Origin of the sequence: Bacillus sp. SA1-12 (genome assembly GCF_000981385.1) — a bacterium.
In the GTDB taxonomy this organism is placed as follows: Bacteria; Bacillota; Bacilli; order Bacillales; family Bacillaceae; genus Metabacillus.
Window position 1 is genome coordinate 1 of the sequence record NZ_LATZ01000019.1, and the last position, 57,671, is coordinate 57,671.

General features: G+C 33.8%; 55 protein-coding genes and 7 pseudogenes (1 of these 62 running past the window's edge). 14 read left to right on the forward strand and 48 right to left on the reverse strand.

Translation table 11 applies throughout. The features are described 5' to 3' along the window. Together WQ54_RS12470 and WQ54_RS12475 are read right to left on the reverse strand one after the other, a co-directional pair. Positions 1–1,427 (reverse strand): annotated as a pseudogene (locus WQ54_RS12470) (hypothetical protein); the annotation flags it as partial. A gap of 317 nt (positions 1,428–1,744) precedes the next feature. Beyond that, positions 1,745–2,279 (reverse strand): annotated as a pseudogene (locus tag WQ54_RS12475) (GNAT family N-acetyltransferase). Positions 2,280–2,632: 353 nt separating this feature from the next. Here WQ54_RS12475 and WQ54_RS12480 point away from each other — a divergent pair. Continuing rightward, positions 2,633–3,193 carry an NAD(P)H-dependent oxidoreductase gene (locus WQ54_RS12480; protein WP_046517028.1) on the forward strand — a complete coding sequence of 187 codons (561 nt, stop codon included), beginning with the start codon at positions 2,633–2,635 and terminating at the stop codon, positions 3,191–3,193. An 87-nt stretch (positions 3,194–3,280) separates the two neighbouring features. Here WQ54_RS12480 and WQ54_RS12485 read toward each other — a convergent pair whose 3' ends face one another. Further along, positions 3,281–3,634, reverse strand: coding sequence for a helix-turn-helix domain-containing protein (locus WQ54_RS12485; RefSeq protein ID WP_046517030.1), 354 nt, complete (start codon positions 3,632–3,634; stop codon positions 3,281–3,283). 389 nt (positions 3,635–4,023) lie between these two features. Between WQ54_RS12485 and WQ54_RS12490 the strand changes: the two genes are divergently transcribed. Further along, a complete protein-coding gene (locus WQ54_RS12490) occupies positions 4,024–4,590 on the forward strand; it encodes an alpha/beta hydrolase (protein ID WP_046517032.1) in 567 nt (188 codons plus the stop codon). Between the two features lie 266 nt (positions 4,591–4,856). Here the strand turns inward: WQ54_RS12490 and WQ54_RS12495 are convergent, their stop codons facing one another. Beyond that, a complete protein-coding gene (locus WQ54_RS12495) occupies positions 4,857–5,780 on the reverse strand; it encodes a DMT family transporter (protein WP_046517034.1) in 924 nt (307 codons plus the stop codon). Between the two features lie 90 nt (positions 5,781–5,870). Between WQ54_RS12495 and WQ54_RS12500 the strand changes: the two genes are divergently transcribed. The 4 genes and pseudogenes from WQ54_RS12500 (at position 5,871) to WQ54_RS35630 (ending at position 7,700) form a co-directional block, all read left to right on the forward strand. Then, positions 5,871–6,779 (forward strand): LysR family transcriptional regulator, encoded by a 909-nt coding sequence (locus WQ54_RS12500; protein WP_046517036.1) that lies wholly within the window; start codon positions 5,871–5,873, stop codon positions 6,777–6,779. A 354-nt stretch (positions 6,780–7,133) separates the two neighbouring features. Beyond that, a pseudogene (locus tag WQ54_RS32585) lies at positions 7,134–7,313 on the forward strand (tyrosine-type recombinase/integrase); the annotation flags it as partial. After that, complete coding sequence (locus WQ54_RS34270) at positions 7,282–7,428, forward strand: hypothetical protein (protein WP_197089595.1); 147 nt, start codon at positions 7,282–7,284, stop codon at positions 7,426–7,428. The pseudogene WQ54_RS32585 and the gene WQ54_RS34270, both read left to right, overlap by 32 nt. Positions 7,429–7,442: 14 nt before the next feature. After that, complete coding sequence (locus WQ54_RS35630) at positions 7,443–7,700, forward strand: tyrosine-type recombinase/integrase (RefSeq protein ID WP_231597521.1); 258 nt, start codon at positions 7,443–7,445, stop codon at positions 7,698–7,700. 620 nt (positions 7,701–8,320) lie between these two features. Here WQ54_RS35630 and WQ54_RS35450 read toward each other — a convergent pair. Both WQ54_RS35450 and WQ54_RS32595 read right to left on the reverse strand, forming a co-directional pair. Beyond that, positions 8,321–9,472 carry a carboxymuconolactone decarboxylase family protein gene (locus tag WQ54_RS35450; protein ID WP_046517040.1) on the reverse strand — a complete coding sequence of 384 codons (1,152 nt, stop codon included), beginning with the start codon at positions 9,470–9,472 and terminating at the stop codon, positions 8,321–8,323. Positions 9,473–10,146: 674 nt separating this feature from the next. Next, positions 10,147–10,434: pseudogene (locus WQ54_RS32595) on the reverse strand (sensor histidine kinase); the annotation flags it as partial. A gap of 190 nt (positions 10,435–10,624) precedes the next feature. On the opposite strand from WQ54_RS32595, the gene WQ54_RS12515 reads away from it, so the two are divergent. Beyond that, positions 10,625–10,900, forward strand: a complete 276-nt coding sequence (locus WQ54_RS12515; RefSeq protein WP_046517042.1) for a hypothetical protein — start codon at positions 10,625–10,627, stop codon at positions 10,898–10,900. A 942-nt stretch (positions 10,901–11,842) separates the two neighbouring features. On the opposite strand, the gene WQ54_RS12520 is transcribed toward WQ54_RS12515, so the two are convergent. The 8 genes from WQ54_RS12520 to WQ54_RS12555 all read right to left on the reverse strand — a co-directional run bounded on the left by WQ54_RS12520 (position 11,843) and on the right by WQ54_RS12555 (position 21,440). Continuing rightward, positions 11,843–12,160: a nucleoside triphosphate pyrophosphohydrolase gene (locus WQ54_RS12520; RefSeq protein WP_046517044.1), complete on the reverse strand. Its 318-nt coding sequence runs from the start codon at positions 12,158–12,160 to the stop codon at positions 11,843–11,845. A 12-nt stretch (positions 12,161–12,172) separates the two neighbouring features. Next, entirely contained in the window at positions 12,173–13,147 is a 975-nt protein-coding gene (locus WQ54_RS12525) for an HNH endonuclease domain-containing protein (protein ID WP_046517046.1), read from the reverse strand. 462 nt (positions 13,148–13,609) lie between these two features. After that, the gene (locus tag WQ54_RS12530) at positions 13,610–15,784 is read right to left on the reverse strand and encodes an extracellular solute-binding protein (protein WP_046517047.1); all 2,175 of its coding nucleotides are present in this window, start codon (positions 15,782–15,784) and stop codon (positions 13,610–13,612) included. Between the two features lie 59 nt (positions 15,785–15,843). Next, positions 15,844–16,623: an inositol monophosphatase family protein gene (locus WQ54_RS12535; RefSeq protein WP_046517049.1), complete on the reverse strand. Its 780-nt coding sequence runs from the start codon at positions 16,621–16,623 to the stop codon at positions 15,844–15,846. Between the two features lie 27 nt (positions 16,624–16,650). Then, the gene (locus tag WQ54_RS12540; protein ID WP_052737768.1) at positions 16,651–17,517 is read right to left on the reverse strand and encodes a glycerophosphodiester phosphodiesterase family protein; all 867 of its coding nucleotides are present in this window, start codon (positions 17,515–17,517) and stop codon (positions 16,651–16,653) included. Between the two features lie 59 nt (positions 17,518–17,576). Beyond that, positions 17,577–19,283, reverse strand: coding sequence for an iron ABC transporter permease (locus WQ54_RS12545; protein WP_046517051.1), 1,707 nt, complete (start codon positions 19,281–19,283; stop codon positions 17,577–17,579). 11 nt (positions 19,284–19,294) lie between these two features. Beyond that, on the reverse strand, positions 19,295–20,308 hold the full coding sequence (locus tag WQ54_RS12550; RefSeq protein WP_046517053.1) for an ABC transporter ATP-binding protein: 1,014 nt from the start codon (positions 20,306–20,308) through the stop codon (positions 19,295–19,297). Between the two features lie 76 nt (positions 20,309–20,384). Continuing rightward, positions 20,385–21,440: an extracellular solute-binding protein gene (locus tag WQ54_RS12555; RefSeq protein WP_046517054.1), complete on the reverse strand. Its 1,056-nt coding sequence runs from the start codon at positions 21,438–21,440 to the stop codon at positions 20,385–20,387. A gap of 578 nt (positions 21,441–22,018) precedes the next feature. On the opposite strand from WQ54_RS12555, the gene WQ54_RS12560 reads away from it, so the two are divergent. Both WQ54_RS12560 and WQ54_RS12565 read left to right on the forward strand, forming a co-directional pair. Beyond that, the gene (locus WQ54_RS12560) at positions 22,019–22,510 is read left to right on the forward strand and encodes a hypothetical protein (RefSeq protein ID WP_156177915.1); all 492 of its coding nucleotides are present in this window, start codon (positions 22,019–22,021) and stop codon (positions 22,508–22,510) included. Between the two features lie 550 nt (positions 22,511–23,060). Then, positions 23,061–23,297, forward strand: coding sequence for a tyrosine-type recombinase/integrase (locus WQ54_RS12565; RefSeq protein ID WP_046517058.1), 237 nt, complete (start codon positions 23,061–23,063; stop codon positions 23,295–23,297). A 223-nt stretch (positions 23,298–23,520) separates the two neighbouring features. Here the strand turns inward: WQ54_RS12565 and WQ54_RS12570 are convergent, their stop codons facing one another. The 7 genes and pseudogenes from WQ54_RS12570 to WQ54_RS12590 form a co-directional block, all read right to left on the reverse strand. Continuing rightward, positions 23,521–23,724 carry a hypothetical protein gene (locus WQ54_RS12570; protein ID WP_052737769.1) on the reverse strand — a complete coding sequence of 68 codons (204 nt, stop codon included), beginning with the start codon at positions 23,722–23,724 and terminating at the stop codon, positions 23,521–23,523. A 124-nt stretch (positions 23,725–23,848) separates the two neighbouring features. Then, positions 23,849–23,983 carry a hypothetical protein gene (locus WQ54_RS35275; RefSeq protein ID WP_269431570.1) on the reverse strand — a complete coding sequence of 45 codons (135 nt, stop codon included), beginning with the start codon at positions 23,981–23,983 and terminating at the stop codon, positions 23,849–23,851. A 50-nt stretch (positions 23,984–24,033) separates the two neighbouring features. Continuing rightward, the gene (locus tag WQ54_RS12575; RefSeq protein ID WP_046517060.1) at positions 24,034–25,452 is read right to left on the reverse strand and encodes a sugar porter family MFS transporter; all 1,419 of its coding nucleotides are present in this window, start codon (positions 25,450–25,452) and stop codon (positions 24,034–24,036) included. Between the two features lie 51 nt (positions 25,453–25,503). Beyond that, positions 25,504–25,681: pseudogene (locus WQ54_RS33575) on the reverse strand (myo-inosose-2 dehydratase); the annotation flags it as partial. 143 nt (positions 25,682–25,824) lie between these two features. Beyond that, positions 25,825–26,637 (reverse strand): TIM barrel protein, encoded by an 813-nt coding sequence (locus WQ54_RS12580; protein ID WP_046517062.1) that lies wholly within the window; start codon positions 26,635–26,637, stop codon positions 25,825–25,827. A 109-nt stretch (positions 26,638–26,746) separates the two neighbouring features. Continuing rightward, positions 26,747–27,904: a Gfo/Idh/MocA family protein gene (locus WQ54_RS12585; protein WP_046517065.1), complete on the reverse strand. Its 1,158-nt coding sequence runs from the start codon at positions 27,902–27,904 to the stop codon at positions 26,747–26,749. Positions 27,905–27,941: 37 nt separating this feature from the next. After that, complete coding sequence (locus tag WQ54_RS12590) at positions 27,942–28,865, reverse strand: sugar phosphate isomerase/epimerase (RefSeq protein ID WP_046517067.1); 924 nt, start codon at positions 28,863–28,865, stop codon at positions 27,942–27,944. 416 nt (positions 28,866–29,281) lie between these two features. Here WQ54_RS12590 and WQ54_RS12595 point away from each other — a divergent pair, with 416 nt between their 5' ends. Next, positions 29,282–30,133, forward strand: coding sequence for an AraC family transcriptional regulator (locus WQ54_RS12595; RefSeq protein WP_084822017.1), 852 nt, complete (start codon positions 29,282–29,284; stop codon positions 30,131–30,133). A gap of 426 nt (positions 30,134–30,559) precedes the next feature. Here WQ54_RS12595 and WQ54_RS32600 read toward each other — a convergent pair. The 12 genes and pseudogenes from WQ54_RS32600 to WQ54_RS12655 all read right to left on the reverse strand — a co-directional run. Then, positions 30,560–31,136: pseudogene (locus WQ54_RS32600) on the reverse strand (MFS transporter); the annotation flags it as partial. 37 nt (positions 31,137–31,173) lie between these two features. Further along, entirely contained in the window at positions 31,174–32,103 is a 930-nt protein-coding gene (locus WQ54_RS12610; RefSeq protein ID WP_046517071.1) for a sugar phosphate isomerase/epimerase, read from the reverse strand. Positions 32,104–32,219: 116 nt separating this feature from the next. Further along, positions 32,220–33,032 (reverse strand): Gfo/Idh/MocA family protein, encoded by an 813-nt coding sequence (locus WQ54_RS34695; protein ID WP_052737772.1) that lies wholly within the window; start codon positions 33,030–33,032, stop codon positions 32,220–32,222. A 40-nt stretch (positions 33,033–33,072) separates the two neighbouring features. Further along, on the reverse strand, positions 33,073–34,212 hold the full coding sequence (locus WQ54_RS12620) for a hypothetical protein (RefSeq protein ID WP_046517075.1): 1,140 nt from the start codon (positions 34,210–34,212) through the stop codon (positions 33,073–33,075). Between the two features lie 95 nt (positions 34,213–34,307). Continuing rightward, a complete protein-coding gene (locus WQ54_RS12625; protein ID WP_046517077.1) occupies positions 34,308–35,147 on the reverse strand; it encodes an FxLYD domain-containing protein in 840 nt (279 codons plus the stop codon). A 107-nt stretch (positions 35,148–35,254) separates the two neighbouring features. Further along, a complete protein-coding gene (locus WQ54_RS12630) occupies positions 35,255–35,611 on the reverse strand; it encodes a hypothetical protein (RefSeq protein WP_046517079.1) in 357 nt (118 codons plus the stop codon). 567 nt (positions 35,612–36,178) lie between these two features. Beyond that, positions 36,179–37,519 (reverse strand): phage portal protein, encoded by a 1,341-nt coding sequence (locus WQ54_RS12635; RefSeq protein ID WP_052737773.1) that lies wholly within the window; start codon positions 37,517–37,519, stop codon positions 36,179–36,181. 92 nt (positions 37,520–37,611) lie between these two features. After that, positions 37,612–38,163, reverse strand: coding sequence for a hypothetical protein (locus WQ54_RS35455; protein ID WP_331435110.1), 552 nt, complete (start codon positions 38,161–38,163; stop codon positions 37,612–37,614). A gap of 86 nt (positions 38,164–38,249) precedes the next feature. Next, positions 38,250–39,191 (reverse strand): terminase family protein, encoded by a 942-nt coding sequence (locus WQ54_RS35460; RefSeq protein WP_331435111.1) that lies wholly within the window; start codon positions 39,189–39,191, stop codon positions 38,250–38,252. Between the two features lie 52 nt (positions 39,192–39,243). Beyond that, positions 39,244–40,371 carry a restriction endonuclease gene (locus tag WQ54_RS12645; protein ID WP_084822018.1) on the reverse strand — a complete coding sequence of 376 codons (1,128 nt, stop codon included), beginning with the start codon at positions 40,369–40,371 and terminating at the stop codon, positions 39,244–39,246. A gap of 76 nt (positions 40,372–40,447) precedes the next feature. Further along, positions 40,448–40,846, reverse strand: a complete 399-nt coding sequence (locus tag WQ54_RS12650; RefSeq protein ID WP_046517081.1) for a hypothetical protein — start codon at positions 40,844–40,846, stop codon at positions 40,448–40,450. 33 nt (positions 40,847–40,879) lie between these two features. After that, a complete protein-coding gene (locus tag WQ54_RS12655; RefSeq protein ID WP_084822019.1) occupies positions 40,880–41,527 on the reverse strand; it encodes a phage integrase SAM-like domain-containing protein in 648 nt (215 codons plus the stop codon). Between the two features lie 595 nt (positions 41,528–42,122). Between WQ54_RS12655 and WQ54_RS12660 the strand changes: the two genes are divergently transcribed. Further along, a complete protein-coding gene (locus tag WQ54_RS12660) occupies positions 42,123–42,347 on the forward strand; it encodes a DUF4926 domain-containing protein (RefSeq protein ID WP_046517082.1) in 225 nt (74 codons plus the stop codon). A 45-nt stretch (positions 42,348–42,392) separates the two neighbouring features. Then, positions 42,393–42,959: a DUF5067 domain-containing protein gene (locus tag WQ54_RS12665; RefSeq protein WP_046517084.1), complete on the forward strand. Its 567-nt coding sequence runs from the start codon at positions 42,393–42,395 to the stop codon at positions 42,957–42,959. Positions 42,960–43,257: 298 nt separating this feature from the next. Here WQ54_RS12665 and WQ54_RS12670 read toward each other — a convergent pair whose 3' ends face one another. Next, on the reverse strand, positions 43,258–43,548 hold the full coding sequence (locus tag WQ54_RS12670) for a hypothetical protein (protein ID WP_046517086.1): 291 nt from the start codon (positions 43,546–43,548) through the stop codon (positions 43,258–43,260). Between the two features lie 651 nt (positions 43,549–44,199). Here WQ54_RS12670 and WQ54_RS12675 point away from each other — a divergent pair. After that, positions 44,200–45,225 (forward strand): hypothetical protein, encoded by a 1,026-nt coding sequence (locus tag WQ54_RS12675; RefSeq protein ID WP_156177919.1) that lies wholly within the window; start codon positions 44,200–44,202, stop codon positions 45,223–45,225. A gap of 317 nt (positions 45,226–45,542) precedes the next feature. On the opposite strand, the gene WQ54_RS32610 is transcribed toward WQ54_RS12675, so the two are convergent. Beyond that, positions 45,543–46,148, reverse strand: a complete 606-nt coding sequence (locus WQ54_RS32610; protein ID WP_084822020.1) for a TetR/AcrR family transcriptional regulator — start codon at positions 46,146–46,148, stop codon at positions 45,543–45,545. A gap of 152 nt (positions 46,149–46,300) precedes the next feature. On the opposite strand from WQ54_RS32610, the gene WQ54_RS12685 reads away from it, so the two are divergent. Next, positions 46,301–46,699 carry a hypothetical protein gene (locus WQ54_RS12685; RefSeq protein WP_046517089.1) on the forward strand — a complete coding sequence of 133 codons (399 nt, stop codon included), beginning with the start codon at positions 46,301–46,303 and terminating at the stop codon, positions 46,697–46,699. Positions 46,700–47,028: 329 nt separating this feature from the next. Here WQ54_RS12685 and WQ54_RS12690 read toward each other — a convergent pair whose 3' ends face one another. From WQ54_RS12690 to WQ54_RS12745, 13 genes and pseudogenes are all read right to left on the reverse strand, one after another. Continuing rightward, entirely contained in the window at positions 47,029–47,490 is a 462-nt protein-coding gene (locus WQ54_RS12690; RefSeq protein ID WP_046517091.1) for a cupin domain-containing protein, read from the reverse strand. 109 nt (positions 47,491–47,599) lie between these two features. Next, the gene (hisA, locus tag WQ54_RS12695; RefSeq protein ID WP_046517162.1) at positions 47,600–48,364 is read right to left on the reverse strand and encodes a phosphoribosylformimino-5-aminoimidazole carboxamide ribotide isomerase; all 765 of its coding nucleotides are present in this window, start codon (positions 48,362–48,364) and stop codon (positions 47,600–47,602) included. Positions 48,365–48,528: 164 nt separating this feature from the next. Further along, the gene (locus tag WQ54_RS12700) at positions 48,529–48,975 is read right to left on the reverse strand and encodes a GNAT family N-acetyltransferase (protein WP_046517094.1); all 447 of its coding nucleotides are present in this window, start codon (positions 48,973–48,975) and stop codon (positions 48,529–48,531) included. A gap of 338 nt (positions 48,976–49,313) precedes the next feature. Further along, positions 49,314–49,763, reverse strand: coding sequence for a hypothetical protein (locus WQ54_RS12705; RefSeq protein ID WP_046517095.1), 450 nt, complete (start codon positions 49,761–49,763; stop codon positions 49,314–49,316). A 260-nt stretch (positions 49,764–50,023) separates the two neighbouring features. Beyond that, on the reverse strand, positions 50,024–50,965 hold the full coding sequence (locus tag WQ54_RS31915) for a hypothetical protein (protein ID WP_052737774.1): 942 nt from the start codon (positions 50,963–50,965) through the stop codon (positions 50,024–50,026). 172 nt (positions 50,966–51,137) lie between these two features. Next, positions 51,138–51,449, reverse strand: a complete 312-nt coding sequence (locus WQ54_RS12715) for a hypothetical protein (RefSeq protein WP_046517097.1) — start codon at positions 51,447–51,449, stop codon at positions 51,138–51,140. 52 nt (positions 51,450–51,501) lie between these two features. Then, positions 51,502–51,954 carry an NUDIX hydrolase gene (locus WQ54_RS12720; RefSeq protein WP_046517098.1) on the reverse strand — a complete coding sequence of 151 codons (453 nt, stop codon included), beginning with the start codon at positions 51,952–51,954 and terminating at the stop codon, positions 51,502–51,504. A gap of 100 nt (positions 51,955–52,054) precedes the next feature. Continuing rightward, positions 52,055–52,519 (reverse strand): NUDIX hydrolase, encoded by a 465-nt coding sequence (locus tag WQ54_RS12725; protein ID WP_046517100.1) that lies wholly within the window; start codon positions 52,517–52,519, stop codon positions 52,055–52,057. An 865-nt stretch (positions 52,520–53,384) separates the two neighbouring features. Continuing rightward, positions 53,385–54,221: an alpha/beta fold hydrolase gene (locus WQ54_RS12730; RefSeq protein WP_046517102.1), complete on the reverse strand. Its 837-nt coding sequence runs from the start codon at positions 54,219–54,221 to the stop codon at positions 53,385–53,387. Positions 54,222–54,564: 343 nt separating this feature from the next. Beyond that, a pseudogene (locus WQ54_RS34700) lies at positions 54,565–54,744 on the reverse strand (IS5/IS1182 family transposase); the annotation flags it as partial. Positions 54,745–55,390: 646 nt separating this feature from the next. Continuing rightward, a complete protein-coding gene (locus WQ54_RS12735; protein WP_046517104.1) occupies positions 55,391–56,755 on the reverse strand; it encodes an MFS transporter in 1,365 nt (454 codons plus the stop codon). 107 nt (positions 56,756–56,862) lie between these two features. Then, positions 56,863–57,618 (reverse strand): SDR family oxidoreductase, encoded by a 756-nt coding sequence (locus WQ54_RS12740; protein WP_156177923.1) that lies wholly within the window; start codon positions 57,616–57,618, stop codon positions 56,863–56,865. Positions 57,619–57,629: 11 nt separating this feature from the next. Continuing rightward, positions 57,630–57,671, reverse strand: partial view of a zinc-binding dehydrogenase gene (locus tag WQ54_RS12745; protein WP_046517108.1) — the final stretch only. Its footprint extends 969 nt past the window's final position; only the last 42 of its 1,011 coding nucleotides appear in the window; its start codon lies beyond the right edge, outside the window; it ends in the stop codon at positions 57,630–57,632.

Genomic DNA, 57,671 nt, shown 5'->3' on the forward strand with positions numbered 1-57,671 from the left:
GAATTATCGTGTTTCACCACAATATCTTGAGAAGTAGTAACTGTGTTTCCGGCATTATCGGTTGCTTTATAGGTAACGGTATAAATACGGTCTTCACTGCCACTTCTTTCAGCGCGTACTAAGAAGTTTGTATCGGATGTACCGAATTCAGCACCTTGTATATCTTGAGTCGTGTTTCCATCGCCTTTTACGTTATCCTTTTGATTACTTACAATCGATACCAATTCATATGAACCAACCCCAGATAAATTGTCGTCTGCTTCGACTGAAGCCTTTATCGGAACTAACTGGTGGTTTCTATCTGTGATAACTGATTGATCAAAAGAAACATTTAAAGTTGGTGCCGTTTTATCTATTTTAACTAATTCACTTTTCACTTCTTCTTCATTCCCGGCTTTGTCGATACTCTTATATTCAATCGTATGAATGCCTTCGTTTTGTAATTCGAATGCAATCGTATACTGGTTCCAATCACCATTATTTAGTTTATATAATGTTTTAGCAACTCCCGATTGATCATCAGTCGCATTTAATGAAACATTGACATCACTAGAGTACCATTCATTAACCTTTGGTGAAGAAGATTGCAGTTCTATTTTTGTTACAGGCGGTGAGCCTATAGTAATATTGTAATTACTTAATTTTTGGTAATCGTAATTACCTTTTTTGTCATATAAATAAATGCGATCTATTTTCCATTCACCTTCACCATTATCCTTCTCAACGTTATAGGTCCCCTCATATTTTCTGGTTGTAGAGTTATAGTTGAGGGGAATCCCTATAAGATAAGCGTTTGGATGAGCGTTTGGATTTATATAATGAACAACTACCCTACTAACCCCTGCTTCATCATCTGTTACATCTGCTGATATCTTAACTTTATCACCAACCGTAGCCTCTTTAGGAGATACTGTAAAACTATGTAATGTCGGTGGTGTATCGTCAAAACTGGTTCCGTATACATTGATACTATAGTTGCTTAAATCTCGGTATTCGTAAATATCATCTTCATTATAAGAATAATATGGATCGCCCTCAAAATAATACTTATTATCTTGGTTATCAATTACACGAATGGTAGTTAAAACCCACTTAACATCACGATCATCCTTTTCAACGTTAAAGGTACCCTCATATTTTCCGGTTGTAGTGTTATAGTTGAGGTCAATACTTTTAGCATAATCAGATTCGTATAGAGTTGAATAATAAACTCTTACATTTTTAACCCCTGTTACATCATTTGTCACATCTACCGAGATTTTAACTTTATCACCAACCGTAGCCTCTTTAGCCGATACTGTAATACTATTTAATGATGGTCGTGCAATCTCCCCTTGTGCAAAGCTTGTTGTTGCTGGAGATAATAAGGATAAAATCAACAATATAACCGTTATTTGTACAAGAAAACTTTTCTTCCAAACTATCATTAACCGTTTCTCCTCTGCTTTATTATTGGGAATTACTATCAAATTACACTTCCACAGCCTCCCTATTCATAATTTAGATCCAATCAAATATAATAAATTTTATTTTTTTTCGAAAGATTCAAAATACATATGTTTACTAAGACTATATTACCAATTAATACCACAAAATCCTTACAGTCTCATACCAACATTAACAAAATATCCAGATTCGTTTGGAAGCATTATTCCATTATCTGGACCTTTAATGCAATAGAGAAGGCTTTTACATTATGCCGACCATAGATTATGGGGTTTTACATAAGAATATCATACAGATGTCAAACGTTTCTTATTTCCAACCATTCATTTTCTAAAATACTCATTTCCCACTGGTTCCAATATTCTTCACCATTTTTCCTGTATCCCTTAACAATCCTTCTTTTATAAAGCCGGCTTTTTCATAACAAGTGATTGCAGATACATTGAAATCAAATATACCAAGACCAACTCTATGTAATTTAAGTTCTTCAAAAGCAATTTTGAGAATTTCTTTTATCATTAGTTGACCTATTCCTTTTCCCCTTACATTTTTATCACCTACTAATACTTTTCTTACTCTGGAGATTCGTTTTTTCTATCAATTTTCCCCAAAGAAATATGACCAATAACATCTCCAGTTTCGCTATCTATTACTTTATAAACCAAAGTATCGGAGTAATTATTATTAGCATTCTCAATGTATTTTTCTAACTGATCAGCATTTAAAGGAAATTCGAATGCAGGACCTCCCCATTGAAGTAAGAATTGAGGTGAATCAATCCAATTAATCAATTGTTTGAAATCTGAACGTTCAAAATATTTCAGTTCAATCATTGTAAAATTTCTCCTCTACCTTGTTTTTTTTTCATTTTATTATGTAATATTTCTTCTTCAACTAAATGGCTCGATACATATAAAAGAACGCAATCCCTACTTTGGAAAAGCGCCCTGAATAATTAAAAAATAACTTAGTACACGATATTTTCGTACAACTTACGGTAACACCGAGAATGCAGCTATTCTACTTTGCGGGTAATTGGCTCGCTGGTCCCCCTTATAGGAAAATATTTTTATGACTGATTAACACTCACCTTTATGTAAGTACCTGAACTAAAAGTGCATACTTACATATTTACAGTGTGCACTTTATTATCAAGATATAAATAATAATTAAGGAGGACAAATCTTTGAAAACTCTTGTTATAGTAACACATCCCAGGATAGAAACATCCGTCATTAATAAGCGATGGGTAGAAGAACTGAAAAAGTATCCGGAAAAGTATACTGTTCACGAATTGTCTAAGGTTTACCCTGATGGAAATATAGACGTGGAAAAAGAACAAAAATTAGTTGAGTCACATGGTAATCTTGTTTTCCAGTTCCCTATATATTGGTTTAATTGTCCGCCTCTCCTTAAAAAATGGTTTGACGATGTTTTAGCTTATGGATGGGCTTATGGTTCGAATGGAGGAGATAAATTAAAGAATCGTAGAGTTGCTTTATGTGTATCTGCAGGAATCAAAAAAGAAGATTATAGTGAAAACGGAAGATATCGGTACACACTTGAACAAATATTAGTTCCATTTGAAATGACATTCCTGTATTGCAATGCAGATTATCGTTCGTTCTTTGCGTTTTATGGTAAAGAAAATGAGCCGGGTGGGAACGAAGAAGAAGAAAATGAGCCGGGAACAAGCGAATTGGAAAAAAGCGCTCAGGATTATTTAAATTTTGTTAACAACCTGTAATAGGAATCTTTATTAAAGCTGTAAAAAAGAAGTATTTTTGTTGAGGAGATACTTCTTTTGATTTATACAAAATAGCTATACCTATCGCTACACATCCTTTAGAGATGGCAAACGGTTTTTCTCTCCCCACTCGCACATCATATTTAACAATGGAACGAGAGAAAGACCACGGTCAGATAATGAATATTCAACTTTTGGAGGTATTTGGGGAAATTCCTTGCGTATTATAAGGCCCTCTGCCTCCAGCTCTTTTAACATGATGCTTAGCGTTTTAAAGGAAATGGTACCGATACTTCGCTTCAGCTCATTATGCCGCATAACCTTATTTTCAGATAGCCAATATATAATGATCATTTTATATTTACCGGCTATTAAGGACAACGTATATCCAAAGCCAGTGTCTTTTAGTTCAACGCCAGTAGGAACACAGGTTTTGCGCACAAGAAACACTCTCCTTTAAGTAAGTATATGAAATAGGCATCCTTTACAATAGATTATTATGCAATCTTATTGCGAAGGATGTAAAGTAAAATCTGCGATAAAATATTGCTATATCCTAATTCGGATAAATTTTAACAAAACACCCCTTAAATCGACTGTAAAAAAACTTCTTCTTTATTCAATTAAATGGACCTTAAATGGAATATCTTTCAGATTATTACTGTTGTAATGATATACAACTTTTATAAATATAAATCATTACTCTTTCATCCTCTTTTCTAATTTCTTAACCTTTGGTTAAGCTTCAAAGCAAAAGCGATCTACTTTCATATTGGTTTGGATCAGTAATATACTGTTTTTGTATCTATAAAAAGAAAGGGAGAGTAGCAATGGGAAAACAAGTATATATTATCCATGGATACGGAGCTTCACCAACTAATCATTGGTTCCAATGGCTAAAAGAAAAATTAATAGCAGATGATAATCAAGTTTTGGTTCTTCACATGCCAAATTCGTCTGACCCCAAGAAAGAAGAATGGTTGGAAATATTAGCTAATAAAATAAAGAATTTAGATAACCATACTTATTTTGTAACACATAGTTTAGGTTCTATCACACTATTGAACTATCTAGATCAATTAGATCCGTTACCAAGCTTTGGAGGCTTTATTCTTGTTTCCGGCTTTTCAAAACCATTATCATCCTTACCTTCACTAAATCCTTTTACAGTTAAAAAAGTGGATTATAAAAAACTAATTTCAGCAACTAATTCACGTGCTGTTATTGCTGCAAAGGATGACTATATTGTTCCTTTTCAATTAAGTCAAAATTTATCAAAACAATTGGATACCTCATTTTATTCTGTTGAAAAGGGTGGTCATTTTCTAGAAGATGATGGTTTCATTACTTTCCCATTGGTTTATGATATTTTAAATAATATGATGGAAAATGTATAAATAATGAGGGTGTCACCTTTTCGTGACACCTTAAAATTAAAAAATGTTCCTTAACAATCTTGCCCAATACATAATGAAGGGCACTTTTTTCTTGCTAAAGAAAAGCGCCCGATTCTTGAATAAAAACAACAACTTAAACTCTAGAGGTGAAACCTACCCCTTCAATAACCGCCATCCGTTTGCAAAAGAGTAAGTGGTGACGTTAAAAGGTAATAAGTTACCTTTTGGACACTGTTAGATAGGAAATGATAAGTTGAATTTTGACCTTAATCCATAATACATTTTTCGCATGATACATCCCCTTGTTTCTTTATTGTTGCAGTGCTTTTAAAATTATACATGTTCAAAAATATGCCAGCACATATAAGAAGTGCCCCGATAATAATACCAACTGTTATGATCTCCCCAAGTTGTAGCCATCCAAATATAATACCTAGAATAGGAACAAACATTAATGCCATAGATGCTTTTGAAGCATCTATTTTATTTAGTACCCAAAACCAAACTACAAATGTAAAGGCAGTTGAGAACAAACCATTAAATAATAGTGATAACACTGCCGCATTAGACCACTCGATTGAATGGTTTGGTTCTAATATTAAATAGAAAATAAATAAAAATATTGTTCCCATAATAAGTTGCCAACCATTCATATGAATAATATCTATATTTTTGAACTTTAATTTGCTAAAAACATTTGCTGATGCCCAACTAAGGGCTGAAAATAATACTAATAACTCTCCAAATACTACTTTTGGATCAAAATTAATAATTTCTGTTCCTAAAATAAATAAAAGACCGACTAGGCCAAATATCAATCCCACCATTTTATAAATAGTAACTTTCTCATTTAATTTAAAATGACTAATAATTGTAACAAATATAGGCATTGTGTACACTAAAACAGAAGTTTTTCCTGAATCAACAAATTGCATACCATAAGTCAATATTCCCATATAACCTAAAGCCATGAACAAGCTCATGATGAGATAGTTTTTAAAATTCTCCTTACCTACTTTAATCCTTTTCCTTTGTATTATGAGAAGGATAAACAAAGGAATCGCCCCAATTAATAAACGTAGAGATGAAAATAAAATCGGGGGGATGTCACTAATTGCTATTTTCATCGTAACCCATGTATACCCCCAAACAAGAGTAACAGAGATTATTCCCAAGAAAACTTTAAACATAATTTAATCCCCTTTCTTCTGAAGTGATTTCATAGTATGTTATATTTATTTATAACTCAAATACATTTATTTTATAGGAGGCATAACTGATTGGTTATGAACATGAATAACCTAAAAATATTTATGAAAGTCGCCGAAAAATTAAATATTACAGAGGCTTCTAAAGATTTATTTATATCACAACCAGCAGTAAGTAAGGCGGTAAAAAATTTAGAAAAGTCCCTCAATATTAAATTATTCATTAGGGATAAACAAAAGGGATTAATGCTTACTGAAGTGGGGAAAGAAATTCTGATTTTGGCGAGACAAATGAAAGTTATTGAGAACAAAATATATCAAGTTGCTGATCGAGAAAATAAACTTCTTAGTGGTAAGATTAAAGTAGGTTCTTTTCCTGCTGTATCAACAAATATTTTACCAAGCACTATCGCATTATTTAGGTCAAAATATCCACTTGTTACTATAGAATTAGTAGAAGGGACATCAAATCAAATAAAAGAATTGGTGGAGGATCGGACTGTTGATATGGGTATCGTTGCCTCTCCCTTTGATCCCTATGAATTTGAAATAATAAACAATGATTATATGGTTGCAATAATTCCTGAAAATCATAGATTAAGTCGAGAAAAAAAGATTGATTTAGAAAAATATCAGAATGAAATTATTTTTTGTAAAGGTGGACATGAAATTGCTATATCAAAAATATTTCAAAAAAATAATATTGAGTTTAAAGAGAACCTAACAGTCCAAAATGCTCAAACTTTAATTAATATGGTCAAAAATAATATAGGTATAGGTATTATTTCGAAATTTACACTTTCTTCTGTGTCTCATAATTTAATTATAAAAAACATTAATCCGAGGATAACCCGTGATATCGGTATAATAACACACTCATTTAATGAGGTAACACCTGCAACAAAAGAATTCATCAACGTTATGATTCAATCTCATAAATCTGAGTCCTTTAAGGTTCAAGAAGTTTCAGATATTGACTAATTAAAAGCTTAACCAAGAAATAAATTTATCTTACAATAGCCAGACTCTTATGAACGTTTGATCCCTTCTAGGGTTCAAAAAAGAGAACCTAAACGTTGAAAGGAGTTGTTTTTTTATTCAACAGAATGGCCCTATAATGGAATAGATAAGTACTAAATGTTTCTTTTTTTTATAGCTATCTATATAATCAACAACCCATTTGTAATTTCACAAATGCATGAAGTTCGGCTGAATTCATGCCCAGGAAGCTGTTTAACTTTTCGGGTTCAGATCACTTTTTGTACTGAAAAATGTGCTCTGACAAATCTTGTTCAGGACTATAATATCTCGTAACTACATGAGCATTCCCCTCATAAGCTAAGGCACACGTATGCTACGAATCTAATGGAAGAAACAAAAGATTTATCATTTGTTATGGAACAACTTGGTCATTCTTCAGAAACAACCGCCTTACTTTATGTCCATACTAGCCAAGAAAAGGCTAAAAGGGCAGCAGAGGCACTTGGTAGAAGAAGATCAAAACTTAAAGATTAATTTTGGAGATAGGAATCATTTACTGGGTAATTATTCTGGTAGTTCTGCAGTTATAGATGCAGCTGTTCATACTATCAATTTAAGGAACTTAAATCAGGAAAAAGCAGGTCTATAACTATTAACCCTTCACTGACCAAGGAATTTAAAAAAATTCAAAGACAACAATTAGAGCATAAGCTATTACTCGGAATACAATATCATGATTTAGGCTTAGTTTTTACTCAGAAAAATGGTAAACCAATTCAATCAACTGAAATGGCAAGAAACTATCGTAAGCTAGTTGAAACGAGTGGTTTACCTTATATAAGGTTCCATGATTTAAGACATACACATGCTACCTTATTATTGCAACAAGGAGTACATCCTAAAGTGGTCTCCGAAAGATAAAGTTATTCAACAATCGGTATAACAATGGACACCTATACATACGTTTTACCAAACATGCCAAAAGAAGCCGCTCACCAATTCGAGCAGCTTATAAAATAAGTATATATACTTCTATAAATTCATGTGACCAATTTGTGACCACAGATAATGATTCTACTTTAAACTATACTAAAATTTCCCTTACTAACTTCAAGGAAATTCCTCAAAAACCCTTATATATCAAGGTTGGCGGGACTGCGTGGGAATCGAACCCACCAGACCTGGCACGCAGGTCTCAAGCAGTTTTGAAGTTTGCTAGCATCTGTTTTTCTAGTTCCTCGATGTTCCCTAAAGTACTGATAAATCAATGTTTCTTGTTATTTCTCGTGATTTCTAATTTTAAAAATTTGGGCACCAAGCATGGCACCAATGCACCTATTACCATCTCTATCTTTTAAAAATGAACCTACATAATAACTGCGTCTAAAAAAATTGTAAATTTCGTTTCTTCCCAATTACTTTGCGATGGATCACTACTCTGGATTTGGCGGATACCCTGCAAAGAGTTTGTGGAGCTCATTCCGATTTTACAACGAAAGCAGGCAAGAAAATGTCAAAATTGTTTTAAAGCTAACTTATACTTACCTGCTGCTCAAAACCTGCTCTAATACTTCATCAGCATTTTTGGCTTCTTTCTTGCCAACTTCTGCATCAAGAACGGATATCAGGCTTCTCATCTGATCCTCTGTTAACCCGGTATTAAAACCAATGTTAAAGTGAGCTTGCAGTTGAGAGTTGACACCCTCTATATTTGCCAAAGCTGAAATGGTTGCGAGTTCTCTGCTCTGATAATCCAAGATGTCTCGTCCGAAAATGTCTCCGAACAGGTGTCCTTTTAAAAACTGATCTATTATTGGCGCAAAGGTATATGTCGGTCCTGTAACAGGTGCTCCGACTAGGCTTGTCTGAATTTCCGTTCCAAGTTCGATACTACTTTTGTTGGTAGGCAGCGGGCTTGCTTCCTTACCTATCTCGTCCTTAATACCATTCGCTTGCCGTTCTTCAATAACTTCCATTAAAGTGTTGATACCATTTAGGCTTCGAGGGAATCCCGCATAAGCATACATCTGAACGAGGACTTCCTTGATCTCATTGACAGTCAATCCTGCATCTAAACCTTCATTGAGTGCAGTTTTTAGTTGTGACAAATCGCCTTTGGCCGTAAATGCCGCAATGGTAACTATATTTTGTTGTTTAGCGTTTAGGGCTAGTACTTCATCTTTCTGTTTTTCATTTTCTATACCGTATTGTTCGTCAGTAACCTTCTCCATCCATTCTGCATTTTTGCCATCTTCAACTCCTGTGAGAGCGATATGTGTCATAGCTTTAGTTGGTGAGGCTCCATGCCAATGTTTAATGCCAGGTTGAAACCAGACCACATCGCCTTCCTGAACCTCCTCAATCGGTCCGCCCCATTCTTGTACCCATCCAACACCTTCTGTGATGATTAATCTCTGCCCTGTCGGATGGCTGTGCCATGCAGTTCGGGCTCCTGGCTGGAACGTGACATAAGCACCAGAATAAGGTTGCGAATCGTTTTCAGAGAATAAAGGTTCAACGCGTACATTGCCCGTAAAATATTCTGCGGGTCCCTTATAGGAATCCTGCGAACCACTTCGAATAATGGTCATTGAATTTTCGTTTCCTTCAGCGGCAATTGTCTGCCCAACAAAACCACTTCCTAGAACGAACAGGGAAAGTGACAAAAACAGTACTGGAAGTATTTTTTTCATTTTTATCTCCTTTTTAATATATTTCTCTCTCTTTGCAGGGCATCCGCCTAATCCAGAGTGCTGATTGCCTTAGAGTCGAATTAATCAAATTACTTTTAACGATTTTTTTTCCGTACTGTAGGTTGAGAATTTGTTTTAACCCTCCTTTCATACAATCAACTTTATCAGTCTGATTTTTTAAAAAAATAACTATTAATTGATTAACGAACAACTGTTTATTATTATAGAGAGTTCATTACAATGCTTACAATGGTTAAATGAATGTAAATCGTTGATTACTCAACAAATCCAATTAATTTGTTGAGTATCTTCGGGAAATTCTACTCACCAAACGATGCTAATAGTAGATAGAAACTCGATCATTAATCGTTTTATAAAGCTAACCAATTAAAAAAGCATTTTCGAATACAAAATAAGATTGAAATAAAAATAGGCTTATGTCATTTGTAAAGAAATAAGCCTAGAAAATCATTAGAATTCCGCAATATAAAAGAGGGAAATCCAAATGAATTTGGTTTCCCTCTTTTAAACGTTTACTCCCTCTGTTTTAAATTACTTACACTAAAAAGTTAGCGTTCTGCTTTTCGCTTTTTTTCATTCTTCTTTTCTATTAGAACGACTTAACCCAACGAGTTTCAATATTTTTTGTAAGTCTCTGTAATAAAGTTCAATAATTATGTTGGTAATATTACAGTAAAACTGGTTCCCTCACCCTCATTGCTAGTGACTTTTATGTTCCCTCCATGCGAGTCTACAATCTGTTTTGCAATGGATAAACCTAGTCCTGTTCCTCCAGTTTACCGGTTTCTTGCTTTATCAACACGATAAAAGCGATCAAAAATATGTGGAATATCTTCTTTTGGTATACCGATGCCATGATCTTCCACGTTAAAAAATACGTTTTCACCGTTATATCCGACATATACCTTAATAGATGATGGACTGTATTTCAGTGCATTATCTTAGGAACAAGAACTTGAACTTATCGATATACTAAAACAAGGTGAAAATCTGGAAGGAATTATTGGTGGTCGATCTGGAAAGAAACTAAAACGAAAGCCTTCCAGTATCTATTGGAACGGCCTTAGGAAATTTGAAATATTTAAATATGAAAACCTTACTCTACATAATTACGTGAAAAGCGTAATTGTGATGAAACGAAATAAGCAAGCCATAAAGTCTCTAGGTGACGAGGAGACAGATGATAGCGATGTTGGAAATGAATATAGCGGGACGTTCTGGCACTGTCTCTTACCTGAGGACGATTGGAAACAAAATCTTCAAATAAAGCTAACTCGACAAGAAGCAGAGTTTTTAAAGCAACGAATTCTCTTATCTTCCAATACAGAAAACAGTCTTTTTGCTGGTAGTTTTTATTATCGGGCTCATACTGATCTTCATGGTACAGTTCACCATAAGCACCTATAGCATATGTAATATCACTTATTGCTTTTTTTCTAACTTTTCAATAGCTTTCAACTACTAATCTCCCCCGTTTAATTACCGTAATATGTAAATCTATTATACTACGTAATATTTCGGCGAATGGATTAAACTGCTATTAAGCATACGGAAACATGTTAAAACTGTACGGTAAGGCATGGCGTAATAATAACGGAATTATAGCCCCTCTAGTTACGGCAAAAATAACGATAAAATTTGCGTGGCAGTTATCGTACTGTATTAGGACTAACCCTCCGCTTTTTAAATTTTTTATAGCAAGGTTTACCTTACTAGGCACCCAATGCTGACGATTACATGCCCCCCGATCCAAAACGATATATATTCCGTATAAAATAACGGGTATATTACACTTAACCTAACGTTCCATACACGCTTATATTAATGCGTTTAAGGTACTTGCTATACTGTTAGTGTTGTCCTTTTAAATACGTCAATAAAGTCCGTTATATCAACGTTTAAACCACGAACAACTACACTAACGTTATGCAATATTTTATACAACGTAGTATTAGCGGTATATGTTCGTGTTGTTTACGTAATGTAAGTGTATATAACGGTGGTAGTTACGTAAGGGCTACGCTATACGCCGTACTGTATGTGTATACGGACACCCCCTAAGTTTAGCGCACCCTGTACACACTAGGCCTGCTTGGCTAATAAATACGGTGTATATACACGTTACCCATACGCTAAACTACCAATATATGTTAACTAGTACACCGAATAAGTTTACTATATTAACGTACACATTAGCCGTATATTTTATCGTTACTAGATACGGTTACATCCGCTGATACCTCTTAATTTAAGCAACTTGCACCGTTAAGCCTTGAAATGTGTTTTACACACATTAAACGTTATTTTAAAGCTAATATAAGTGCTTTACACTACTCTCCCGAAATCAAGTTACTCAATAACCTTTTCTAAAATAATACGTTCTTTAAATCCGCCTCGAGCTTGAATTTTATTCGCCTTACAAGCCAAAACTTTATCCATATCTAAGTTAAATGCATGGGCTATTCCGTCAATTACTTCTAACATATCAGCTAACTCTTCTTCATTAGGCGTTGCTTTAAATTCCTCTAATTCTTCTACTAACTTTTGTAGTAACATCGGCTTAACTTCATCTTCCGTTGCAACGTAAGTATACGGCTCCTTATTAGCTTGTTTAATAATTTGCGGAATCTTATCCCGTATTAACTTGTTATACACTTTAACTGCCATTATTATCGCCCCTTATCCTTTAAATGAAGTCCAAAATTGTCTAACGTGATCTTTTTCAACGGAAATCTGTAATTGATCGTAGTCCTTTGATTTATTTTCAAGCCGTTGTAGTAACGCTTTATTTCGTTCTTCTAGTCGTAAAATATCTTGTTCTAACGGTAAACGGTTAGACTTTTCCGAGTTTTCACCCCTATGGCAGTAAACTAAATTCCATAAATCATCGGAGAACATAAATGACCACGGTATAACATGGTCAACAGACAAATCTTTATCAGCTATTTCTTTACCGCAATAAAAGCATTTACGTATTCCGTCATCAAACATTAAATCTAAATGTTTATGAAACTTTTTTAATGATGCCCGCCTAATATTATCATCGTCTATTGCCCTTACTTTGCGTGAAATACGTGGGCTATAATTAAACCCTTCTAACATTTGTGTCCATCTATAATTAATAACGGTAAATAGGTAGTTGCTATTTTCCTTAAGCGTTAATGCATCGTTTTTATTAAAATAGATCTTTCCCTCTGTTTTGTCTAAGGTGTATATTTCGTATGTCTTTCGCTCAAGGTTTTTAAACCGCCAACAAACATCTTGCTTTAGTGTTTTTGCTATTCTTTTTATGGTAACTTCGTATTTATCCGTTAATTTATATACGGTAAAGTCTATTTTTTCAAACCTAATTGGTTGTACAGTTCCTTTTTTATTAAAAAACTCTTTGATAAGTTCCTTTGTGAACGATATTATTTCAGGTGGTTTTTTAAGATTTGGGCTTTGGATTAAGTCGAAGTAAATTGTTTGATTCCAATAATACTTTAAGCAAAGTTTCGCAATATCATTAAAATCAAAAACAACAGTATCTTCGTTGGTGCTGTCGCTAACATTTAAAGTTAACTCAACCAACGCCTTACTCCACACCATTTTATATGTATTATCATAGCTACAATTTGAAATTAGGTTATGCCATTGTTTAATATAATCAGCCATATTATCACCGCCATTAGTACGTTATTTTAAATTATATCAGCATTCCATATATAGGTGATGACATAAAACCCGTGGGACTTGATCCCGTCAACTAAACAGTTCGTACCCTACTTGTAGAACATGATTGAAGCTGGTTGAGACTTAGATTTCGTATAACAAGCGAAGCTATGACACTATAGGAAGGATTTAGGGGTTACCGGCAATATTATTTAGAGGAGGAGATTTATTAATGAATCCAGTCGTTGGTCTGGATGGTAGCGAAAGGTGAGAGTCAAGTTCAAGCATTCTTGGAATGAAAGAAGCCCTACAAGAAAAGTTTCAAAGTAAAACATGATCTTGACAGATTAGCTAATTTATTAGATTTTATTAGAGAATTAGATGGTGTTGCAGGGGTACGTTCTCCTATTATATTAATATCAACTGGGCACTATCACGCACAAGAACCGTCCCCTTGCTTCCACCCTATACCTGAACGGTCAATATTTCTTGTTTTTCCTTCAATTCTTCATTTATGTTTTCTACACATTTTTCAAACTGCGGCTGTTCTTCTGTTAATAGTTTTAGTATATGTTTTCCAATGGTTTCTTCAGTATGTTTTAAATTGATGCACTGGCCATTTTCAAAAGTAGTCTCTCGTTTTCCATTCATGATTGTTTTTTTCGATTTTGCTAGCCATGGATACATCGTTCTGACAACAGAGTTAATCGAGAGAAAATAGCTTGCCGTATTGCCCCCTAGTAAATTGATTTGTTCCGAAATTTCTGGACTGTTGAGCCAAGTAAGAAATTCAATGGATACTTCCACTTTTTTCGTTGATTTCGTTATCCCTAAAATCCCTCCTCCAAGCAGAGGCGTGTTCCCTGGAACATCGGCAATTCCAATTGAATCTTTAATATTACTTTGCGAGACAACAGATAAATGGTTCATAAATCCAATCACCATTGCCGATTTCCCATCAATAAAGGCTTGTATTTCCTCTCCCCACCAATTTGAATCAATGACCAGAGAATTCCTATAATTATCGTAAAGTAACTTCATGGCATAGATCGCTACTTCTGGGTCCAATTGAATATCTGAGGCAGTGAGAATATCACCTTTTAAGGAATAATACCTGAGCAAATATTCAGCTGCAATGGTCTCAATGTTTCCTGAAATCATCGACGCACCAGCTAATTCTTTTACTTGATCAAATTCGCTCTCATTGAAAAACGTGATTATTTCGTTATATTTTTCAAATGTCGTAGGAATTTTAAGTTCTGATTTAGTTTTTTCAAAGTATTTTCGCTTTACGATGTCATTATCAAAAATATCTTTCCTATAAAATAACATCTGAATACTGATATCAAATGGAACAGCATATGCTTTATCATTTATATTGACGTAAGCATCTTTGAGAAAGCATGGCAATGCTTCAGTAAATGCATCTAATTCTACTTCTAATCCTTGCAGTGGTCGGTAAATTTTCTGCCCATACCAAGAATAACCAGCAATGTCCAGCCTAATAATATCATAGTTTTTCCACTTTTCTTCGTCCTCAATGATTTGAAAAACCTCATTATAGGATTTTATATCAAGATGTACGATGCAATTTGAATTCTTTTCAAAATGCGTAATGACTTTTTTTAGCGCATGCGTTGCTGGTGAATCAATGGTGAGAATCGTAATCTCTGAATGAAAACTTTTATATCGGTCTGGTTTGATTAGAAATCCATAATTTGGATAAACATTGGAATGACTTTTATCCTTTAAATGAATCGTTTGAATGATATTCTTCACGACTCGTTCACCCAAATATCCGAAGTCCTGAAAATAGTACATCATTTCATTGCTGTACATGTTTTTTAATGGTCCGAGTGTTATAATTTTTGGTAAGTTTTGATTTGAACCATAATGAAATGCTTTAACCAATAATTGTGCTTTCGAGACATTTGTTGCAATGATACAGTCGAAGGAAGATTCTAAGACAAATTGAAACGCATTTTCGTATTCATGGGATAATGCGGATTGATATACAGTAACATCCCGATTATCTAAATGTTCTAACAACGAAGTTGTAAAATCATGCTCATTTGAAAAGTTGTCTTCCCCAGTAAACAAGGCAATTTTCCCGGTGATATGTTGATCGATAAATGTTGCAATATCAATCCCAGCCTGATTAAAATCAAACGTGATAAATTCCTGTGCGTTGGCTATATTTCTATTAATAAAAATGATGTCACTTTTACTAATCGGAATATGATCATAATATTCGTTAGCATCATCTAATGCAGAGACAGTGATAATGCCTGCTGGACGCTCTTTAATAATTTCTTTAATAATTTGTTTTTCCTTTATTGGATTGTCATAAGTACAGTACAGCCTAATCTGATAATCTCTGGAACTTACCTCTTTCAAAGCATTTTCGTAAAAAATAGAGTATTCCTCTAATCCAAGACTAGGTAAAATCATAAGGATGGTTTGGCTTTTACCGGAACGAAGCAGCTTTGCATTATTATTAAGATTGTATCCTAATTTTTCAGCCGCTTTAAACACAAGTTCCATTTTTTTTGAACTGACATTTCCTTTGCCGTTTAAAACATTGGATACCGTACCATGAGATACCCCTGCTTCTTTTGCTATATCCAATATGGTCACCATGATTTCCACCACCTCTTCAATTCTAGAAATCTTTTATATCTATCTCATGATTTCAAATTTTAAAATCTTTTAACAATCGCTAAAAGATCCTCGTATGCTGCCTTATTGGAAATTACCCAATCTCCACCTTCCAAATAATTCACATCACTTCCATCAAATTTGGAGACACATAGCCCTAATTCTTTTGCGAAAATCAGCTGAGCTGCTTTATCCCAAGGACCTGCTATCGATGATGCAAATGCTGCAAACTTGCCAGTTATCACATGAATGCTGTCAATACCGCCACAGCCAAAATATCGGATATCAAAGGCCTCCATAGCCAGTCTTTCCAAACATAGTTTGCCGCACCAGTTTCGTACATCTACAGAGACAAGCCCTTCATGTAAAGAAATAGCTGGTGGAGCAGGTAATTTTCTATTGTTTAAAAAAACTCCTTCATTTTCTATCGCGTAATAAACATTATCATTCATCACATCAAAAATATAGCCTAATTTTCCAATATCATTTTCGTAATAAGAAATAAGGATACAAAAATGATCCTGTTGTTTTACGAAATTTGCCGTCCCGTCAATTGGATCGATTATCCATACATGTTCCCTATTCCTATCTCTGAATAGTTCCGTAGATTCCTCACCTAAAATTTGATGAGTGGGATGGTATTCCGTGATTTTCCGGGTAAAGAAATCTTGAACGTTTTTATCGATATTTGTGACTAGATCCTTGCGATTCGTTTTTGTCTCAATCATTAAATGTTCGGCAAACGAGTTACGTATCATATGTGCTGCTTCCTCAAGCCACATTAAAACATGAAAATGGATATCTTGGATAGATTTATTCATTCTGATCCTCTTTTCATTTTTTTAAAATCAGTCATTCTTCTTACTAATGTCTTGTCTATAATTATCTAATAGACTTGGCCAATCGGTTTGAATGATGTCACACCCTTTTTCAACAAGTTTTCCCCAACCGTAAGCAGATCCTTTAATGATTGATTGGTCATCATCATACTTTGCATACAATACTTCCTTATCGTCCAGTACGATGGCATTTAGCCAAATGAATAATTCCTTTTCTTTAATACCACGGATGATATTATCTTGAAAGAATACACTATCCTTATCTTTTGCAATTAATTCCATGCCTGTCAAATTAATATCCTGATAGCTTAGAACTTCATCTATTTCATCTAATTTTTTAATAATTGGCATGTAAGGATACTTTATAGGGTGCTGTTCCAAAATAGATAGGCAACTTTGATTGACTGGGGATTTTAAAATAATTTGATCTGCCATGTCAAACTGATCTAGGAAAGGAAGCAATGTATTCCAATCATCCCAAGAACGGTCTAAATTGAGGAGCATGCCGGTGCCTTTTAAGGTGGTTAGGGCATTATCCAATTTTTCCACTTTATAATTGACAACATGTCCGCCAATATTACGATAGTTTAAAGACTCAATGAACACTGAATCCATTTCCCTGATATTTTTTTCCTGTCCCAGAAGTCTACGCTCATTTCCATCATGAAATATATAAAATTTTCCATCACTTGAGCGAACTACATCTATTTCTAAAATATCAGCACCGGATTGCATCGCTGCATAAAAAGCAGGGAGCGTATTTTCAATGATATTTCCCATGCTACTTCCACGATGGACAGCAATTAAAAAAGGCTCCGTTCCTAATTTCTCATTTAATAGTTTTGTTGTATCATGGTAGTTTTTGTTCCCACTCATAATGTACCTCCATTTTTTAGTTTCCACAATTTAAATTTCATTTCATCAAACTTTTCTTGTTATTTACTTACCTTTGTTCCTCGGCCATAAACAAGGTAAAGAACAATACTTGAAATTACCATTAATAGTACAGTGTAGACAAAGGTTAATGCTCTTGTATCCTGTAACGATTCTGGTGATGTACTGTTTTGTATCGTAATTCCTAACGGCTGATAAAATGGATGACTTAAAAACATCGATAAATTATATTCATCCAACGTTGCATTGAATGTTAATGCAACTAATGCTAAAGCAGAAGGCAAAATAATTGGCAATAACACCTTAAAGAAGGTCCTTATATTGCTTGCTCCTAAATTCTTTGCCGCTTCTTCTAATGAAGTGTCAATGGAATAAAAGGATGCTTTTAACATTCTTAATACGAAAGGAATCTGAACAATAATATAACTGATTAATAATAAACCTACCGTTCCAGTTAATACTTTATTAAACATAACCACATTTGGAATGCTATACGTAATAATCAGACCCATCGCAATTAACACGGAAGGTAACATCCAAGGAATATGAAGAATATATTCGAGTATCGCCGTCCATTTATTGTTATACTTCTGAATCAAACGTGCAATATATAGGATCAACCCTACAACAATGATGGCAGTGAGCGCTGAATAAATGATACTCACAAGAAACGGTTGGTAAGCACTTGCGTTTGTAAATACAGTAATATAGTTTTCTAATGTAAAACTGTCCCATGTTAATTTACCTGTGGCAATCGCCTTGGAATCAGTAAACGAAAATAAAAAGATAAGAACAACTGGTAGTGTATAAAGCACAAATAATACATAGGCCATCATGTGAATCATGACATTGGCAAATTTGTTGTTGATCTTTTGCTTCACTAAACTTGTTTTTACTTTTGAAACGGACATGTAGTTCCCCTTGGATTCTACTTTTGTCATGACTGCAAGTAGAATCATCGAAGCTAACCCTAGAAAAATAGCTAATAAGGCGGCTAAATCTCTGGAACTGACGATACCGGAAAACGTTAATATCATCGGTGTGATCGTTTGAAATTCTCCTCCAACCACTTGTGGTGCTGCAAATGCCCCTAATCCTCCGATAAACTGCAAAATAGTCAAGGCAAAAATGGTTGGTTTTAGAACGGGAAGAATCACCTTTCTTATAATTTGAAAATCAGTTGCCCCCATATTTCTTGCCGCTTCAATCGTTTGAAAGTCTACCTTTTGCAATGCATTTAATAGGAAGATGACATAGTTTGATGTACTAGAGAATGTCATGACAAACAAGACGGCCCAAAATCCCTTAAACCAATTTGGGTTCATATCCGGAAAAATAGATAGCAAGAAATTAGTCACGATTCCTACATCACCATAAATAAACTTATAGCCTGCAACTAATACGATTCCTCCATAAATTAAGGTTGAATAATAGCCAAACCGTAGAAACTTCATTCCCTTGATTTCAAAATAACCCATGATAAATACTAGAAACAGACCAACCATATTCACTGTAATAACCAAGGTAATTGCTAAAATAAAGCTGTTCCATAAACTACTCATTGCACGTTCAGAACGTATCAACTTTTCAAATGGCTCTAACGTAAAGCCACCATCCTGGAAAAACGTTGTGATTAATAGATTGATATTCGGGTAAATCAGGTAGGCGATACATAGCCAAGATAATACAACCCCAATAGCAAGGATATACAGATTGTTTTTTAATTTATACTTATTTTGTATTTGCATCATGTCACCTTCTAATAAGTTAAAATATCAGATGTTTGAAATGCGATTTTTTTTCTACTTCCCACTTCATAATCGTTTGAATTATCTTCCATCTCCATATTTGCGATTCGTTGATCGCCTAACTCATAAGTGACTTTAGAAGAAATTCCGTGATACTCTTTTTCAACAATTTCTCCTTCTAATATCACATCATATTGTTTGACATCGACATTTTTAGTTGTAATTTTTCCTGGTCTGATATAGGCTTTTTTCGTCGGATCGATAGCTACATTACATTCATTTTTTATTCGCTGTAAAAATGATGGCTGTAAGAAGTTGTTGTCGCCGATAAAATTACAGACAAATTCTGTTTTCGATTGATCAAATATTTCCTTTGGTGTTCCAACCTGTTCGATGCTGCCTTTGTTAAATACTGCGATTCGGTCAGACATTGTTAATGCTTCTTCCTGATCATGTGTAACATAAATGGACGTGATTCCGAATTGCGACTGTAATTTTTTTAATTCTCTTCTAAGTTGTTTTCTTAGCTTGGCATCCAAGTTGGATAACGGTTCGTCAAGCACAAGAATTTTTGGTTTTAATACGAGTGCCCTTGCAATGGCAACCCGCTGCTGCTGGCCACCTGATAAGTCAGATACTTTTTTAAAAAGCTGTTCTTCATTTAAATCTACTTTTCTAGCAATCTCCCTAACTTGTTTATCTACTTCGTCTTTTTTGTATTTTTTTAATTGAAGTCCAAATGCTAAATTTTCATATACATTCATAGTTGGAAACAGTGCATAGCTCTGAAATACCATACCTATTTCTCGGCGCTCTACAGGAATATCGTTTATTCTCACTCTATTCACCAGGATGTCGCCCTTTGTTGGTTTGATAAATCCAACTAAACTCCTAAGCGTCGTTGTTTTCCCACAGCCTGATGGTCCCAGAAGTGTAAAAAACTCTCCTTCTTTAATTTCAAGATTTAAATTGTGAATAGCTGTGAAATCACCAAATTTAATCTGAATATTTTTGAATTCAATCATCTTATTCCCTCCGCTAGTATTAGAAAAGTGAACCTTGGTTTTTAATCAAAAACCAAGGCCAATTAATCTTACATATTTATTGAATTTCTAAGGTGATTTTTTCAATCCAAGCGTCGATATTTTCAGTAATGAATTCCCAATCCATGTTTTGTTTTTTCACGGATTCATGTAATGCTATTACCTCTGGATTTGCTGATTTAGCTGCCTCTATATTCGTTGGCATAGAGTTAAATTCTTTTGCCCATTCCGCTTGTACTTCAGCACTTCCAAACCAGTTGATAAATTCTTCAGCTACTTCTTTTTTCTTCGTTCCTTTCACAATCGCAACTTGTTCTGTAACATACGGAACACCAATTTCAGGTGATACAATACCTGCTTTCACACCATATTCTTCTTCTCTTTGTTGAATTCCGCTTGAGAACATTTGACCAAATGGAGTAGTTCCATTTGCTAAGTTTGCATAGAAATCAGTACCTTCTGTTGCAGGAGTCCCATTGTCAAAGAATTTCTTAATTTCTTCCCAGCCTTCATCCGAAATACCAAGTTCACCATTTAGATCCTGGTGACGTACTAAAATACCTGCAATAACAGTTCTAGTTGTGTCCCCACCTAAACCAGTTGGCACTTCATATAAGCCGTGAAAAGCTTCGTTTTCCCATAATTCTGGCCAGTCAGATGCAGCCGTTTCTTCCGTGTATAAATCAGAATTATAGATTAATAGAATTGCTTGTTTCACTAATGAATGGTAGTAACCTTCAGGGTCGCTGGTCCCCTCTTCTACTTCGTCTGCCCAAACAGGGGTGAATGTTTCAAGGACATTTTCATTTTTTAATGCAATATAGTTCATTTCATTTAATCCATAAACAACGTCTGCAATTGGGTTTGCTTTTTCTGCAATTAATTTATTTCGAATGTCTCCTCCACCTGCTTCCACGATTTCAATTTCAAATCCTTGTTCAGCAGCTTTTTCCTTCAACCAATCTCCACGACCATCCGATGCAGAATTTGTATAGACTACTAGAGATTTATTTTTTCCTTCCGTAGCTCCCTTGGAGGATTCTTGATTCCCCCCACAAGCTGTTAAAACCATACTAAAAACAAGTGCAACGATTAACAACCACGATTTCTTCATGAAAACTGATCTCCTCTTTTGTTTTTTTGAACGTGTCAATTTTGCCTTTCGTGGTTATTATATAAGCTGTTTTTTTTTAGAACAATAGCATTTACAGATTCTTATAAAAATTAATATAGGCTTTACAAATTGAAAAAAATGTTGAAAATAAGCGTAAAAAATAGTTTTATTCTTATTATTGGAACGTGTCAAATTAAGAGTTTGCTGTTTTGTAAATATTGTAAAGACCTTTATTTTTCTACCTCTATCCTCTACCGACATACTCCAGAATTCTACTCTTAAAAAAGCCCTTATATAAAGGATTGAAGCGCTTTTTGTTAAAATGTCACCATGATTTTAACTCCTCACTAAAAAAATCCATCTAAGCCCAATTTTTTTGCCATCTTTTTATAGACTATTCTAGATTTCTATATAATTGGATTGTCTAAAACCATTTAAAGACACCAGTGTCAATTGACATACATAGTAGTATTAAAGTATATACGTAAGCGACAAATAGTCCCCACCTGTTTAAAGGTCGGGACTGAAGTATTATTTAGATAACTTATTAAAAACCATACAAGAAACTGGTAAAGTTGTTGACCAAAGTAGAAATTAGTCTAAGACATTTCCATTTGTCATATCCAGAATTTGATGAGAACGGTCAAGTTGAATCAACAACTACATATAATGATGGATCAATGACTACAGTAGAACCCGAAACTAATCCTTTCCCTGTCCTAGATGATGGTGGCAAGTATGAAGATCCAAGTAGAATTCCTGTAACTGAGCCGGGATTAAGCTACTCATTAATTGATACTTTTACTGGAAGTTCAAAATACCTTGATACATTAAATGAATGGGTTTACCAATTTGGAGCAGCCCTTATTCCTGGCTTACTAACTAAGAATGTATGGGCGGGCGCAGCAGGTTCAGCAAGCTGGAACACATTCTTAAAGCCCTCAGCAACAAAGTATTATAAAACCTGGATCTATGAAACAAGCGACCATTATTATCTCTGTGTTATTATTGAGGAGTTAGGCTTTTTACATTTGTCTATCTTACGTTGTAAATTCATATTTCCTTACTAATTACACTTTATAGATGTTTATAAAAAGAAATTAAATTTTTGGACGTTTTTGTTGATTAACAATAAAGATGTTTAAAAAGGATATTCAACTTATTCCATTAAAGGGCCATGATTGTTGAATAACAAAAGCAAGCATTACATAATTTTTTACATATAATTCCATGTTGATATTTGAATATATGGAGGATATATATAGAATGATTAGTGAAAAATTACAAAAGGATGTCATTGTTGTTGGTGAAGGACCAGCTGCTTCTATAAAAAAGATTACAATATTAGAATAGAAATTCAGTTCTTTTACTCATTAGCGAGTAAAGGGATTTTTTTATGTACAAAAAATCCTCACTAGAAAGTGCAATTCCTATTTGTATTTAGCGATTTTAATACTATTGCCGAAACGGGAAAAAGTAATACAGAAATGGTGGGTCAGATGCTGAATACGAGTATTTATTTTTAGCAAAATATAAGGGATCTTCCCCCCCACTTTCGATTAGATCTATTCAAGATTTAGTAGGAAGTATACAAAAGCATTTAATACTGGAAATGTTAACATGTCCCCTCATAAGCTAAGGCACACGTATGCTATGAATCTAATGGAAGAAACAAAAGATTTATCATTTGTTATGGAGCAATTAGGACATTCATCTGAGATAACTGCTTTACTTTATGTCCATAATAGCCAAGAAAAAGCTAAAAAATCAGCAGAGGCACTTGGTAAAAGGAGATCAAAACTTAAGATTAAACTTGGAGATAGTAATTTTACTCATTTTAATTATCTGGAAGTATAGAGGTCAGGGGTTTGAGCCCCCTATGCTCCATCTAAAAACGAAAGAGGAAAAACCTTACCTTGACATATAAGGTTTTTCCTCTTTTTTTATTTGTTCTTCAAGGTTACAAACAATCCGCTGAAAGTTAATTTCATCTAAATTTAAAAAATATTTATTGCTTTTACGATGTATTAGAACAAGCATTATTAAAATACTCGTTCTAACTTTATTATTTTTCATAGTCTTAATTCATGACCAACCCTAATCTTTCATATTGTTCAGGTGGAGCATCATGATCTTTCATTAATCGAATCATATGTTGTTGCATTTTGCTTTCAACCTCTGTATTTTTTAAAGGAATTTCTTGTTTTGGATCATTTTCTATATCAAACAGAAGATGTGCTAATGAGTCCTTACTTTTGTCTATGAAACTGAAACCTATTTTCAAAACGGAACAACCTTTAGTGAAATCAAATGGCTCTACTAACACAATCTGATTATAAAAATATCTTAATTATTTGGTAACACGATTACCGTTAATTATGCCTTTGCCTTTCCTATTCGTTAAGTGATTAACCAATTTTCTTATTAAATTTTGCTCGTCCTAAAAGTATATATACTCGAATTAGTTTTAATTCGTGAGCCCTTACATCTTCTTCTTTTTCATACTCCCCAACAAATCGGTATTCAATTTTTCCTGATTCCATTAAAGCTATATGTTCCTTGTTTCTTCTATTTACGTTTTATAACGCTTACATTATTGTGCACGCTTGTTTTGTGGAAAGGAAGATGTAACAGACTTTTTCCCATAATTGCGGAATTGATGCTCCAGCTGTTCAAGTGTAAACCCTTTTGTTTCCGGCAGGAATTTAGTTACGAATGTGATCGCTAAAACACCTAGTCCGACGAAAATATAAAATGCTCCTGATAAACCGAGGTTTTCTAAAAATACTGGAAATAGGAATCCGACAAAGAAATTCGCTATCCATAAGCATAAAACTGTTACTCCCATACCGAAACCGCGTATTTGCAGTGGGAACATTTCAGACAGCATCAGCCAGGTTACCGGCGAAATAGCTGCTTGCTGGAAAGCAAGGAATGTAACGGTTAAAGAAAGAACAATATATGGAAGTACTACTGAACCTTCTAACATGGATGAGAAAATAGCAATCAACAATAAAGAAGTTGTTGTACCAGCAAGTCCAGTGATTAACATTGGACGGCGCCCGACTTTTCCTAACAGCCAAATCCCGGTCGCTGCGGCCAGCACTGAAATAACCCCGTTAGCTATGTTTCCTACTAGTGCCGCTTCTGTACCAAATCCAGAGTCTTTCAAGATTTCTGTTCCGTAGTACATAATAGAGTTAACACCAGTGATTTGCTGAACGATACCAATCCCGATTCCGATAAACAGGATACGGCGAATCCAAGGTGTAGCAAGGTCTTTAAGTCCTGCTTTCTTCATATCTGCCTCTTCTGCAAATGTAGCTTTGATCTCCGCTAGCTCTGCTATTGCCTCGTCGCCCTTCCGAATGCGATTCAGCGTGTTAAGCGCCTGGTCGTTTTTCTGTTTCGATACGAGCCAGCGTGGGCTTTCCGGCACACGCATCATACCAATAAACAACAGGACTGCCGGTACTGTGGCGATCGCTAACATGTAGCGCCATATCCCATCTACATGTCCCATTGTTGTACCCAGAATAGCGTTAAATACAAAAGCTAAAAGCTGGCCGCTGACGACCATTAAATCATTGATTGTAACAATACGGCCTCGGCTGTCTGCCGGTGACATTTCTGCTAAATATGCAGGAACTGTAACCGAAGCACCACCGACGGCCAACCCAAGCACAAAGCGGGAAACAACCATTACGTTAACATCTGGCGCAAGTGTACAGCCTAAAGTACCAGCTAAAAAGATAAATGACAACATTAAAATGGTTTTTCTCCGCCCGTATGAATCAGCTAAACGTCCACCAAACAGAGCGCCAATGGCTGCGCCCAGCAGAAGCACACTTGCCACAAGTCCTTGAGTGTAAGCGGTTAATCCTAACTCTTCCGTCATATATGGAAGTGCTCCGTTGATTACGCCTGTATCATAACCGAAGAGAACTCCACCTAAAGTAGAGATAACAATGACTTTACGTAAAAAAGATGATGGGGCTGCTTTATTGTACATTTATTTGTGCACCTCTTTTCATATCTCCACGCGTGCAGACAATGATTCGTCTTAGTTTCTCCTAACGATCAATGCATACTCAAGTGGGAGTAACGGGTGGATCCTGTTCTGCTTCGATCACGATCCACCCGTTATATCTATGCTTTTCCAATACATCAAATGGCTGTCTGAAATCAATGATGCCTTCCCCAGGTACTGTAAACAAGCCAGCTAGAAACGATTCTTTAAAAACTGTCATGTGTATGGACGGTAGTCAAGCTAATATACAATTTTCATTCCATATTTTTTTGCTATGCTTACGGACTTTATAACCGCTACCTGTAACAGGCTTTATAATCGTTTTCGACAGTTTACTGGTCGTAAGCTTTACACCTAGTTGATCTTGAGGACATGGTATTCAAAGCACTCTTTAACTGCCTTCACAGCCGTAGGTGTATCTGTTTGCGGATAAAACTCAAATCCAACTGAGCCGCTATATCCAATTTTATCTAAATGCTTGATAAAATTCTTAAAATTAATCACACCCGTGCCCGGCTCATGACGTCCTGGTGCATCCGCAATATGAAGATGTCCAATATACGACAGATATTTCTCCGTTGTCTCACAAATTTTACCTTCATTTAAATACATATGATAAGTATCATATAAAACCTTAATATTCGGAGAACCAACAGCAGCGACCAATTCAACCGATGTCTTCGTCTCAGTCAAGAAGTTGCCACAGTGGTCTTTCTCAATGTTCAAGGCCTCAAGTACAAATGTAATGCCTGCTTCCTCAGCCCATGGCGCAATGGTTTTAAGCACGTCAAACATTGTGCAAATGCGGGTTTCATATGAATAATCGTCAGACAGTTTCTTTGCATACTGTGGCCATTCCTCTAAGGAGTCCGAATGGATAACAAGGATCGGACAGTCAACAATTTTTGCTGCTTCAATCGATTTCTTAATATACTCCAGATAAACTTCTTTAGTTGCCGGATCACACATAGAATAAGGACCATCACCGGACATAGCAGCAAGCTTTAATCCATTTTCATCTAACAGCTTCTTTAGTTGGGGAAGATCTTTATCCTCCCATCCCCACATTTCAACAAAATCAAAGCCGTCGTTTTTAGCTGCTGCAAAGCGCTCTTCAAATGGAAGTTCAGAATATATAGACTCGATATGGATATCTCTTTTTAACATATAGATTTCCTCCTAAATTTTAGTTAAGTTTTTAATCAAGTTTGTTTTTAGTGTTATTTGTGCTAGATTAGATATTGTATAATTTTTTATTTTGGACTTTAAAATCAGTTTAATAATCAACCCATATGGCGCCTTTATCTGCCGATTCAACGCATTTTTCAACCCACTTAACACCTTGTACACCTGCATGGATATCCGGGAACCAGAAATCTGTTTTTTCTCCTCTTTTTGACTTATCTATTGCAATGGCAAATCGGCGATAAAGGTTTGACCACGCATCGAATAATCCTTCTGGATGACCTGCGCTGATACGGTCTTCTTCAAGTGCCTCCAGGTACAAGTAAGCTGCCCCGCGTTCCAACACACGCGCAGGTTCACCTTCAACCTCATATGCCAGCTGATTCGGTCGTTCATCCCACCATTCAATTGAAGCTTTTGAGCCAATTATACGGATTTTTTGACCGTGTAAGGAACCACAGTTAATGGCAGACGCCCACATTGTTGCCTGTGCACCATTCTCTAAGTTCATCAAGACAAATGCGTTGTCTTCTAATGCGCGTCCCTCAACGAATGACTTACGGGAGCACATCAGGTTCGTAATCTTAAAATCTGGCATAATGGCTTCAACTAAAAAAAGAGGATGTGTACCAACATCAGCAATGACACAAGACGGTCCTGCAGATCTTGGATCCATGCGCCATTTTATCGCTGGATTCTCATTTTCAATTGCGGTATGATAAGCACCATGAGCAAACTGCATATTGATAAGACGTATTTCACCCAAATCACCATGTGCAACCATTTGGCGCGCCTGCTCAATCATCTGGTGCCCTGAATAGCCATAAGTTACGCCGACGACAAGTCCCTTTGAATTAGCAAGCTCTTCAAGCTCCTCTGCTTCTGCTGTCTTAAAGCAGAGTGGTTTTTCACATACAACATGCATCCCTGCCTCAAGTGCAGCCTTGCATATTTCATAATGCGTGGAGTTCGGCGTCGTAATTGACACGGCTTCAATACCGTCCTCACGCTTTGCTTCTTCCGCAAATAATGTCTTGTAATCTGGGTAACACCTGTCTGGATCTACACCGAGGGAGATTCCAAAACCTTTTCCTCTTTCAGGATTAATGTCAAATGCACCTGCTACAAGTTTGAATGAATTGTCCCTAAGTGCTGATGAGCGATGGATATAGCCAATCTGGCTGCATTTGCCGCCGCCAATCATTGCCCACCGAATCGGTTGGTCTAACGTTTTTTCCCCATTAATCATGCTGTTCCTCCTTTTATCTTCTGTTAAATTAGTAAAATTAAAATCCAATACTCTTTAGATAATCCAAGCTTACCTTGACATCTCGAAGACTCGTACCTGAATTTTTTGGGTCACGTTCTTGTTCAATCGTGATGTAACCATTATAGTGAAGCTCCTCTGTCAGCAACTTATATATCGCAGGATAATCTATAATACCTGTTCCAATGGGACACATCGAACCTTTGCTGCATCCATCAAAAAAGCGAATATGGTCATTTAAAACTTCTTCATAGATTTGACCATTGATATCCTTAAAATGGATATAATCGATCCTATCGGAATATTTGCGCAGCCATTCGATTGGGTCCATTCCTGAATACTGAAGATGTCCGGTATCTAAACATAATCCTGCCAGCTGATATGGAATGTCCTGTGCCACCTTATCAATCTCGTCTGCAAATTCGATGTAACCGCCCGCATGAGGATGAATAACCGGACGTACACCCCATTTAGCTGCAGCTTCACAAATACCCTTTATATGATTCATCATTTGGTTCCAATCTGTATCATTTAAACGAGGGGCTCTTTCCGAATGCCCTGCTGTAAAATCCCGCTCATCGTGTCCCCAGTCCATTACCGTCAGATATGGAGTCTTAACATGCTGACCTTCCTCCATAGGTAATGACGGTAGCTTTGTAATAATCGAACAAATATCATCCACTTGCTTTAACAGATTCTCGTAATTGCTCTCGTCTACCAAATCATCAAAAATGGTTCCTGCTACAATTGAAAGTCCGTTCTTACTCAGTTCGTTGCTCACCAGTTCAATATCGATCGGAATGTATCCGTAAGGTCCAAGCTCGATTGCCTTATAACCAGCCTTACTTGCTTCCTGAAGCACCCTTTGCCAGGGCGGATTATTGGGATTATGAGGATCATCAATTCCCCAACTACATGGTGCACCTGTAATATGAATTGCCATTGTCTAATATCACTTCCTTTTTTTATTCGATTGCGATTCGACATCCCTTAGCGATTTTTTTGAAAAGTAATGCAAAGGACCGTATTCCTTGTAAATACATTTCTCGGCAAACTTCTACTTCATTTCACTTAGAGCAGCTATATTCTCGTACTTAAACCTAAAAATATAACTTCATTTCCCACTTGTGTGCGCTTTCAAAAATAATTTTGTTTTACATGTTAAATTTTATCTGCATATCTCTATCTTGTATTTTCAATTCTTGTTCAAATTACACATATTTCTCCTTGATTTTAGCGTTCAGCAAAATCACTATTGTAAATTCTTGCTTTTTTTCTAATTAAACAGTTATAATCCAATAAAAATTATTAAAAATATAGATAAAATGAATAGATGCTTCGTTTTGTGTGGAGGTGTACATGATGGTTAAAGTCGGCAAAAATTCACCGGTTATAAGCAGCTTTGAAAAGCAGCCATATTTAATTGCGGCTAATGCAGAGGATAGGATGCAGACGCGGATGGCACGTATGATGCATATGCATGACGACAGGATCGAAATCCTACTACTACAGAGCGGCCATGGAGTTCATATCATTGATGGGAAGGAATATGAGACGAAGCAAGGAGATATCTTGATCTATAATGCCGGAATCAAACATGAGGAGTTTGCGGATTCTGAGAACGGTATGGATATTTTGAGTTGCGCGATCGGTAATGTTTGCATTAAGGGGCTTCCACCGAATGTGCTTTTTGCGAAGAAGTACTGTCCAGTTATTCAAAATAGGAGCTGTTACCACGAGATTGGGGCACTTATGGATATGCTCTACAACAATTTCTTAAGTCGCAGTCCATCAAGGGAACTTGAATATCATCTTCTGTGCTCACTACTTTTAATGGTACGTGAGACTGTTATGCGTGAAGAAAGTAATGAGGAACAAAAAGAGCAAGAACTTGGGCATCTTATACTGAGGTATATTGATGAGCATTATATAGAGGATATAAGCCTTCAAGATATTGCTGACGAGTTGAATATGAGCCCATACTATATTTCCCACGCATTTAAGCGCACGACGGGGTACTCGCCGATGCAGTACGTGATTCGGCGACGGATTGGAGAGGCACAGTCATATCTTTTGTCGACGGATAAGACCGTAACAGAGATTGCCTATTTTGTTGGTTACAACAGTGCAAGCAACTTTAATAATGCTTTTAAGAAAATGGTCGGCATGTCACCGCAGAGTTATAGAGAGTTTTGGAGGACTAAACCGTAAAAAGGCAAAATAGAGTAAATATAAAATGCTTGAAAAATGTTCAATTTTATGGCCCGATTTGTGTAGCGATATTAGGTATGTTATTGATTGTTGGAAATGGCATAAGTGCAATGGAAAAGGTGAACTACTTGGGATCTTTTATGGGTTGTTTACAGCTGCATTTTACGCTGCATTAATGTTATTGATTAAATTTATTCAAAACATGGCCAATTTACTATAAAACTTTTCTTCATGAAAATGGACATTTTCATGAAGAAAGAAGCTTTCCTTATTTCCTAATAGAATAACTATAATAAGTTCTTAACCCTACCGTTAGCAATCCTTGAATTACATATATCAGCTCTTCACTACAGAGAATGAAAGATAAATACGTTCTTTCATGGTAGTTGAAGAATTCAAAAATTATTTCAATACCCTTCCTACAAATGAATTATATGCATCTGATTCAGGTAATCTTTTTCTCATAATAAAAGTAATTAACACAATGACAAGTAGATGACCAAAAACAATCTTATTACCTAATAACCCAAGATTACCGAGTAATACATACCACTGCTGCACCAAGCCCCCATGCTACTTGTGCCACACCACAGTGTCTTGCGCGATTTTCTTTCGGTGCATTTTCTGCCCATAATAGTCCATGAAGCAGTAATATCTGCCCTTCAGCGATTCCAACTATAATAAATCCTGTTAACAACATTCCAAAGTTGCTACTAAACAAAATAAAGAGGATACCTAAACTATAAATTAGCATCCTCATTGTATAAATTAACTTTCTTCCATTCGGTCTGCTAAATAGCCTCCTAACAACGCACTTATTGCCGCAGATATAGCATTTGTACTCAATGCACCTAGAAGTCCGATCTGTGTTCAGATAAACCTAATTGATTTACCATAAGGTTAAACCCGCAGAACCTGCTACAATATAACCTGCATCAATATAATTAGCTAATTGAGCAGCAATAGTTCGTTTATTAGAGGACACTTCTATAATCTCACTCATTAATATTCTCCTTTATAAATGTTCTATTGAAACATCATCAGATCATAACATCTTTTAAAATATCTGCTGTTTTTTTAATTCCTTTGTAAGAATCTATTGTATAATCTTCGTGTTCAATGCTTAACACGCCGTCATAACCAACCATTTTTAATTGCACAATAAAGTTTTTCCAGAAATCTTTTGGATGTCCATAACCCGGGATAGCAAAATTCCAAGAACGTTTAGAAAATTCCAGTACATGTTTCGTATCTAAGAGTGTATTTAGTTTAGCTTGCCTGTTTTCAATTCTTACATCTTTAATATGAACATGATAAATATCGTTCTTAAGCTCTCGAATAACTTCTATTGGATCAGCCCCCATCCAAAATAGATGACTGGGATCTAGATTAAATCCTATCGCATCGTCTGTAAACACTTTCATTTTTCTGAAGGTTTCAACATTATAAACAAGTTGGCAGCCATGCGGTTCTAAAGCAATTTTTTCAATTCCATGTTTTTTGGCTAATTTAACCGTCTCTTGCCAATATGGAATAGCAACATTCCACTGATAGTCAATAATCTCATGCGTTACTGGTGGCCATGAAGTAATTGTCCAATTAGGATATTCATCATTTGGACCCCCGCCAGGTAATCCTGACATCATTACAATAGTTTTAACATCAAATATAGATGCAAGTTGAAAGGTTTTTCTAACAATTTCCCGATCAGCTTCTCCTTTTTCACCTGGGTATAACGGATTTCCAGAACAATTAAATGCAGATATACGTATTTTGTTTTCTTCTAATTTTTCTTTAATTGTCTCGATTAATTCTCTGTTTAAAAGTAAAGCATCTATATCTATATGTGGTGCATCTGACCAATTGCCACACCCCAATTCAATTTCTTCTACACCTAATTCCTTACAAGAAGTTAATAAATGATCAAAAGATAAATGACCTAAGCCATCTGTAACAAGTCCAATTTTCATAAAGTATACCTCTTATTCTGTTAAATATTTAATTGAAATATTTTTATTCTAGAAATATATTATTATATAATCCATTCTTTAGAGAAGGCAGGAACACTTGGCCTAATCTATCATTTTCAATCATTGATTAATGACACGTTTACAAACTTTTCTTTTTCAATGGATTTAAAACAAGCTTCAATAACCTTCATATTTTGAATTGTATTTTCCATCATGTAGCTTGGCATTTCATTCTCCAATATACATTTGGAAAAATATTCTACCTCCAGTGTATACTGGTGTCCAAGTACTTTTTCTTCCCTATGAACTCCATCTTTTGTATTGACTATTACCTGAGCTTCCCCACCAAACATTTGTGGTACAAAGGCCCTTGGTACTCGAATACTGCCTTTTGTTCCAATGATTTCGTAATAATCTATTCTTGTTCGATCCATTGCGGCATCAAATACGGCTGTCATACCATTATCAAGTTCCATTATTCCTACTACAGACATGTCCACCCTTCCCTCAGAATCCCTTTTTGGGGAGACAAAAACCCGATTAGGCTCAGTATTTAAAACATTTCTGATAGAGTGAATGCAATAACACCCAACATCATAAAGGCTGCCTCCACCTAATTCTGGTCGCATACGGATGTTTTCAGCTTGCTTTTCAAGGTAAAATGAAAGGCTTACCTTCATGATTTTTAATTCACCAAAATCAGATACAGACATATCATCCTCTTTGTAATTCTTCATTGTGCTTGGATTGTTAGCAATTGATTCTAGGATAGATAACGCTGCACGATAGATATTACGTTTATTAGTGGCTGATGAAGGGTTATATTCTGTATGTGGAGTTAAATCGGCTTCCATTAAATAAACTGTTAATTCTTCCTGTGACAGATTGATACCTCTTACTTCTAATTGTAGACGTTGTAAGTTAGTCATTTGATCATTCCTTTCTGTAAAATAAAAAAACACTAGAATACTAGTGTTTAAAAATTTCCTTTAATCTAATCTTTATCTGTTCCCAATCTGATAAGGAATTTATTTTCTCTATGCCTAAATAATAAATAATGTCTTTTTTTAATGGGATTAAGTACATGTCTAATACTTGCTCGATTAACTTAATTGGATATAGTTCATCTTCTTCTATTAATTTGTTAAAATATCCCCAAAAATTTTCTTCTGGATTATTAGTAATAACATTGTAATGTATCATATTTCTCATATTACTTATTTCTTCTTTTAAAGTCTCTTCATAATTATATAACAATGAACTAACTCTATTTAACCTGGAACTATTAAAATGTTTAAAATCCTCTTTACAATAATCCCTCAAGTTATACAAGTTATCAAAAATTTCATCTGTCTTTAATGTTACTAATCGAAGAAGTATATAGTAATCCATAAAATTAGGATTTTTTAATTTATCGAAATAGTTTTCCTTAAGAAAAATTGTATCGCTTATTTCTTGAATAGATAGTATAAGCCTTGTAATAAAAGCATTTCGGATATTATTGTCTTTAACAAACAATGAATTATGATTTATGTCTTTACAATCATATTCCTCTATAGACAGGACTTCTTCTTTTATTTTTGTAATATCTATTTTTTGAATCCCTAATGTCCGTTCGAATTCATTTGCAAGAAATCCACTTAACTCACCTACATAAGAAGTAAATTCGAGAACTTTCCTCCTGATATCTACACTTCTTTCTTCTCTAGGCTTTGGTAAAGTTTCAGTATCTAATAATACAAATGAAACATAAAGTGTACTTCCTACAGGGTCTTTGTTTGAATCTAGATAAAACCCAATATTGTTTAATTTTTCTCCAAATGCATCTATGTGATATTCTAATATTTTATTAAAAATTTTTTGATTGTACCCTCTTTTCATAGAGTAAAGGTGTACTTGGTTACGTATATGCTTTATTCTTACATCCACTACCTGTTCTGTAATGAATGATTTATAGACTTCATCTATTATTAAACACATATCTCTAAAGACAGAATATACATGAGTTGTTAAAAATTGTTGGTTCTCTCTTAAATTAACAATTAATCTTTGAATCCCAATAATATCATTATAAGCAGTGATATATGCATTATTATTTATTTTAATCACTCCTTTTTATATAGTTAAATATTACCACAATACACTTTATAAAGGATACAATGTTTTCTAAAAAGGAAAACACCCACTAAATGTGAGTGCTTGCGTTAATATTCAGGTTTATAATTGACTACCTCAACTTTATACTTAGGATATTTTTGTCCAATCATTTGGGTCATAATTTCAAAACCTTTTCTTTCATTTGGTAGTATTACGTCACTACTATTAACAAAAGAAGTTTCAGTATCAAGAATGTTCCCATTTTCATCAAAATATGTTGACTTTACTTCAACAAAACTATATGCAGTTTCACTATTGTTTTTAATTGCACCAGTAACATAAATAAAGTCCCCATCAATTGTTCCTTTATGCTCCACTACTTCTAAACTAGGAGTATCATCTGTATCTGTAGAAGTAGATTCAGTTAAATCGATATTTATTTCTTCAAATTTTAAGTCTTCACCATTATACTCACCGTATTGAAACTTACTTGTATTAAAATCATAAGAAAATAATTCACTTTTATCATTTTCGTTTTTACTATGAACCATTACAGATTGAATATCACAGATCTTATTATTATTTCCACATTTTATCCAGCCTTGATAATCTATAGCATCAACTAATTTAAGTGTAATTCCCTGTTTTTCTTCTTTAGTCAAATTATTAAATTCGTCAGTAGTATAAGCACTTAAAATATAGGGCATTAATTTATACTCTTCATAATTAGTTGGTTCAGTATAATCATCTTCAACGTAAAGATACTCAGAAAAATATTTAGAAAGTTCCTCATCTTCTTGTAATGTTGTAACAAATTCCTTAAATTCTTCTTCATTAACACGAAAGTAATAAAAAATAAAAATTCCAGCAATTAGTAATGCAGAAATACTTGTAATTATTATGATCTTCTTAGGTGGTTTCTTAGTTTCTTTAATTTCCGTTTCCATTAAAATCCCCCTTTATATAGTATAGTTAAATATTACCACAAAAATAACTATATAAAGAATGTATTTGTTCTTTATAAGAAATAAAAACACCCAAATTAATGAGTGTTTTAATCTTGTTTACTTAAATAATGTTGAAACTTAGGAAGTTCTCCATAAAGATGTACAAATACTTCATCCCATCTATCATTTTCATGGAAACATTGTGCCAAACTTTCTGCAAAATGATAATCATGATTATGTTGAGGGACAATTTTATAAACCTCATTTTCATAAGAATGATGGTTTACAGTTTCACCATTACCAATACGTTCTCTAATGGAATCAAACAAGTCCATAATTTGTTCGTATTGAATTTTTGTAACACGATACTCAAACAGTAAACGATCTATGCTAGAATTTGAAAACAATAATTCCTGCCTAAACTCTAGAAAGTCTAATCTTTCTTTATCTTCCAATCTATTCACCTCCCATCTACCTAACTTTATTCGACAGATGGGTAAAAATCCCTTGTGAGAAATAGGAAAAATTTATCGGTGTGAAAAATTTAATATGCTGCGGACTCATTTTGTTGTTTAGGGGTATTTATATACGTTGTTATGTATACTACCATTGTATATTAGTGTATATCATATTCATTCTAGTTTACATAATAGTTCCTATGGGAAGTTGATTAATTTTAAAACCTTTATACACCAATGGTTTGACAACTTCCCATTTTTATAGAATATACACTATTTTATACACCCTTGATATATCAACATTTATAAGCCTTCGTACACTCTTAAAACTGTATAAAATTTTTCTTTTATTGTAACTTTAAAATGAATAGAAAATGCATACGATACAATGTAAAGTAGATATACTTTACACTCTGAAAAATCAACCCATCTGCATCCCTTTTTTTATTGGGGCGCTCTAGCCAGCGTATAACAAGAGCGAAACTTTTAATATATCCTTTCTATATCTCACCCTTGTCATCATATCAACGTTTCTGATAAACAAAAATACGACCAAATGGTCGCTTAATCACATTATTCACCATTGGACTTATACACAGATTTATCCACGGGTTCAATATTCTCTTCGCTTAACCTTTGCAACTCCATTTGTATATCACTTGTATACGGACTATGGGAAAGCACACTCTCTAAACTCAATCCACCCATTTCACGCAATACTTTAATATTCTCAATGATCTCCTTATCATTGCTTGGCATAGCATACTGGAACACAATATCAAGTGAATCATAATCATCATCACTAAACGTTACACCTTTGTATGCTAACAATGTTCTAATCTTATCAAAACGTTGTTCTAAACCATCTCTCATAAACTGTTCATTCATACCTGCTTTAATATTAGCCAATTGGAACAATAATTTAATACTAACTTCACTAAGATTAGATATATCTGTCTTATTCATACTGACAGAAGGTGTCTGTGATATGTCTAATAATGATTGTACTAATGTCTTATAGATAGTATTAAATGATTGATAATCTAATTGGTTACAAACCATCTTGAAGTCGCTGCCATCATCTAACTGGATACCCATACCTACAACATTAGTAGATATTCCATCACCTTTTAATTGTTGTCCAATTGCTACTGGAATAGGATTATGATGTTTGTAAAATGAATCAGTATACTTACTAATCAAATCCTCCATTGAATCTAATATACTAATCCAATCCTCTAACTCACTTCTACCTTCTGTAGCACTCATTTCATTTTGATTATGATAAACAATAGGTAAACCACTAAGATTTGGATTTTGACCAACTAAACGTAATTTACCTCCTAGATTGTTGTAACTATATACAACTTCATCAGTAAACACAGTGTAATAACTAACTGCATCTTGCATATATGCTTCAATAAAAGCGATTAGATTATTCTCATTATCATAAATAGGATAACTTGCTGAAGGATCTATTGACTTACTTTTAATTACTCCCTTATCCATATAAATGTATTCAGTACAAATACCATACTTATTTACCTTATCTAGAATAGACATATTCAAACGGTCATATTTACCCTTTTTATTTACCCTTTGATATTCCTTTACAACATTCTCTTTACCAGTCAATGTGATAGGATTCTGTAATAAATATGCAGTTTGGAAGTTTAATAATGTCTTAGCATACTGTAAAACAATCTTTCTTGGCTTGAACTCCTTACCACCGTACATTTCCGTTGGTCTATGAAGAATCGCATGAAAACCGTTTAAATATTCTTTTAAGTCCATTATTTTATTTACTCTTTGTTGCTGACTAACCATACTAATTTCATCTAAGAACCATTCAGAACGATTCTTATGATATAGTTTCAAATAAGTATGTAACTTATCTTGTAATTCGCTTGTCACTATAAATCCCCCTTATAATAGAAATAAAAACGATAATCCTATCAGAACCACCGTTTGTAAACTCATAAAAATAACTTAGGTCACTAACAGACCTAAGCAATATCAACGTACCACTTACCTGTTTTCATTCCTTGAATAGCCAATGCACAACTAATAACCAAGTCATCATGATTCTTTTCACCTTTTTTGTTACCCATCTTGCCATCACTTTCTTGGAATATCTGCATTTGCTGCAACGTCTCTTTACATTCGATATTGATTAATCCTCGTTCAAATTGCTCTTTTAAGTCACTGATTAATACACTCTTACTTGCAACTGTAGTCATGAATCCTAATTGCATTTTCTTTTTACCTTTTTGATCAAACATCTTTTGCTTATATAGATTCATGTAATTGTAATCTCTTCTTAAACGTTCTAATAATGGTGAACCATAACTGTTTCTCTCAACACATAGAAACGCATAATTGTATAATCTGCCTATCTCGTTTACTATTTCTGCAAATAAATAAACAGGCACTTTGTTATTGTAGATACTAAGCACCTGTTGTCCATCTGAATCAAATATTGAAATTGTACTATCATCACCGCCACCACCAGCAGACGTATCAACACCACCATAATACTTCATACCACGTTTAGACAAATGATAGATATATAATCCTCTATTTATGTAATATAGTTGGAAGTCCTGAGTGAACCTCTCTTTTATCAATTGGCTCTATAAGATAATTAATCCGCTCTAATACTTTGATCAAATACACTTAATCCTGTACTAATGAAACTTTCCATTGGATTTGATGGGTACTCCTGTTGAAAGTCCTGTAAATCCATATCAAGTAACTTATATCTTCTCCACATAAGAAAGCGCAGATTTGCGCCATTATCATAAAGTATCTTTTCGTCTGGCTCTAATTCTGCTACAGATAACCTTTTACCCTTATTCGATTCTTTATGGTATTTCTCGGCTTCATCATGGTCATTTTTAAATTGTTTCTTATATAAATCATGATAGAAAGGAATAAACATTGCTTTGTACTTTGAATTACCTTTCCAAGCAGACATAAACAGTTCATAATACTTATTTCCAATACCATTTGAAGTTGTCTCAATAGTCAACTGACTAATATCACCTTTCATTAGTGATTGTTCAGCCGATAATAATTGTATATCTTGTTTAGAGTAAAAAGCAAACTCTGACAAGTGAATGTAACTGTATGTACTACCACGACCTATTGACTTATTACCTGCAACTATACAACTAATCCTAGAGCCATTATCAAAGAATATTTCATCTCTATTTTCCCTTCTTACTTTAGGGAATAAATCGGGATATTTTTCTCTAGGCAACCATTCCTGCATGGTTTTCAACTTCTCAAATAATGCCTTAGATGAATCAAGTTTATATGAAACTATAAGAATATTTTCATTCTCATTTCTTAATGCTCTCCATAATGCTTTAGCAAGGGTAAATGTACTAATTCCACCTTGTCGAGCCTTAGAAACAATTACAAAACGATTCTTATTCATTAAGTCATGTAACTCTATTTGTGCAGTATTGAGTTCTAATTTAACCTTTTCATTATTGTTATCAATGATGTAAACGAAATTCTTTGCAAATAGAGTAAAATCATCCATGATCAGATTTAATTTTTGCTTTTTAGTTAATGCCATAATCTCACCTCCAATAAAAAAAGCAGGTTATAACTAACCCACTTAAAATTATTTATTCTCCTTCGAAATAAGAAAAATCAACTTCTTTTACAACAAACTTCTTTTTTATACTAACACCGATATTATTTTCTATCATTAACCTTGCTAGTCGTTTTCCATCTATTAGGATAATTTTCTTACTTTCTAATCTATCAACATATTCCCTTGCTCCACTTGTAAAAGTTGAAGTAGTAATAAAAATCCCTTTTCTCGCACCTTTAGCATCAAGAGCACCGGAAAAACTCATTACATCAGGTCTACCAACTGTATTTTCCCATCTCTTTGCTTGTACATAAATATTATCAAGACCAAGTTTATCTTCTTTTATAATCCCATCTAAACCACCATCATTGGTTTTTTCTGTAACTTCTCCATCTCCATATCCCATTGCAGTTAATAATTCGATAACAATTGTTTCTAGTCTCCTCCAATGTGCTTGTTTAAGGTGATCAATTAAATCATTTATTAAATCTTCCTCTATTTCTTCTACCTTATCTTCAATAACTTCAAAAGGATCAATCACATGTTCTAGTTCTTCAATTTCTTCCTCTATTTCTTCAAAACTATCATTTAATAGTTGTAACCCATCATCTGTAATCTGATATGTATATTTGCTAACTTCTTCAATATACTCTTGTTTTTTAAGAGAAAACCTTGCTTGCCTCATTCTTTGAGAGAAAATAAATTCTTTACTATCAGGGGATGTTATACTTCTCTGTTCATCCGTTAATTTAAAATACTCGGCAACACCGTTATTAATCATCGTTGTGGTATAAGGTTTTTTATCTCTAATGACACTTAAAAGTGGGATAACTAATTCTTTTTGACTTGGAATAATAGTTATTTGATTATTCAAATGTCCATTTAACCCTGTATCATTAAATACAGGTAAATCATCTAGAGATGTAGGAACACCCTTTGATTGGAAAATCTTTAATATCTCTGTACTTGAGAACCCTTTTTCACTCATTTGTTTAATAATTAAAAGTACTTGAAATGATTTATTATTATAATATCTATTCTTTCCTTCCTTATAGGAAGGGATAAATTGTTTGAATAATCTTATCCATCTTCTTCCAGACGATTCTGACCATCCAACTTTATTAGATAGTGCCGTTTGTGTCATATAACCTTTTTTCATCAAATCAACCCCATTTTAGTTCTAACTAGTTATATTTTACCATGTATTACAAAGAGGTTATATTCTTTTTGTTAATTCAAAGTTCTAATTCATCATCATCTTCTTCAATTTCTTCATCATCTACACTAAATGCTTTTTCGGCTGCCTTTGCATAATTTGATATATCCTTTTGCAATTGGAGAAATAATTTAACGCTCTGTGTCTCTCCTGTTTTTGCTAATTCAGATACTTTTTTATAAATTTCATCTAAGTCATTGGCGATACAACTGTCTAAGTAAATTGCTAGTAATTGTTTATATTCGGCTGTACGTTCCCATTTGATAAACTCGTTCATAGTCTTATTGCCAGTAAACTTTAAAAATTCTTCTTCTGATTTTTGAGGAAGGGTTTGATCATAACGAATATCATGTTTCCACTTGAAATACTCGGCTTTCTTCCATCCTTTGAGTTGTTTCAATGCTTCATAGATATTCATTCAGTTTCACCTCTTAAAATTCTTAATCCCTCATTACAAGCATCTATCATCTTTTGATTTAAACGTTGCATTTCTTTGATATTGTTCACAGTAAGTTTTGTATGCTGAAAGTTCCTTTATCACCTTTTCAGTAATTGGAATTGTTTCAAGTTTACGATTCTTACCGAATACTGATAATGTTTGATTTTTAAAATCAATATCAGACCATTTCATAGATGTTAATTCACTTAATCTAATACCAGTACCTAAAAGAGTAACGATAATTGTATGATCACGATAAGCCCAGAAGACTTTCTCTCTTTGTTTAATTCTTCGATAATAGTTGAGCATTTGCTTGATGTGATAATCAGTAAATACCTCAATTCTTATGTCTTGTTTGGCTTTTGGAATTTTGCTTGCAGGATTCTTCTCAATTACTTCAATTTCAATCATGTAATTAAAGAAGGCTCTTATCCTTTGTAATTTTGAATTGGTAGATGAAGCGTTATTCCCTTTCTTTTGAGAATGTAGAATAAACTTCTTCACAATATTAGGGGTTACATCTTGAACATTTACAACTCCATTCTCAACACAAAAATCTAAAAATAGATTAAGCATGATTTTGTAATTTTCTAATGTATTTGGGGTAACATTTTTAAACTCTCTATCGTCTAAAAATTCTTGTAGAGCAAATTTTAACAACAAAAAAACCACCTCACATTTTTGTGAAGTGGTTTACCGGTGTTGTAGTAGTTTCTAGCACGACCACATTATTTTCTAATGTAGTTAAAGTGCTTTGAGCCCTTGATACAACTGTTACGATGACCTGTGAGGGACTTGAACCCCCGACCCCTTCCCTGTCAAGGAAATTATGTTATTAGGCAACGCGCGGACAAATTTTGCTAATCCTTTTTATATCAATGGATTATGAACTATTGGAATGCTACTTTATGCCACTCAAAAATCATTTGTGGTCAGTTTGGTCAGTTGATTGGTCAGTTAATTTATGAGTTTTATTGCCCTACCAATCTTCAAATTGTTTAAAAAAATGAACCCAAACCATTTAATTGAGGTCTAAAACAATAAAAAAGAAAATCTGGCACACATGAACTCCCTTGAAAAGAAGATACTACTAAATATGCTTGTAAAAAGGATTGATTTAGATAAGATCGGTGATCGGCCAGTTGTTGATAGTTTGGCTATTACTGATATTGAGTTTTATTAATCTTTTTATACTCGTTGCTTCTTCAACTAACGGTGCAGGATATTTTATCAAGGTTAATGAAATGGTGAAAATATGAAACAATATGATGTTGTAAGGATAATTAAAGATGATCCCAATAATGAGTTTACTAAAGGACAAGTAGGCACTATCCTAGAGGTTTATGAGGATAACAATTATGAAGTAGAGATTTCTGATAAAGATGGGATAACTCTATTCTTGGGTACAATATCAGGAGATTACTTACCACAAAAAAGGTGGAATAATATAGAAAACATTAGGACTATATTCACAAAATAAGTTACACTAATAATAATCAAATTAAAACATAAGGAGAAATGTAACATGATGAAAAAAACTTTAATATTAATTTTTGCACTAACACTATCTATAATTGCTGGTTGTGGCAATCAAGACGAAGGAACGAAAAATGGTTCGGATTCCGCAAATAAAGAAGCAACTACAGAAAATACAAATGAAGAAAAAGAGACGAATAATGATCTCTATTTCAAAGATAATGAAGCAAAATTAAATGACTTAAAAATTAAAATTACAGAAACTAAAGTTATTCAAGCTGGTGAAAAAGGAAATGAATATGGTGAAAAACCTGTATTTGCAATTTGGTATGAAACAACTAATTTAAGTGATAAAGAGATTGACCCTATTACTGGATGGATGGCAGTATTTGAAGCAGTACAAGACAATGATCCTAATGCAGTCAATACTCTTGAAGTTGGTGGACTTCCAGATGACCAATTTCTCGATTCTCAATTAGAAACAATTAAAAAAGATGGTACAGTTAAAAATGCAGTAGCTTATGAATTAGATGATTTAGAAACACCTGTAACATTAATTGCTACACAAGGTATTGGTGGCGATAAATTAGGTGAACAAACTTTTAATATTAAATAAACGTTTTAAATCTGTTTAAAAAACACTTCCATTTGTAAGTGTTTTTTTGCTAATTGATCCCAAAATTAAAGCAGCAGGATGGCACGAAAGTCAAATACAACGTGAATATAAAGTTTTTTACTAACGGGTGCATTTCTCCGAGAAAGAGAAGTGCTATTTTCGGATAAAGTAAAGTCTAGATTTTTAAAAAGAAGACCCTCTTATAAATAGGAGGTCTTCATTCGTTAATTTAAAATGATTTCCATGACCGTGATAGCTACTACGTAGAACTGTAAAAAGCTTGTGGTATACAGTATTATTAAACTGTTTGATCTACTTCATCCAGCAGATTAGCAAGAATCATACTGTTCTCCTGGTCTGCATCAAATTGTACTGTATCATCAAAATGAAACAGCTTATAGGGATTAGGAAAAGTTTCTTGCATGTATTTGACGAATCCTTCTATATCATTACCTAATTCATCATTACGGCGAAACTCCATCATAATAGAACGAAACTTATGTAGTGGTAGATCACATTGAATATTATAAGATTGGCTTATACCAAAATGTCCTTCATCAGTACTATAAAGGTTGTATATATAAGTCAAAGGAAATCCCTCCTTTCTTTTCCTATTATCTTTCCTAATTTGGACAAATTTATTTAAAATGTGAAGTTTAAAAAAGAAACTAATTCTTAAAAAAACTAGTCAAAGATCTTTTTTAACTAATGGTGCATTAGTTAAACAAAATAGAATTTGCATGGTCCTATTATCACGACTGGGTGTCTTGTCCTGACAATAGGACCATGCATTATTAAACTAAGTCCAATTCTTACTTATTTAATATATCTTTTACAATTTTCTTTTCAAATATAATCTGTTACTTGAATACACAGTGTAATTATAGGTACTGAAAAAGGATATTAATTCGAGGTCCCTTTATTGCTGCTTTTTCAATTAAAGAGCCCAATTGCGTAAAATCGTTTTTCTTTAATACCCTCTCTCAAAACAATTCAAATCACTCACATTCATACAATTCCTAAATTATAGAACGATTGTTTGTTTTGTTTGAATATCAACAGAGTTATTTAACAAAGCCTATATTTTAAAAAAATAATAAGTAGAAGCTTTTATGAATACGGTTTTTAATAATTAAGCTAGTCATTATTGATTACAACGAGGTATAGTAATTGTAAGGAATCACTATTTTATAGAAAAGCGGTTTTATGACTAGTTACCAATACTGGCGAGAGGAGAGCAATGAGAGTTATGGATTGGACAGCTATTCTATCTATTACAGGTGCTTTTGGAGCAGCTGCTACAGCACAATTCATTTCACATCGGTTTTCATATAGACGTGAATACAAAAATTATCATAGAGAACGTCTTCAAAATTTATATTTTCCACTATTATTTAAAGTAAGGAATTATATCCATGCAGAGAACTATAAGGTAATATACATGGATCAACAGAAAAAGGATGAGAACGCATTTGAACAAGCTCACAAAGAAGACATGCGGAATCCACGAATTCAATTTGAAAAAATCATAGAAGTCTTAGATGAGAATATAAAATATGCTGATCAAGGACTCATCATACAATATGAAAAAGTTAAAGCGCATATTTCAATTTATATGCAAGATGGACTTGGAAACAGTTGGTTTAATCTCAGAGTGCAAATGTGTGAAGAGTTTTTAAAAGAATACATTTACCTGAGCAAAGCTCTAGGGGTATATACAGAAGAAACAAAGCAGCATATTAAAGGAATAATGTATTACATAAACTTGAGACGTATATTACTAGAATGCTATATGCCCCAAATAGCCGATTGTTTGCTTTATAACATTGAACTACTAGAATTTATGACAACTGTCTCTGATTTAGAAAAAAGTATGATAATTATAAAGGAAATAGAACACGGCAGGAAACGACGCAATAAGATAATGGACACAAATTTAAAATACTCAACTCATCATAGTGAACTTAGGAAATTTCTGGTGACCGAAAAACAAATAGAACGTCATCAGAAGAAACTGCATAAATATTTTAACAGTATACGGAAAAGAGATTTATATTATTTGAAGGAAGAGATTTTATCAGAAGCTTATATATATATGCACGAAGTAATTCCAAAATATAGCAAGCGTGCAGAATATCATAGCATGAATTCAAAGTATACAGGAGAAAAGGAAGGTGAATATGTCATTAAATTAGTAGAAATGTGGAAAGAGGCTTTAGAACAAAAAAGGCTTGATTATGAAACTCAAGAGTTTGAAACAGATTAGGTTCCTAGATAACAGATAATTATGTTCCATTATAGAAACTTTTAGTCCATTGAAAATAAAAAGTTCTATTTAATACTATTCAGGCCATCGAGAAAGTCCAATTTGTTCACAATCTCACACCAATATAAATAGCTAGTTTCGTTAAGAACCATTAGTCCGTTAATTGGCACTTTAATGAAAAAATATTACATGAGTATTTTTAAATAGCAAATCATTTATCCTTCAAAACATAGGTCTACACCAATGTTTTGAAGGATAAATTAATGCAAAGTTATTAATTTCTGTATATCAAAGTAATTGTTTCAAATAGGAATTTATTAATCCTTCTTCTTAGGTTCTTGGATTTGAAGCAATTCAATAAAAACATTAACCATTTCCTGTATTTTAATTCGATTATCAACAAAATGTTGCAAGTTGTAACCATTAAAAAGAGCCATACCTGTAGTTGCTAATGTTCTAGCATCTAATGGACTTCCGACAATACCTTCGTCCTTCATCTCCTGAAAAAAGTGTGTAAGAAATGATCTCCATTCCTCCATCTGGAGAACAAGCCTTTCTTTTATCTTTGGGAATTCATTCGAAATCATACACCCTTGAAGAAGCATAGGAGAAGACCCCTTTACATAGGACTCGTTCACCAAACGCATGGCGTGTTCTGTAAATTTATTTAGCAAATCTCGGTCCTTTCCATTAAGTGCTTCCTTTAAATCTTCAAAAAAGAAATCAATACCTTCTTTTATTAACTTTAGCATGAATTCCTCTTTGCTTGAAAAATGAGCATAGAAAGCACCTTTAGAATATCCAGCATGTTTAACAAGTTGATTAATACTAGTCCTAGAAAACCCTTGTTTAGAAAACAATTCAATGCCTGACTGCATTAATTTGTTAATCGTATCTTCTGATTGCTTTTGAAAATAATTCAACGTAAAAAGCCCCTTTTGAAATTTTTGTATAATTTTTACATTTTATATTCCAAAATATGGAGTTTGAAGTTATAATAAATACAAACCGGTTGGTATTCATTATAGCTATAATGTTGATAAATCTAAAGTCTTACTTTCCAGGAGGAGAAAAAATGACATTAACTCAAAAGGCTTTTAAAAATTGGATCTTACCATTTGTTTTATGCTTTTCAATGATTTTTGCATTTTTTCCAAGTCCAAAAGCAGATGCTGCAACTCGCACGTTTGATAAAACCCTTTATAGTGGTACATTAGCAAGTGGTGCTTGTCAAACTTCTTATCCGGTTATTAATCAAAAAGTAAACATAACAAATCTAGGTGGAGATATTCTAGCTAAAGAACAATATTGGACTGGAAGTGAGTGGCAAACGTTTAGATCCAAAAGGTTAACATACTACAATACGCCTAGTATCTTTACTATTGAATCAGATGGAGAAAAGTGGCGAATATTGATGACAGCATATAAACCAGCCCATATACATGTTGATTGTTATGGTTCTTCTTCATATTAGAGAACGTTGGAAAATTTACTATCAAGTTGATTTTAAAGGCATAACATAACGAACACCTGTCTTTACTTCCATTTAAGAAATTAAAATATCGTATTCCTGATTATGTTACTTAACATAATCACAATTTTAAGAGGTAAGCAAAAAGGCCAAATCTTTATGTATAAAGGATTTGGTCTTGTTTTTTATCGATTATGCAGGATTTTATACATCGTTGATTTATCAACGTTTTCGGCTTCTAAAAAAGAAGCCTGGCAGGTGCATAAAAAAGTGGGGTTTTATGCAATCTCTTCTTCCACTATAGCTACCCTTTAGTTGAATAACATTTGTTTTTAATTTTTAATCTTACCTAACTCAAGTAGTTCATTTTCAGAAAGTTTCTTTGTAAAATTATCTAGGTCTTCCGATGGAAACCAATCAATCTTAGGACCTCCACCACCATATTTAATCGTATGAGTTATTGAATTAGAAGACATAAATATATTGTGATGAACAAAAGGGTTTACAGTTACGCTTTCCCCCTCCTGAAGAAAGCGTAAATCTACGTCTCCATTTAAACAAATTTCTGCATAAACAATCCACCCTGACTGAACAACATAGAACTCGGAAACTTCTTTGTGATAATGGCTATTCTGCCAAGCACCTATTTTTGAACCAACAGTACGACAATATGAACTACCATCGGTACTAACTAACCTATATCGTTTTTCACCATTATTCATAAGTTCAAAATTAACATCTATACCAGATGACTGTGCTTCTTCTACACTAATTTTTCTTGGATTATAAGACATATTCTTCTCCCTATTTAAATAACGTTCGCCCCTGCATTTTACTCTTGTTAAATAACCTGCTTCTTGAATAAAAAAAGCGTTCCTTATAACGAGAACACACTCTTTTAGCTTAATAATGAATATTTTTATAAAACCTAACTACCTCACTATAAGATAAGTCACCACCGAATAAATCTAATGAACTTCCTATTGTTATATCTAATTTACCATTGGAAACTTTTAAAAAGTTCTCTAAATCTTTAATTGAACGCACACCACCTGCATATGTAGTTGGAATTGTAACCCACTCAGTTAACTTCTTTACTAAATCTTCTTCAATTCCAGTACGCTTTCCCTCTACATCAACTGCATGAATCAACAATTCATCACAATACTTCTCTATTTCCCTAATTGTTGACTTATTGATCTCAAAGTTACTAAATGTTGTCCATTTATTTGTAACAACAAACCACTTACCGTTCTTTTGTTTACAACTTAAGTCAATTACCAGTTTTTCTTTTCCAACTTCATTTACTAATTTATTTAATCTATCTATATTTATATCACCATTATTAAAAATGTATGATGTCACTATCACATGAGAAGCATTGTTTTCAAGATAAAAAGAAGCATTTTCAGCCGTAATTCCTCCTCCAATTTGTAAACCAAGGGGAAACTCTTTTAGTGCTTGTAATGCAGATTCTTTATTACCTTCCCCAAGCATAATAACATGCCCACCATTTAAATTGTCATTTCTAAACAAAGATGCGTAATAAGCCGAATCATAATCTGATACGAAATTTTCAATAACAAATTGATTAACTAATCCTAGTGTATCTCCTACTATTTGTTTAACCTTTCCTTGATGAATATCTATACAAGGTCTAAATTTCAATGTTATCACTATCCCTCTAATTCTGTAATTAATAAATAATTCACCAAAAAAATATGAATTTCCTTCTTAAATTAATCTGCCCGTTACTTGAATAAGAAAAAGCTGTCGTAGTGGCAGCTCTTCAACTCTTGAACCCGTTAGTGGATCAACAAGCCAAGCTCAATTTATCTATGTAAAATCATCTGGTCTGTTTCTTTAAATCCAAGTGATTTGTATAGTTTTTTTGCATTATCACTGGCTAATAGACGGATGGTATTTATATCTTTTTTAGTAAACCAATCTAACACTTCGTTTGTTAACATTTTTGCATAACCTTGATTTCTAAACATCGGCTCTACATAAACATCACCAATAAACCCATATTCTTCATCCTTATAAAAACAGTAAGGAATATCTTCTTTGATGAATGACCCAGCACACGCAACAATATTGTTTTCGTGTTCAATGACAAAGTGAATAGCTTTTTCTATTTCATACAATTCTTTGTAGGTCTCCTCAACAACCTGAACAAAATCATCTCTAAGAAGGTGTTCCATTCCAACTTCTTTAAACATTTTCTGTTTAAGTAGTGTTATTGCAGGAATATCTAATATTGTTGCAGTTCGTATCAAATTACTCTCCCCCTCATTAATTTATAATATTTAATTCTCTTTAATTCTCTTTACCTCGTCCCTTATTCAACTATCCTGCTTACGTTAGTTGAAGACGATAAAGAAAAAAGGCTGCCACAGCAACCCATTATCTTCTTCAACTCTTACTACCCGTTACTTGAATAAGAATGATGCTACTACAAAACCTATTATGATTATTAGAAAGTCATTTCTAATAAAGGTGGTGTTAGACATTGTTAATTAAAATTTTCCATAAATCTAATCGATCCACTCAAGTAGCCCTGATATAATCTGCCTAATATTGAAGAGAAGCCCCTATTAGCTTAAAAGCCTTAACTTCAATTCTTGATTAAGTCTCCGCCAACACTAAATTGATGTTTATTATCTACGGTTTCTATATAACCTATTAATTGAATACTAGGATTATCTATTCCTAATAAAGATTTATCACCTATACCTTCAAACGGCATAAAAAGATCTAATGTAACCTTTTCCCCTGGTTGAATATCTAATTTGTTTCCCTTAGCTTCAACTTTATATTCATTACCTTTATAAGCAGCCTCACCGTATTTTATAGGAAAGGAAACAAAAACATTATTTTGCTTTATAACAAAATCACTACCATTTATCAATTTTATGGAATATGATATTCCTTCTTCTAGTGTTTTCTTTTCAATTAACTCTAGCCTAATTTTTTGATAATCATATGTTGTAGCTTTTTTTTCATTAACACATCCTGCTAATAATACTGAGATTAATAAAAAAGAAGATAATAATTTAAATTTCAAACATAAGCTCCCCTTACTATCAGTGTTTTTTCTACCATATTAACATTAAATACCATTTTCAGGGGGGATTAATTGAACTTACCTTATTAAACTAACCTGACACTTAGTAAGAACGATAAAGAAAAAAGGCTGCCGCAGCAACCCATTTTTTTCTTCAACTCTTGCACCCGTTACTTTAAGTACAGTATTTCACAATCTATATCTTCAAATTGAATTTATATAAAGTCTATTCACTTTAATTTTGTTTTTGAAAAACACCTTTATTTGAATTCAAGATACCATTTAGATGATTTTTGAAACCTTTTATAAACATCATCTATCCATCCTGTACTTTTTTCTCTCTCCAAATGATTATTGGTTAAAATCCAATTAATAATCTCAATTAATTCTTCTTCTGAAAGTTTTCTCTGAATCGTTGCCATCTTGTCTAGCCAAGACTTTTTAGGAGAACCACCCACAGCGTTATCTAACCAATTAATGCAATCTTTTTTTAATTTAAATGTATTAAAGTTTTTAACGTCACTTAAGATGTAATTTATAGCTTGGTAACACCCTTGGTTGTTCACTACTTTATAATTACAAAGGTAAATTATAATATCCAAATTATCTGGTTTTATAACTGCTATAATTTTTTTGAAATCTTTTATGTTATGGTGAAACCCTCTTAGAGCATTTAATTCTAGAAGATATTTAAGTGCTTTATTACGCATTAGAGAATCAGCCTTAATGAAAAAGTTGCTTTGTTTTTCCATTTTCCAAATATAATCAAAGATGTCGGAGTTAGGACTAACTGATGTTCCTTTCAAATATGCCAAAAAAGATAAAAACTCTATCGGTTGAAATAAGGAGTTTGAAGTAAATACCTCATCAATATAACGTTTTATCTTCATATTTGAAGCATTTGTAATTGATGAAAATACACCTCCCCACATTAAGTCATGCGTCTTAATAATACGACCTAAAAGGTATTTAGAAGTATTTCCATCTATATTACGTATTATCTTTTCTAGAGATTTGTACACGATTTTAAATTCATCAATTTGTTCGTTCCCTATATCCATTTTTTTATTTAGTTCCACCCAAGATTTCACCCAGTTATCAATAACGTCACGATTTACTTTTTCAAGTTCAAGGCTAGTAGCAAATCCATATGCTTGTTCAATTTCCTTTTCCAAGTAACTTTTCAAGTCAATAAAAGACATATATTCACCTTCAAACTATTTCTTTTTTATATTATAAAAATTCCTATTTCTCTATCCTGCCCGTTACTTGAATAATGAAAAAAGATCGCCGTAGCGATCATTCTTAAGCTTAAGCACCCGTTAGCTGAAGAAGGAAGGCTACAAAGTCAACGTAGACCTCTGATTCGTTGCTCTACAATCCATCACAACAGTTTAAGCCTATCAATTTATCATCTCGAATTGTCCAACCATATTTTTTATAATTAATCTTCCTTCTACAATGGCTACATTGTTCTTGCCAACCTTCTTTTCTCCACCTTGCCAATACACCTAAACTAGCCCCATGACAAAAAGCAGTCCATTCGTAGTTGTCCATATTAAGTTCATCTTTTGGTTGTTTGCTTAATTTACCTTCTTGGAACTTTTCCATAACTTCATCCAAAATGTCATACGCTATATCTTCACTTACTTTGTTATCATTTATCATCTGGAGAATGTTAATCAAATTAAATCACCATCCTAGATCCGTACCTTCTTGGTGTATAGCACCAGTTAGCTTAATAAGCACTTCTAATATATTCATCTAATATTGGTAAATCAGGTGGACTAATGTTTGGGGGGAGTTCATTAAACTTAAAAAATTTTAAATCTTGAACTTCACTTTCTTCTCTTCTCAATACACCTTCATAATCCCTACATACAAAGGCAGATACAACATTATATACCTCATCGCCGTGAGGATATTTATAGTAAAAATCTTGTCCTGAAAAGACATTGAATAAAATTAAATTATTTGCGATCAATCCCGTCTCTTCAAATAATTCCCTTTTAGCTACTTGTTCTAATGTTTCTCCAATCTCCAAAGAACCACCAGCTAATCCCCAACAATTATTGTCTTTACGAAGTTGTAATAATAATTCATTATTACTATTTACAAGAATTACACACGCACCAGCCATAATTAGAGGGCGACTACCCACTATTTTTCTTAAATCCATAATGTATCCCATTACATCCTCCAATAGTGTTTATTCCACAATCCTGCCACTTTAGTTGACTATAAAAATCCAGCACAATTACAGCTATGATCTTGTTGAAGAAGATAAACCATTATTTTATTATTGGATTTCTTATCCCTTCGGCCCAATCCATAATAAAAGGTCTTTGACGTGGATTTAAGTTAGAAGGAAGTTCCGTCTTCCTGAAAAATCGATGTTCCCTACTTTCAATATCTTTTTGTTTTAATTCCCCTGTATATTGTTTAGCTTTGAAGATGATTTGAACACTAAAGACCTTATCTCCATTTGGATATTGAACAAAACATTTTTCTCCTGAATAGATACCAAACATGTCTAAATCCTTAACCCGTAATGCTGTTTCTTCAAAAGCCTCTCTCTTGGCGGTCTCTTCAAAAGTTTCCCCTATCTCCATAAGCCCCCCAGGAATACACCAATTGTCTTCATCTGTACGATGCTGTAATAATATCCGTTCATTATCCTCTATTATTATTCCGCATCCTACAGTCAAAAGAGTTTCGTGACCAATATACTTTCGCATCTCTTTTATATAATTCATAAACTTATCTCCTTCATCAAAACTTTTATCTAACATTTCGACAAATTAGATAATGTTTCCTTTTTATTAAATTAACCTGCCCGTTAATTTAAGTAAAACGATTCACAATCCTTTTTCTTATTCTAAATGATATTCTCCAATCTGGTCTATTAGTTGAAGTACTTAATTTTATTCAATTATCTCGAATTCAAGTCTTCAAGAAAATGGCCCGATTACGGAATAGAGCAACTGGAGCTTTTAACGTTACTACTTTTTTATAAAATAGTATTTGTTATGCAATTGCTGTAACAATAACGACCTATTTAGTTACGACTATACTCTTGTATAAATCGCTTAAAAATTCCTAAAAGACTGTGTAACAAAATAATGTCACATAAAATTTTGTAACAATATTTACTCAAACGTTTTTGAGACAAATCATCATAGGGAATACCTTCTTATTGCGGGTGATGACACTTTCGCTGGTACTACCCCAAGTAATGCTTTCAAGTCTATTTTTTCCGTTCAAACTATTGTAAGCAAAAGTTGTTTCTGTCCCTTTAAAATAAGTATACCGGCAGTGTAAAAGGATCTTCAAACCTGGCTGTTAACAAATAAAGGTCCAAGGTAAAAAGAAAACGAATCACTACAGTATGTAGTGGTTCGCCTTCTTTTTTATTACTATACTTCGTGTCTTGGAGTACGACAAATTAGTTTGTTAACAGCCTCAAACGAAGATCCTTTTTGTGCTGCTTTTTCAACTAAAGTGCATATGGCTAAGGAGTTATTCCTCACCTGATTTATACGATTTAATTTAGAGTTTTTCTATAGCCTTATAAAAAAGAAAGAATGCTCTCTCTCATTTAAATAAAACTGTCATTTCTTATTAGTCTTTTAAAAATGTTAGTAACGCTTCATTAAATTCTTTTGGATGAGTTGCGTTTAATCCATGCGGACCACCCTTTATTAGAGCGAGCTTACTCTCAGGAATGGAATCATATGTACGTTTTCCACTTAACTCAAAAGGTACAGTTGCATCAGAGTCACCGTGAATAATAAGAGTAGGTATATTGAACTTTTTCAAGTCCTTTCTAAAATCTGTCTTACTAAAGGCCGTAATACAATCGAGCGTTCCTTTAGGTGATGCACTAGCTGCAATATCCCGATTATATAAACGGAATGGCTCACTAACTAAATCTGTTCGATTACCAGCCGCGAAAAATCCCTTTGTAAATTTGTCAAGAAATGCAAGGCGGTCATTTATCACGCCACTTTTGAATTCTTCAATTGTTGCATCATCTAATGCTCCTTCAGGATGATCCTCTGATTTGTATAAATAAGGAGGAACTGCTCCAGCAAAAACAGCCTTTTCAATACGATCTGTTCCATACGTACTAATGTATCGAGCTACCTCACCTCCACCCATAGAAAAACCAACAAGTGTGACATTTTGAAGATCTAAATGTTCTAAAAGTTTATGTAAATCAGAAGCAAATGTATCATATTCATATCCTTCCCACGGTTGAGATGATTTTCCAAAGCCTCGACGATCATATGTTATGACTCTGTAACCTGCTTCAATAAGAGCTGGCACCTGATATTCCCAAGAGCGCCCACTTAAAGGCCAACCATGTATTAAGACAACTGGTTTCCCTGAACCATGGTCCTCATAATAAAGTTCAATTGGAGCATGATTTTCATTACCTACAGTAAATTTTGCCATATAAATTTCCTCCCATGAATTTTCATTATTTACCTATATTTTTGCTTCTTTGATCAAAAAACTCTTTACTCCAAAACATTTAAAATATTTTTAAAAAAATGCTTATATGATTATTATAATTCCCACTATCAAAATTGTAAAATTATGTTAAGTGTTAAACCAATTAATATATTAGATTACAATTTATTCGTGCCAAGGTGTGTAAATTATTGAAAATATTGAAGAATTTATAATAAAAAATCGAATAAGAGATTTCTAAGCAACTCCCAAAAATTGGAATTAAGAATCACACCCCTGCCTAAAACATCAAGGCTTATTTGTCGATTAATTCACTCTGCAAATGTTCTGAACGAATCCCATAAAAATAACCGATAAACATCATTTTAAAAAGCATAGTAGGATCTGAAGGCCGTCCATTATCCACGGAGTAAAGATGACGAACCTTTTCATTAATGAAAGAAAAATCTATGTATTTATCTACCTTTCTTAAAAGGTGGTCTTGTGGTACTTATTCATCAATTATTACGAATTCGGCTTCATTCCTCTCATAAGCTAAGACATACCTATGCTACTAACTTAATGGATGAAACAAAGGATTTGTCGTTTGTTTATGGAACAGTTGTTAGGTCATTCTTCCGAAACAAATGAACACGAGCCATTTGAACGTATACTGATTCGAAATGAAATTAATAAAAATTAATAGCCAACAACAGTTCAATTTAGAACAATGGGCTTATGAAATTTTGGTTAGATAAAGGGATAGTAGTATTAGACGTGTTAATAACACTTTCGTTAGTTCCTGAAACAATAAAAAACGCCCCAACTCCAGTTCTATCAAGGAATTTTGACGTTTTTACTACTCATTTTCAGTTGTTTTAATTAATATTTTCTTTTATACGAAGTTCGTTTTTCTTAGATAGGAAGGAGCTTACTTCCTATCTGCTTTTTTAAAGAGCTTTTCAAATTAAAATTTCTAATTGGATAAGCGTTTTACTAATTTAATAGAAATAATGAGGAATTAGATCTTCCAAACACCTTGGATTTCTGAAAATAAAAGTGTTATTTTATGATGATTTTATTAATAGAATGGGATTTTCAATAGATATTTTTGTTCTAATACTGCTCTAATGATAACCCTTTCAAATTAACTTCTCACTTGCAGTCTCTTTTTACTTTTTAGGATCTAGTTCAACACGTTTAATTTCACCAACGAGAAATAGGTAACTAACCATTGCAACTATCGCATTGATACCTACAAAAACTAAAGCACCATTATAAGAACCAGTTGCAGCAATGATGTAACCTATAATGATAGGCGTTGTAATTCCTGAAATATTTCCAAAAGTGTTAAATAAACCCCCACTTATTCCACCAATTTCTTTAGGAGAGCAGTCAGCCATGACAGCCCAACCTAACTGTCCAAAGCCTTTACCAAAGAATGCTAAGGCCATAATTCCAACTACAAGCCACTCAGCATCAGTATAATTACAAAGAATCATACTTGCAGAAAGAATCATACCAATAATAATAGGAGTTTTACGGGCGAAAGTAAGTGACTTTCCTTTTTTCAATAAGTAATCAGAATAAACACCACCTAAAATTCCTCCAAAAAACCCACTAAGTCCAGGTAATATCGCGACAAAACCAGCTTCAAGTATTGACATACCGCGTTCTTCAATTAGATAAACAGGAAACCAGGTCATAAAGAAATACGTAAGTGTTGAAATACAATATTGACCGATATATACACCAACTAGCATACGACTTTTAAGTAACTGCTTAATATGAGACCAATTGATGCCATTTGCCTCTTTATTGGCACCCTTTTCCATCATTTCTAATATCCCGCCGCCCTGTTTAATGTAATTCAGTTCAGCTTGATTAACACTCGGGTGTTCTTTAGGATTATGAATTACTTTTAACCAAGCAAAAGCAATAATAATCCCTAAGGCACCCATAATAATAAAAACGTATTCCCACCCAAATGATTGTGTTATCCAAGACATAAATGGGTTGAAAACAATTATGGCAAGAAACGCAGACGCACTAAAAATAGCAGATGCGGTTGCACGTTCATTATCAGGAAACCAAGATGCCGCTACTTGACTATTTCCTGGGAACGAAGGTGCTTCAGCCAGACCTACAATAAATCGAAGGATAAATAGCATGACAATTGCTGTACCGGCATTAAAAAATCCAACAAATCCTTGTAATAAAGTGAAAGTAGACCAAAGAAATAGACTCCAGAAAAGAACTTTCTTTGTTCCAAACTTATCTAAAATCCATCCTCCTGGTATTTGACCGAGAGCATAAGCCCAACTAAAAGCAGAAAAGATATATCCCATTGTTACAGCATTAATCCCTAAATCACTTTGCAAAGGTGAGGCTGCAATAGAAATTGTTGCTCGATCTGCATAGTTAATCGTAGTTACAACAAAACACATGGCTACAATCATCCAGCGAATATTTGTCTTTTTCATTGCTGAAACTGGAATTGAATCTTTTATAGATACAAGATTTCTCCCTAAGCTCATACTAATCTCCCCCTATTCCCAACTAAGTAACCATTCCTCATAAGAATAAAAACACAACCATTTTAGACTAATGATGAAATATATCATGATATTTTGAGGAAATTTTATTAACGCCCTAACCAACCCCCATCAACTGCAAGTAAATGGCCATGCACATAATTGGATGCATCTGATGCTAAAAATACTGCAGGCCCTTTGAAGTCTTCTGGGTTTCCCCATCGGTCAGCGGGAATTCGTTCTATAATTTGTCTACTGCGTATCGGGTCATTGATTAAGGCAGTATTCATTTCTGTAGCTATATAACCAGGAACAATAGCATTAACATTTACACCTTTTGATGCCCATTCATTTGCGAGTGCTTTTGTAAGTTGCCCCACTGCTCCTTTAGCTGAAGCGTAAGCTGGGACATACAACCCACCTTGATATGAAACAAGTGATGCGATATTAATAATTTTCCCACTCTTATTCTCAACCATATGTCTTCCAGCTTGTTGGCAAAGAATCCATACTGCTTTTAAGTTGACATTCAACACGTCGTCCCAATCCTGTTCAGAGAAATCCACTGCTGGAGAACGTCTTTGTATTCCAGCGTTATTTACAAGGATATCGACTGAACCCATCGCCTCAATGGCTTTTGGAATTGCTTGCTTTACTTCATCCAAATTCATAAGATCACACTGAATAATTTCACAGCGAACACCTAATTCCTTTATTTTCTCCTGTGTAGATGTATCATCGGATCTTTGTAAAAGCACTATGTCTGCACCAACTTCTGCAAGGCCAATAGCTATATCTTGACCAATACCACGAGTTCCTCCAGTAACAACTGCTACTTTTCTAGTTAAATCAAACGCTTGAGTCATCATAACACTCCTTAAGGTTTAAATAATATTTTTAATGATTCGTCTGGGTTTTC

Bases quoted from the DNA above. Each gene is read 5' to 3' on its own strand.
- WQ54_RS12490 (WP_046517032.1), top strand. From the start codon at position 4,024: ATGGGAAAACAAGTATATATTATCCATGGATACGGAGCTTCACCAACT.
- WQ54_RS12495 (WP_046517034.1), bottom strand. From the start codon at position 5,780: ATGTTTAAAGTTTTCTTGGGAATAATCTCTGTTACTCTTGTTTGGGGG.
- WQ54_RS35450 (WP_046517040.1), bottom strand. From the start codon at position 9,472: ATGAAAAAAATACTTCCAGTACTGTTTTTGTCACTTTCCCTGTTCGTT.
- WQ54_RS12515 (WP_046517042.1), top strand. From the start codon at position 10,625: ATGAAACGAAATAAGCAAGCCATAAAGTCTCTAGGTGACGAGGAGACA.
- WQ54_RS12520 (WP_046517044.1), bottom strand. From the start codon at position 12,160: ATGGCAGTTAAAGTGTATAACAAGTTAATACGGGATAAGATTCCGCAA.
- WQ54_RS12525 (WP_046517046.1), bottom strand. From the start codon at position 13,147: ATGGCTGATTATATTAAACAATGGCATAACCTAATTTCAAATTGTAGC.
- WQ54_RS12530 (WP_046517047.1), bottom strand. From the start codon at position 15,784: ATGGTGACCATATTGGATATAGCAAAAGAAGCAGGGGTATCTCATGGT.
- WQ54_RS12535 (WP_046517049.1), bottom strand. From the start codon at position 16,623: ATGAATAAATCTATCCAAGATATCCATTTTCATGTTTTAATGTGGCTT.
- WQ54_RS12540 (WP_052737768.1), bottom strand. From the start codon at position 17,517: ATGAGTGGGAACAAAAACTACCATGATACAACAAAACTATTAAATGAG.
- WQ54_RS12545 (WP_046517051.1), bottom strand. From the start codon at position 19,283: ATGCAAATACAAAATAAGTATAAATTAAAAAACAATCTGTATATCCTT.
- WQ54_RS12550 (WP_046517053.1), bottom strand. From the start codon at position 20,308: ATGATTGAATTCAAAAATATTCAGATTAAATTTGGTGATTTCACAGCT.
- WQ54_RS12555 (WP_046517054.1), bottom strand. From the start codon at position 21,440: ATGAAGAAATCGTGGTTGTTAATCGTTGCACTTGTTTTTAGTATGGTT.
- WQ54_RS12565 (WP_046517058.1), top strand. From the start codon at position 23,061: ATGTCCCCTCATAAGCTAAGGCACACGTATGCTATGAATCTAATGGAA.
- WQ54_RS35275 (WP_269431570.1), bottom strand. From the start codon at position 23,983: ATGGAATCAGGAAAAATTGAATACCGATTTGTTGGGGAGTATGAAAAA.
- WQ54_RS12575 (WP_046517060.1), bottom strand. From the start codon at position 25,452: ATGTACAATAAAGCAGCCCCATCATCTTTTTTACGTAAAGTCATTGTT.
- WQ54_RS12580 (WP_046517062.1), bottom strand. From the start codon at position 26,637: ATGTTAAAAAGAGATATCCATATCGAGTCTATATATTCTGAACTTCCA.
- WQ54_RS12585 (WP_046517065.1), bottom strand. From the start codon at position 27,904: ATGATTAATGGGGAAAAAACGTTAGACCAACCGATTCGGTGGGCAATG.
- WQ54_RS12590 (WP_046517067.1), bottom strand. From the start codon at position 28,865: ATGGCAATTCATATTACAGGTGCACCATGTAGTTGGGGAATTGATGAT.
- WQ54_RS12595 (WP_084822017.1), top strand. From the start codon at position 29,282: ATGATGGTTAAAGTCGGCAAAAATTCACCGGTTATAAGCAGCTTTGAA.
- WQ54_RS12610 (WP_046517071.1), bottom strand. From the start codon at position 32,103: ATGAAAATTGGACTTGTTACAGATGGCTTAGGTCATTTATCTTTTGAT.
- WQ54_RS34695 (WP_052737772.1), bottom strand. From the start codon at position 33,032: ATGACTAACTTACAACGTCTACAATTAGAAGTAAGAGGTATCAATCTG.
- WQ54_RS12625 (WP_046517077.1), bottom strand. From the start codon at position 35,147: ATGGAAACGGAAATTAAAGAAACTAAGAAACCACCTAAGAAGATCATA.
- WQ54_RS35460 (WP_331435111.1), bottom strand. From the start codon at position 39,191: ATGGCATTAACTAAAAAGCAAAAATTAAATCTGATCATGGATGATTTT.
- WQ54_RS12645 (WP_084822018.1), bottom strand. From the start codon at position 40,371: ATGAAAAAAGGTTATATGACACAAACGGCACTATCTAATAAAGTTGGA.
- WQ54_RS12650 (WP_046517081.1), bottom strand. From the start codon at position 40,846: ATGAATATCTATGAAGCATTGAAACAACTCAAAGGATGGAAGAAAGCC.
- WQ54_RS12660 (WP_046517082.1), top strand. From the start codon at position 42,123: ATGAAACAATATGATGTTGTAAGGATAATTAAAGATGATCCCAATAAT.
- WQ54_RS12665 (WP_046517084.1), top strand. From the start codon at position 42,393: ATGATGAAAAAAACTTTAATATTAATTTTTGCACTAACACTATCTATA.
- WQ54_RS12675 (WP_156177919.1), top strand. From the start codon at position 44,200: ATGAGAGTTATGGATTGGACAGCTATTCTATCTATTACAGGTGCTTTT.
- WQ54_RS12685 (WP_046517089.1), top strand. From the start codon at position 46,301: ATGACATTAACTCAAAAGGCTTTTAAAAATTGGATCTTACCATTTGTT.
- WQ54_RS12690 (WP_046517091.1), bottom strand. From the start codon at position 47,490: ATGTCTTATAATCCAAGAAAAATTAGTGTAGAAGAAGCACAGTCATCT.
- WQ54_RS31915 (WP_052737774.1), bottom strand. From the start codon at position 50,965: ATGTCTTTTATTGACTTGAAAAGTTACTTGGAAAAGGAAATTGAACAA.
- WQ54_RS12720 (WP_046517098.1), bottom strand. From the start codon at position 51,954: ATGGGATACATTATGGATTTAAGAAAAATAGTGGGTAGTCGCCCTCTA.
- WQ54_RS12725 (WP_046517100.1), bottom strand. From the start codon at position 52,519: ATGAATTATATAAAAGAGATGCGAAAGTATATTGGTCACGAAACTCTT.
- WQ54_RS12730 (WP_046517102.1), bottom strand. From the start codon at position 54,221: ATGGCAAAATTTACTGTAGGTAATGAAAATCATGCTCCAATTGAACTT.
- WQ54_RS12735 (WP_046517104.1), bottom strand. From the start codon at position 56,755: ATGAGCTTAGGGAGAAATCTTGTATCTATAAAAGATTCAATTCCAGTT.
- WQ54_RS12740 (WP_156177923.1), bottom strand. From the start codon at position 57,618: ATGACTCAAGCGTTTGATTTAACTAGAAAAGTAGCAGTTGTTACTGGA.